The 57,671-nt window shown below is 50.2% G+C and carries 52 protein-coding genes and 1 riboswitch (1 of these 53 only partly in view); of the genes, 18 read left to right on the forward strand and 34 right to left on the reverse strand.

Translation table 11 applies throughout. The features are described 5' to 3' along the window. Nucleotides 1-87: 87 nt before the first annotated feature. From ACQY69_RS07760 to ACQY69_RS07770, 3 genes are all read right to left on the reverse strand, one after another. Complete coding sequence (locus tag ACQY69_RS07760; protein WP_428259960.1) at nucleotides 88-3,852, reverse strand: phosphoribosylformylglycinamidine synthase; 3,765 nt, start codon at nucleotides 3,850-3,852, stop codon at nucleotides 88-90. A 547-nt stretch (nucleotides 3,853-4,399) separates the two neighbouring features. After that, complete coding sequence (gene cysK, locus ACQY69_RS07765; RefSeq protein ID WP_428261035.1) at nucleotides 4,400-5,320, reverse strand: cysteine synthase A; 921 nt, start codon at nucleotides 5,318-5,320, stop codon at nucleotides 4,400-4,402. A 58-nt stretch (nucleotides 5,321-5,378) separates the two neighbouring features. Further along, complete coding sequence (locus ACQY69_RS07770; RefSeq protein ID WP_428259961.1) at nucleotides 5,379-5,999, reverse strand: histidine phosphatase family protein; 621 nt, start codon at nucleotides 5,997-5,999, stop codon at nucleotides 5,379-5,381. Nucleotides 6,000-6,237: 238 nt separating this feature from the next. Here ACQY69_RS07770 and ACQY69_RS07775 point away from each other — a divergent pair, with 238 nt between their 5' ends. Genes ACQY69_RS07775 through ACQY69_RS07785 form a run of 3 tightly spaced genes read left to right on the forward strand, consistent with a single transcriptional unit; the run spans nucleotide 6,238 to nucleotide 8,582 of the window. Next, complete coding sequence (locus ACQY69_RS07775) at nucleotides 6,238-7,218, forward strand: DMT family transporter (RefSeq protein WP_428259962.1); 981 nt, start codon at nucleotides 6,238-6,240, stop codon at nucleotides 7,216-7,218. Nucleotides 7,219-7,259: 41 nt separating this feature from the next. After that, entirely contained in the window at nucleotides 7,260-8,153 is an 894-nt protein-coding gene (larE, locus tag ACQY69_RS07780) for an ATP-dependent sacrificial sulfur transferase LarE (RefSeq protein ID WP_428259963.1), read from the forward strand. 6 nt (nucleotides 8,154-8,159) lie between these two features. Further along, nucleotides 8,160-8,582 (forward strand): MazG family protein, encoded by a 423-nt coding sequence (locus tag ACQY69_RS07785; protein WP_428259964.1) that lies wholly within the window; start codon nucleotides 8,160-8,162, stop codon nucleotides 8,580-8,582. A gap of 92 nt (nucleotides 8,583-8,674) precedes the next feature. Here the strand turns inward: ACQY69_RS07785 and ACQY69_RS07790 are convergent, their stop codons facing one another. The 10 genes from ACQY69_RS07790 to ACQY69_RS07835 form a co-directional block, all read right to left on the reverse strand. Next, complete coding sequence (locus tag ACQY69_RS07790; RefSeq protein ID WP_428259965.1) at nucleotides 8,675-9,490, reverse strand: NAD(P)H-hydrate epimerase; 816 nt, start codon at nucleotides 9,488-9,490, stop codon at nucleotides 8,675-8,677. Between the two features lie 4 nt (nucleotides 9,491-9,494). Continuing rightward, complete coding sequence (locus ACQY69_RS07795; RefSeq protein ID WP_428259966.1) at nucleotides 9,495-11,048, reverse strand: phosphomannomutase/phosphoglucomutase; 1,554 nt, start codon at nucleotides 11,046-11,048, stop codon at nucleotides 9,495-9,497. A gap of 210 nt (nucleotides 11,049-11,258) precedes the next feature. After that, a complete protein-coding gene (locus ACQY69_RS07800) occupies nucleotides 11,259-11,432 on the reverse strand; it encodes a hypothetical protein (RefSeq protein ID WP_428259967.1) in 174 nt (57 codons plus the stop codon). Between the two features lie 224 nt (nucleotides 11,433-11,656). Next, entirely contained in the window at nucleotides 11,657-12,061 is a 405-nt protein-coding gene (locus ACQY69_RS07805) for a putative ABC transporter permease (RefSeq protein WP_428259968.1), read from the reverse strand. Between the two features lie 68 nt (nucleotides 12,062-12,129). Then, nucleotides 12,130-12,555 (reverse strand): hypothetical protein, encoded by a 426-nt coding sequence (locus ACQY69_RS07810; protein WP_428259969.1) that lies wholly within the window; start codon nucleotides 12,553-12,555, stop codon nucleotides 12,130-12,132. A gap of 59 nt (nucleotides 12,556-12,614) precedes the next feature. Further along, the gene (locus ACQY69_RS07815; RefSeq protein ID WP_428259970.1) at nucleotides 12,615-13,505 is read right to left on the reverse strand and encodes a hypothetical protein; all 891 of its coding nucleotides are present in this window, start codon (nucleotides 13,503-13,505) and stop codon (nucleotides 12,615-12,617) included. A 42-nt stretch (nucleotides 13,506-13,547) separates the two neighbouring features. Further along, entirely contained in the window at nucleotides 13,548-14,126 is a 579-nt protein-coding gene (locus ACQY69_RS07820) for a PepSY domain-containing protein (protein ID WP_428259971.1), read from the reverse strand. 164 nt (nucleotides 14,127-14,290) lie between these two features. Continuing rightward, nucleotides 14,291-14,746: a PepSY domain-containing protein gene (locus ACQY69_RS07825; RefSeq protein WP_428259972.1), complete on the reverse strand. Its 456-nt coding sequence runs from the start codon at nucleotides 14,744-14,746 to the stop codon at nucleotides 14,291-14,293. Further along, entirely contained in the window at nucleotides 14,743-16,116 is a 1,374-nt protein-coding gene (locus ACQY69_RS07830) for an ATP-binding protein (RefSeq protein WP_428259973.1), read from the reverse strand. The genes ACQY69_RS07825 and ACQY69_RS07830 overlap by 4 nt, the downstream gene beginning before the upstream one ends. Then, nucleotides 16,117-16,782 carry a response regulator transcription factor gene (locus ACQY69_RS07835; protein WP_428259974.1) on the reverse strand — a complete coding sequence of 222 codons (666 nt, stop codon included), beginning with the start codon at nucleotides 16,780-16,782 and terminating at the stop codon, nucleotides 16,117-16,119. Between the two features lie 164 nt (nucleotides 16,783-16,946). Here ACQY69_RS07835 and speB point away from each other — a divergent pair, with 164 nt between their 5' ends. Beyond that, nucleotides 16,947-17,846 (forward strand): agmatinase, encoded by a 900-nt coding sequence (speB, locus tag ACQY69_RS07840; protein WP_428259975.1) that lies wholly within the window; start codon nucleotides 16,947-16,949, stop codon nucleotides 17,844-17,846. A 64-nt stretch (nucleotides 17,847-17,910) separates the two neighbouring features. Here the strand turns inward: speB and ACQY69_RS07845 are convergent, their stop codons facing one another. Then, nucleotides 17,911-18,837, reverse strand: a complete 927-nt coding sequence (locus ACQY69_RS07845; RefSeq protein ID WP_428259976.1) for an NAD(P)-dependent oxidoreductase — start codon at nucleotides 18,835-18,837, stop codon at nucleotides 17,911-17,913. 329 nt (nucleotides 18,838-19,166) lie between these two features. On the opposite strand from ACQY69_RS07845, the gene ACQY69_RS07850 reads away from it, so the two are divergent. Next, nucleotides 19,167-20,369: an MFS transporter gene (locus tag ACQY69_RS07850; RefSeq protein WP_428259977.1), complete on the forward strand. Its 1,203-nt coding sequence runs from the start codon at nucleotides 19,167-19,169 to the stop codon at nucleotides 20,367-20,369. Nucleotides 20,370-20,425: 56 nt separating this feature from the next. Here the strand turns inward: ACQY69_RS07850 and ACQY69_RS07855 are convergent, their stop codons facing one another. The 7 genes from ACQY69_RS07855 to ACQY69_RS07885 form a co-directional block, all read right to left on the reverse strand. Beyond that, the gene (locus ACQY69_RS07855) at nucleotides 20,426-21,226 is read right to left on the reverse strand and encodes a hypothetical protein (protein ID WP_428259978.1); all 801 of its coding nucleotides are present in this window, start codon (nucleotides 21,224-21,226) and stop codon (nucleotides 20,426-20,428) included. Between the two features lie 454 nt (nucleotides 21,227-21,680). Next, nucleotides 21,681-22,373, reverse strand: coding sequence for a 2,3,4,5-tetrahydropyridine-2,6-dicarboxylate N-acetyltransferase (dapD, locus tag ACQY69_RS07860; RefSeq protein ID WP_428259979.1), 693 nt, complete (start codon nucleotides 22,371-22,373; stop codon nucleotides 21,681-21,683). A 35-nt stretch (nucleotides 22,374-22,408) separates the two neighbouring features. Next, nucleotides 22,409-23,134, reverse strand: a complete 726-nt coding sequence (gene dapB / locus ACQY69_RS07865) for a 4-hydroxy-tetrahydrodipicolinate reductase (RefSeq protein ID WP_428259980.1) — start codon at nucleotides 23,132-23,134, stop codon at nucleotides 22,409-22,411. 18 nt (nucleotides 23,135-23,152) lie between these two features. Further along, nucleotides 23,153-24,037 (reverse strand): diaminopimelate epimerase, encoded by an 885-nt coding sequence (dapF, locus tag ACQY69_RS07870; protein WP_428259981.1) that lies wholly within the window; start codon nucleotides 24,035-24,037, stop codon nucleotides 23,153-23,155. A gap of 48 nt (nucleotides 24,038-24,085) precedes the next feature. Next, nucleotides 24,086-25,450 carry a diaminopimelate decarboxylase gene (lysA, locus tag ACQY69_RS07875; RefSeq protein WP_428259982.1) on the reverse strand — a complete coding sequence of 455 codons (1,365 nt, stop codon included), beginning with the start codon at nucleotides 25,448-25,450 and terminating at the stop codon, nucleotides 24,086-24,088. An 89-nt stretch (nucleotides 25,451-25,539) separates the two neighbouring features. Next, nucleotides 25,540-25,718, reverse strand: a riboswitch (Lysine riboswitch). Nucleotides 25,719-25,871: 153 nt separating this feature from the next. Continuing rightward, entirely contained in the window at nucleotides 25,872-27,515 is a 1,644-nt protein-coding gene (locus tag ACQY69_RS07880; RefSeq protein WP_428259983.1) for an APC family permease, read from the reverse strand. 108 nt (nucleotides 27,516-27,623) lie between these two features. Then, on the reverse strand, nucleotides 27,624-29,249 hold the full coding sequence (locus tag ACQY69_RS07885; protein WP_428259984.1) for an amidohydrolase: 1,626 nt from the start codon (nucleotides 29,247-29,249) through the stop codon (nucleotides 27,624-27,626). A 200-nt stretch (nucleotides 29,250-29,449) separates the two neighbouring features. Here ACQY69_RS07885 and ACQY69_RS07890 point away from each other — a divergent pair, with 200 nt between their 5' ends. Further along, on the forward strand, nucleotides 29,450-30,766 hold the full coding sequence (locus ACQY69_RS07890) for a MerR family transcriptional regulator (protein ID WP_428259985.1): 1,317 nt from the start codon (nucleotides 29,450-29,452) through the stop codon (nucleotides 30,764-30,766). A gap of 14 nt (nucleotides 30,767-30,780) precedes the next feature. On the opposite strand, the gene ACQY69_RS07895 is transcribed toward ACQY69_RS07890, so the two are convergent. The 3 genes from ACQY69_RS07895 to ACQY69_RS07905 form a co-directional block, all read right to left on the reverse strand. After that, nucleotides 30,781-32,175 carry a Sapep family Mn(2+)-dependent dipeptidase gene (locus tag ACQY69_RS07895; protein ID WP_428259986.1) on the reverse strand — a complete coding sequence of 465 codons (1,395 nt, stop codon included), beginning with the start codon at nucleotides 32,173-32,175 and terminating at the stop codon, nucleotides 30,781-30,783. Nucleotides 32,176-32,181: 6 nt separating this feature from the next. Continuing rightward, nucleotides 32,182-33,807, reverse strand: coding sequence for an amidohydrolase (locus ACQY69_RS07900; RefSeq protein WP_428259987.1), 1,626 nt, complete (start codon nucleotides 33,805-33,807; stop codon nucleotides 32,182-32,184). A gap of 330 nt (nucleotides 33,808-34,137) precedes the next feature. Further along, entirely contained in the window at nucleotides 34,138-36,303 is a 2,166-nt protein-coding gene (locus ACQY69_RS07905) for a M28 family peptidase (RefSeq protein ID WP_428259988.1), read from the reverse strand. Between the two features lie 189 nt (nucleotides 36,304-36,492). Between ACQY69_RS07905 and ACQY69_RS07910 the strand changes: the two genes are divergently transcribed. Further along, nucleotides 36,493-36,930 carry a MarR family winged helix-turn-helix transcriptional regulator gene (locus ACQY69_RS07910; protein ID WP_428259989.1) on the forward strand — a complete coding sequence of 146 codons (438 nt, stop codon included), beginning with the start codon at nucleotides 36,493-36,495 and terminating at the stop codon, nucleotides 36,928-36,930. Nucleotides 36,931-36,957: 27 nt separating this feature from the next. Then, a complete protein-coding gene (locus ACQY69_RS07915) occupies nucleotides 36,958-37,686 on the forward strand; it encodes a YczE/YyaS/YitT family protein (RefSeq protein WP_428259990.1) in 729 nt (242 codons plus the stop codon). Between the two features lie 52 nt (nucleotides 37,687-37,738). Here the strand turns inward: ACQY69_RS07915 and ACQY69_RS07920 are convergent, their stop codons facing one another. Then, the gene (locus ACQY69_RS07920) at nucleotides 37,739-38,452 is read right to left on the reverse strand and encodes a zf-HC2 domain-containing protein (RefSeq protein ID WP_428259991.1); all 714 of its coding nucleotides are present in this window, start codon (nucleotides 38,450-38,452) and stop codon (nucleotides 37,739-37,741) included. Then, complete coding sequence (locus ACQY69_RS07925; RefSeq protein ID WP_428259992.1) at nucleotides 38,445-38,945, reverse strand: RNA polymerase sigma factor; 501 nt, start codon at nucleotides 38,943-38,945, stop codon at nucleotides 38,445-38,447. The genes ACQY69_RS07920 and ACQY69_RS07925 overlap by 8 nt, the downstream gene beginning before the upstream one ends. A 230-nt stretch (nucleotides 38,946-39,175) precedes the next feature. Between ACQY69_RS07925 and ACQY69_RS07930 the strand changes: the two genes are divergently transcribed. After that, nucleotides 39,176-40,087 carry an Rpn family recombination-promoting nuclease/putative transposase gene (locus ACQY69_RS07930; protein WP_428259993.1) on the forward strand — a complete coding sequence of 304 codons (912 nt, stop codon included), beginning with the start codon at nucleotides 39,176-39,178 and terminating at the stop codon, nucleotides 40,085-40,087. Nucleotides 40,088-40,182: 95 nt separating this feature from the next. On the opposite strand, the gene ACQY69_RS07935 is transcribed toward ACQY69_RS07930, so the two are convergent. Both ACQY69_RS07935 and ACQY69_RS07940 read right to left on the reverse strand, forming a co-directional pair. Continuing rightward, nucleotides 40,183-40,587 (reverse strand): hypothetical protein, encoded by a 405-nt coding sequence (locus ACQY69_RS07935; protein WP_428259994.1) that lies wholly within the window; start codon nucleotides 40,585-40,587, stop codon nucleotides 40,183-40,185. Beyond that, nucleotides 40,587-41,225 carry a CvpA family protein gene (locus ACQY69_RS07940; protein ID WP_428259995.1) on the reverse strand — a complete coding sequence of 213 codons (639 nt, stop codon included), beginning with the start codon at nucleotides 41,223-41,225 and terminating at the stop codon, nucleotides 40,587-40,589. Before ACQY69_RS07940 ends, ACQY69_RS07935 begins: the two co-directional genes overlap by 1 nt. A 59-nt stretch (nucleotides 41,226-41,284) precedes the next feature. On the opposite strand from ACQY69_RS07940, the gene ACQY69_RS07945 reads away from it, so the two are divergent. From ACQY69_RS07945 to spoIIR, 7 genes are all read left to right on the forward strand, one after another. Further along, entirely contained in the window at nucleotides 41,285-42,187 is a 903-nt protein-coding gene (locus tag ACQY69_RS07945) for a hypothetical protein (protein ID WP_428259996.1), read from the forward strand. 192 nt (nucleotides 42,188-42,379) lie between these two features. Further along, on the forward strand, nucleotides 42,380-42,835 hold the full coding sequence (tadA, locus tag ACQY69_RS07950; RefSeq protein ID WP_428259997.1) for a tRNA adenosine(34) deaminase TadA: 456 nt from the start codon (nucleotides 42,380-42,382) through the stop codon (nucleotides 42,833-42,835). Continuing rightward, on the forward strand, nucleotides 42,832-43,779 hold the full coding sequence (locus tag ACQY69_RS07955; protein WP_428259998.1) for an Ig-like domain-containing protein: 948 nt from the start codon (nucleotides 42,832-42,834) through the stop codon (nucleotides 43,777-43,779). The genes tadA and ACQY69_RS07955 overlap by 4 nt, the downstream gene beginning before the upstream one ends. Before the next feature lie 65 nt (nucleotides 43,780-43,844). Further along, nucleotides 43,845-44,783: a 4-(cytidine 5'-diphospho)-2-C-methyl-D-erythritol kinase gene (gene ispE / locus ACQY69_RS07960; RefSeq protein ID WP_428259999.1), complete on the forward strand. Its 939-nt coding sequence runs from the start codon at nucleotides 43,845-43,847 to the stop codon at nucleotides 44,781-44,783. A 32-nt stretch (nucleotides 44,784-44,815) separates the two neighbouring features. Further along, nucleotides 44,816-45,490 carry a GntR family transcriptional regulator gene (locus tag ACQY69_RS07965; RefSeq protein ID WP_428260000.1) on the forward strand — a complete coding sequence of 225 codons (675 nt, stop codon included), beginning with the start codon at nucleotides 44,816-44,818 and terminating at the stop codon, nucleotides 45,488-45,490. A 199-nt stretch (nucleotides 45,491-45,689) separates the two neighbouring features. Further along, nucleotides 45,690-47,597, forward strand: a complete 1,908-nt coding sequence (locus tag ACQY69_RS07970; RefSeq protein WP_428260001.1) for a DUF3794 and LysM peptidoglycan-binding domain-containing protein — start codon at nucleotides 45,690-45,692, stop codon at nucleotides 47,595-47,597. Nucleotides 47,598-47,721: 124 nt separating this feature from the next. Beyond that, a complete protein-coding gene (gene spoIIR, locus ACQY69_RS07975; protein ID WP_428261036.1) occupies nucleotides 47,722-48,345 on the forward strand; it encodes a stage II sporulation protein R in 624 nt (207 codons plus the stop codon). 123 nt (nucleotides 48,346-48,468) lie between these two features. Here spoIIR and ACQY69_RS07980 read toward each other — a convergent pair whose 3' ends face one another. The 6 genes from ACQY69_RS07980 to ACQY69_RS08005 all read right to left on the reverse strand — a co-directional run bounded on the left by ACQY69_RS07980 (nucleotide 48,469) and on the right by ACQY69_RS08005 (nucleotide 55,465). Continuing rightward, nucleotides 48,469-48,870, reverse strand: a complete 402-nt coding sequence (locus ACQY69_RS07980; RefSeq protein ID WP_428260002.1) for an RrF2 family transcriptional regulator — start codon at nucleotides 48,868-48,870, stop codon at nucleotides 48,469-48,471. A 212-nt stretch (nucleotides 48,871-49,082) separates the two neighbouring features. After that, nucleotides 49,083-50,384 (reverse strand): saccharopine dehydrogenase family protein, encoded by a 1,302-nt coding sequence (locus tag ACQY69_RS07985; protein WP_428260003.1) that lies wholly within the window; start codon nucleotides 50,382-50,384, stop codon nucleotides 49,083-49,085. Between the two features lie 481 nt (nucleotides 50,385-50,865). Continuing rightward, complete coding sequence (gene leuB, locus ACQY69_RS07990; protein ID WP_428260004.1) at nucleotides 50,866-51,942, reverse strand: 3-isopropylmalate dehydrogenase; 1,077 nt, start codon at nucleotides 51,940-51,942, stop codon at nucleotides 50,866-50,868. 13 nt (nucleotides 51,943-51,955) lie between these two features. Next, on the reverse strand, nucleotides 51,956-52,441 hold the full coding sequence (gene leuD / locus ACQY69_RS07995) for a 3-isopropylmalate dehydratase small subunit (protein ID WP_428260005.1): 486 nt from the start codon (nucleotides 52,439-52,441) through the stop codon (nucleotides 51,956-51,958). Nucleotides 52,442-52,474: 33 nt separating this feature from the next. Next, nucleotides 52,475-53,737 (reverse strand): 3-isopropylmalate dehydratase large subunit, encoded by a 1,263-nt coding sequence (gene leuC, locus ACQY69_RS08000; protein WP_428260006.1) that lies wholly within the window; start codon nucleotides 53,735-53,737, stop codon nucleotides 52,475-52,477. Nucleotides 53,738-53,764: 27 nt separating this feature from the next. Further along, nucleotides 53,765-55,465, reverse strand: coding sequence for a 2-isopropylmalate synthase (locus ACQY69_RS08005; protein WP_428260007.1), 1,701 nt, complete (start codon nucleotides 55,463-55,465; stop codon nucleotides 53,765-53,767). A 646-nt stretch (nucleotides 55,466-56,111) separates the two neighbouring features. Here ACQY69_RS08005 and ACQY69_RS08010 point away from each other — a divergent pair. After that, nucleotides 56,112-57,244, forward strand: a protein-coding gene (locus tag ACQY69_RS08010) for an IS3 family transposase (RefSeq protein ID WP_428260008.1) whose coding sequence is annotated in 2 segments (ribosomal slippage) — nucleotides 56,112-56,364 and nucleotides 56,364-57,244 — 1,134 coding nt in all. Because the reading frame shifts where the segments join, the coding sequence is not laid out codon by codon here. A gap of 359 nt (nucleotides 57,245-57,603) precedes the next feature. Then, nucleotides 57,604-57,671, forward strand: partial view of a biosynthetic-type acetolactate synthase large subunit gene (ilvB, locus tag ACQY69_RS08015; RefSeq protein WP_428260009.1) — the 5' end (the start) only. 1,594 nt of this gene lie beyond the right edge of the window; 68 of the gene's 1,662 nt are visible here — the first part of the coding sequence; it begins with the start codon at nucleotides 57,604-57,606; its stop codon lies beyond the right edge, outside the window.

Here is a 57,671-nt window from a genome sequence, read left to right on the forward strand (position 1 = left end):
TCTTTCTGTGTTCTGCGGTTTTGCGCCGGACGCCGTTCTGCGTTCCGGGGGTATCGTCCTGCCGCGCCGCCGCGCCCGCCGCCTCATCTATTTGAAATATTTTACACCGGATTCGAATATCTTCTGGTCTTTGTCTCCCAGGACGTTCTTATAGACATTATGGCCGATCCTCTCCGAATGGCCCATCTTTCCCAGCACTCTTCCGTCAGGCGACGTTATCCCTTCTATAGCCATCACCGAACCGTTAGGATTAAAGGCTATATCCATGGACGGATTGCCGTCGAAATCCACGTACTGAGTGGCTATCTGGCCGTTGGCCTTGAGTTTCTCCAATACGTCGCCACTGGCGATGAACCTTCCCTCGCCGTGAGATACAGGTATGGTGAACACGTCCCCCACATTGACGCCGGCCAGCCACGGTGACTTGACCGACGTGATCCCTGTCCTTACCAGGCAGGAAGCATGCCGCCCTATCTTATTGTATGTGAGAGTAGGACTGTTCTCCGTACCGTCAACTATCTTCCCTTCCGGAACGAGTCCCAGCTTTATCAACGCCTGGAACCCGTTGCAGATACCCAGCATCAGGCCGTCTCTGTTTTCCAGCAGATCCGATACAGCATCGCTGATGCCAGGATTCCTGAAGACTGCCGTGATGAACTTGGCTGATCCGTCCGGCTCGTCTCCTCCCGAAAATCCGCCCGGTATCATTATGATCTGGCTGGATCTTATCTTCTGTTCCAGCTGACGGATAGATTCCTCCAATTGCGCCGTGGTCTGGTTCCTTATGATGTGTATATCGGCTTCGGCTCCCGCTTTACGGAACGCTCTCGCCGAATCCATCTCACAGTTGGTCCCCGGAAATGCCGGTATCACCACTCTCGGCTTGGCTATCCTGACAGCCGGACCTGATGTGTTCCTCTGGATATATACCGGTTGCTCTACAGGCGTGTCATCAGAGGAATCCCTGAAGTCCGGCGTCCTTACAGGGAAAACTCCTTCAAGAGGCTCCTGCCAGCGCTTCGTCAGTTCCTTTATATCCTCCGATTTCCCGTTGACAGTGATGTTCCTGCCAGCTGTCGTGCTGCCCAGCACTGTGTATACGGAACCGGACATGAGGCGGTCTATTCTTTCCCCCGCAGGTATCTCTATCACCAGAGAACCGAACATCGGCGAAAGTATATCGCCTTCCACTTTCACATCGACGCCTATCCTGTTCCCCACAGCCATCCTTACCAGGGTCATATAAAGTCCGCCGCGGCCAATGGCGTCCGCCGCCAGTATCTTGCCTCTGGCAGCCAGCTCTCTTATCTTGAGAAGATTGTTCCTGTATATATCAAAATCTATCACTCCGTCCTTGTCTATAGGCGCTGTCACTGCCACCAGATGGCTTCCGGCGTATTTGAACTCAGTGGAAAGCACCTCTCCTGCATCTATGGTCGTGATAGCGAATGATGCCAGCGTTGGCGGTACGTCTATATCCATAAATGTTCCCGACATGCTGTCCTTTCCGCCTATAGCCGGTATCTCCAGCTCCTTCTGTACTCTCAGCGCACCCAGGAGCGCAGCCATCGGCTTGCCCCATCTCTGCGGCTCCTCCCCCAGTTTTTCGAAGTATTCCTGGAAAGTGAGCCTTATGTTCCTGTAATCGCCTCCCATAGCGGCTATCTTGGTGACGGAATCCACTACCGCGTAGAGAGCTCCGTGGAATGGACTCCTCATGGCCAGCTCAGGATCGAAGCCATAGCTCATGATGGTAGCCGTATCTGTTTCCCCACGGGTCACCGGAAGCTTGGCAGCCATCCCGGCAGCCGGTGAGAGCTGATATCTTCCTCCCAGCGGCATCAGTACCGTAGCCGCGCCAATGGTACTGTCGAACATCTCTGTCAGCCCTTTCTTGCTGCAGCAGTTTAGATCTGTCAGCAGCTGTTCTCTTGTCCTGTTCTCCTTCAGGATATCGGAAAGGTCTCCGGACGACTGTGCCACAAACTTCGGATCTGCGGCAAAAGCTTTCGCGAACTGCTGAGCTCCGTTAGTATTGAGAAAATCTCTGGAAATATCCAATATACACTTTTCACGCCAGTACATCCTCACCCTGTTAGTGTCGGTGACCGTCGCTACGATCGTCGCTTCCAGATTCTCCTCATCGGCATACCCGATGAATTCCTCCGCCCTGTCGGCGTCTATGACAACAGCCATTCTCTCCTGGGATTCGGAAATGGCCAGCTCCGTACCGTCCAGTCCCTCGTATTTCTTAGGTACCAGATCCAGATTTATATCCAGTCCATCGGCCAGCTCGCCGATAGCTACGGAAACACCTCCGGCTCCGAAGTCATTGCAGCGTTTTATCAGATTAGCCACTTCTTTTCTCCTGAAGAGACGCTGTATGTTCCTCTCAACAGGCGGGTTTCCTTTCTGGACCTCAGCCCCGCACTGAAGGATAGATTCTTCCGTATGCTCCTTCGAGGAGCCGGTAGCTCCTCCACAGCCATCTCTTCCCGTTCTTCCGCCTACCAGAACGATGATATCTCCCTTCTGAGGAGTCTTCCTTATGACGTGATCGGCAGGAGCCGCGCCTACTACCGCGCCGATCTCCATCCTCTTGGCCACGTAGTTTTCATGGTATACCTCATCCACAAGCCCTGTAGCCAGACCTATCTGGTTTCCGTAAGAGCTGTACCCCTGAGCGGCTTCCCTGGTTATCTTTCTCTGCGGCAGCTTGCCGTTGATAGTCTCCTCTATAGGCCTTCTCGGATCAGCGGCTCCCGTGACGCGCATGGCCTGGTACACATATACTCTGCCGGAAAGCGGATCTCTTATGGCTCCGCCCAGACATGTGGCAGCGCCGCCAAAAGGCTCTATTTCCGTCGGATGGTTGTGGGTCTCGTTCTTGAACATCACAAGCCAGTCCTCTTCTTTCCCGTCTATCCTGGCTTTCACTTTGATGCTGCAGGCGTTTATCTCCTCAGACTCATCCAGATCATTCACCTTGCCATACTTCTTGAGATACTTCGCTCCTATGCAGGCCATATCCATCAGGCACAGATTCTTTTCCTTCGCACCGTATACCTCTTTCCTCATATCGAGATACTGGGCAAATGCCTGAGCCACCAGTCTGCCGTAAGGGCTGTCATCGAAGCCCACGTCCCTGAGAGTGGTATTAAACGTAGTATGTCTGCAATGATCTGACCAGTAGGTGTCTATGACCTTCAGCTCAGTCAGGGTCGGATCGCGTCTTTCTTCATCTCTGTAATACTGCTGTACGAAAGCGATATCGGCAGTGCTCATGGCGAAGCCCATCTCTTTTCTGTACCCCTCCAGCGCACTTTCTGTCATCGTCCTGAACCCGTCTATCACAGGCACGTCTTCAGGCGGCACCGTCTCCATCGCCAGATCGTCCGGCTTTTCCATGGCCGCTATCTGGGAATCCACCGGGTTCACACAGTATTTCTTTATAGCCTCCAGGTCTTTTCCGTCTATGTCGCCTTCCAACACTATGGTCCTGGCAAACTTCACCACCGCTTCAGCTTCCGTATTCATCAGCTTTATACATTGAGCCGCCGAATCGGCCCTCTGATCATACTGCCCCGGCAGATATTCCACCGCAAAAAAAACAGCAGAACCTGCATCCTCAGGCATCGTTTCCTCGTATACGATATCTATGGCAGGTTCCGCGAATACCGTGTATTTAGCCGCTTCGTATGTAGCGTCGTCTATCCCGTCCATGTCATAACGGTTGAGAATCCTCACTCCCGACAGTCCGTCAATGTGCAAATTCTCCTTCACATCATTAAAAAGCGCTTCAGCTTCCACATCGAAGCCTTTTTTCTTTTCAACGTAAATCCTTCTTACCATCGGTCCATTGTCCTTTCCGAATAACACCAATATCCCAACTTATCATTTCATATGTTAATGTTAGCACTTTTAACGTGTCATATCAACGTTTTTCACCCGAAAACTTTTGAAATTTGTTCTTTTTACGAACATTTTATATTTATTTATATTTATTGTTCGTCTTTAGCCGAGGTACGGCGGCCATCACCCGTTTCTCGCCGGCATATATTTCGTGCCTGGCAGCCAGTTTCTACGTCAGAAATACTGCCACTCATATTCCTCACACATGCTTTTCAGCGTTTCTTCACACTGATGTCTCCAAATCAGCATATACGACTGCTATTATATAATCACTCCAAGAGGAAAAGACACCTCTCCTAATAAATAGTAAATTAGTGTGATGACAGCGAAAAAGCTGCACGGGCAGAGCCCGGGCAGCTTTTTCGTCTGTGTACCCGACGTCCCATATCAGCCGGGGACCGGACGTCGAAAGCGATCTGCCGTGAAAAAAGGAGCTGCCGCATCGATACTTTTTCATTGACGCGACAGCTCCAGCTCCTTTTCTTCATCAGAATATGCTCAAATATCTCTCTCCTGTATCCGGCAGAACGACGACTATCCTCTTTCCCGTGTTCTCCTCTCTGGCAGCCACCTGCCCTGCCGCGTACAATGCGGCTCCCGACGAGACTCCCGTAAGAAGACCTTCTGTGCGAGCCAGCTCCTTCATCGTATCGAGGGCGTCATCATCCGTAACAGTGATTATCTCGTCCATTATATCCACATCAAGGACATCCGGCACGAAGTTGGCGCCTATACCCTGTATCTTATGAGGCGCGGCTTTCCCTTCCGTCACCAGCGGCGACGCTGCCGGCTCCACTCCCACGATCCTGACAGATGGATCCTTCTCTTTGAGATACCTCCCGACTCCCGTCACCGTACCACCTGTACCGAAAGCCGACACGAAAACATCCAGCTTTCCGTCAGTGTCACGCCATATCTCAGGAGCTGTAGTCTCATAATGAGCCTGCGGATTGGCAGGATTCTCAAACTGTCCGGCAATGATGCTGCCCGGTATCTCCCTGGCCAGCTGATCAGCCTTCTCCAGGCTCCCTTTCATCCCCAGCGATTTGTCGGTGAGCACCAGTTCAGCTCCCAGCGCTGCCAGAAGCTTTCTTCTTTCCACGCTCATACTCTCCGGCATTACCATGATAGCCTTGTACCCTCTTGCCGCCGCTGTCATAGCAAGTCCCACTCCGGTATTTCCGCTCGTAGGCTCTATTATCGTTCCTCCCGGCTTCAGTCTGCCGCTCTTCTCCGCTTCGATTATCATATTGTAACCTACTCTGTCCTTGATGCTCCCTGCCGGATTGAACAGCTCCACCTTGGCCACTATCTCCCCGCGGGCGCCGAAGCGCTCCTCCATCTTCTTCAGCCTCAAAAGCGGCGTATCGCCTATCAATTCTGTCACTGTATTCTTTATATTCATAATTACCTCCTTGCCGGTAGATCCGGCCATTCAACTTTTTCCGCGGATCAAGCGCTGTATATCAGAATTTCTCGGTATCGATCACGGCGCCATCCTCCAGAAACAACATATATCCGTGTCCCGGATCAGGTATCCATCTGTAGAAATTATCCTTCTGCCGCGGGTATATGCTCTCCAGTATGGCAGATATGGTGCCGCCGTGGCACACCGTTATGGAAAGGGCATCCTGATCCTTGTGTCTCATCGCCAGCATTTTCCCGGCATGCCTGTTTTTCAGATCTTCAAATCCCCTCACGACTCTTTTGTAAAAAGCCATCAGACTCTCTCCGTTGGGTGGCGCCAGCGAACCCATAACGTCTGACCTCCATATCCTGTACTCCTCTGAATCCTTGAGCTCCCCATGACTCTTCATCTCATAATCCCCGAAATTTATCTCCCTCAGACTTTCCAGCGTCTCATGCTTCCTCTGGCCATATATCAGTTCCAGCGTCTGTTCCGTCCGCTTCAGCCCGCTGGTGTAGAAATCCGCACCGTCGCCTTCAGGATAGATCCCCGCGGCAGCCAGTTCCTTCAGCTGATATATCCCCTCTTCAGCTAACGGGATATCGGCAAACCCGTAATATAGTTTGTTCTTATTTCCTTCCGTTATTCCATGCCTTATGAGGCATATCCTGGATTCCATCTTATCCTCCCTCTCACGCCGCTCTGTTCCGGGCGAGCAGCTATAACTACTATACCACAAATATCCCATCTGAAAAATGTAGATTCGGTTAAATTCTTCCGACTGCCGGCAATGGCTTTCCCATTGATAAAACTGCCTTTTACTGCTATACTTTTCAATGGATCCCGCAGTGGAAAGTTTTCGCAGGACACGATGTCGCCAGCGATACACGATCTCATAATGAAAGGAATTTGATAGCATGGGTGTCAAAGCCAAATCTACCATCAGTTTGTTCATAACAGCCATAATATGGGGGTCAGCCTTCGTAGCTCAGAAAATGGGACTGGAATCCATCGGGTCTCTTTACTTCAGTGCATTCAGGATGCTGTTAGGGTCAGGTGTGCTGGCACTGATGGCGTTGATCCTCGATTTTACCAGGAAGCGGCGGGAAGCAGGCGGCACAGACAGCACAGACAGCGCGGACGATACGGACAACGAGGCTAATACAGATGCCTCGGGGAGGAGGACTCTCAGGATCGGAGGGCTTGTATGCGGTATCGTCATCTTCTTCGCCTTCAACCTGCAACAACTGGGCCTCGTCTCTGTAGATGCCGGAAAGACCGGGTTCATCACAGCCCTTTACATCGTCATCGTACCCTTCCTCAGCATTTTCCTCAAGCACAGGACGACGCTTTTCAACTGGCTGGGCGCTGTCATCGGAGTCGCCGGGCTCTATTTCCTGTGTATCACCGAAAACTTCACGATAATGCGCGGCGATATCATCGTAATGGTCGGCGCTTTCTTCTGGGCAGCTCACATCCTGTGTATCGACCACTTCGCGCCGAAAGTAAATATACTGAAACTCAACGCCTACCAGTTTCTCATCGCCGGGCTCATGAGCCTGGCCTCGGCTATGGCTCTGGAGGATATAACCTTCGACGCTGTCCTGAGCGCCGCTCCGGCGATCTGTTATACAGCGGTCTTTTCCACGGCTATCGCCTATTCTTTTCAGGCCTATGGACAAAAGGGCCTCAACCCGACGGTAGCCTCGATAATACTGAGTACCGAAGCGCTGTTCGCGGTCATCTTCGGATGTCTGTTCCTGAATGAAACACTGACGTCCCGTGAGCTCATCGGATGTGGTCTCATGTTCACCGCGGTCATCCTCGCTCAGATACCGTCGAAGCCTCGTGGTGAAACGCCGCAGCCGACATCACGGGACAAAGGGAAGGCTCTGTGAAAATTGTCCAGGCAAAAGATATTCAGGGAAAGGAGAGATATATGATGGATAATACAAAGGTGACAAAAGTTCCGGACAAAAAACTGCAGGAACTGAAAAATATACTGACAGGTTACGGTAAAATCTCCGTAGCCCTTTCAGGCGGCGTAGACAGCGTATTCCTGCTGACCTTTTCCTGCCGCGTGCTGGGGAATGAAAATGTCAGTGCCATTACAGCCACAGGGCCCCACTTCGCCGACGACGAAACTGATTACGCAGCCCGTCTGTGCGATGCGCTCCACATCCGGCACAAGGCCGTATCCATGGATGGCATCCTGGACGTGATAGGAGATAATCCTCCCGACAGATGCTACATATGCAAACGAGAGATCTTTTCCTCGCTGAAGGAGCTTGCTTCATCGGAAAACAGCATTCTGGCAGACGGGACTAACCTGGACGACATGGATGACTACAGGCCGGGATACAGAGCCATTACCGAGCTGGGCATCTCCAGTCCGCTGAAAGATGCCGGTCTTACGAAAGACGAGATCCGCCTTTCTCTGGAATCCCTGGCTGAAGAAGACTCTGCCATCAGACAGACCCTGACGATACCTTCCGGCGACGGCAAAACGATGGCTATATGGGAAAAGCCTGCTTTTGCCTGCCTCGCTTCGCGGATACCTTACGGCGAACGGCTCACGGAGGAAAAGCTTACAGCAGTCTACAAAGCCGAAAATCTTTTAAAAGAGCTGGGATTCAGGCAGATACGGGTACGTCATCACGGTGACGTGGCCAGGATAGAAGTCCTGCCCGAAGACAGGGAAAAATTTTTCGACACTACATTCATGGATGAAGTCAACGAGGGTATCAAAGCCTGCGGCTTCAAGTTTGCCGCCCTCGATCTGGCCGGATACAGGATGGGCAATCTCAATCAGCAAACTGTGAAAAGGAGGTAAGGATATATGACAGAAAAGAAACGTTTCGATTTAAAATCCGCCGAGAAGTACAGCTTCGGCGATCTGGTGGAAATAATAGCAGCTCTCAGAGCTCCCGGCGGATGCCCTTGGGATATAAAACAGACTCACCAGTCCCTGAAGGAATGTCTGGTGGAAGAATCGGGCGAGGTGATAGATGCCATCGACAACGATGACGACGAAAACCTCTGTGAGGAGCTTGGCGACGTGCTGCTGCAAGTGGTAATGCATGCCCAGATAGCCGCCGAACGCGGGAGCTTCACCATTGATGACGTGGTACAGGGCGTTTCCGAAAAAATGATACGAAGGCATCCCCATGTCTTTGGCAACGTAAAAGTATCCTCCCCGGAAGAAAGCCTGGAATTGTGGAAAAAAATCAAAGAACAGGAAAAGTCAGGCTCTGCGAAATAAAAGACCTCAGTCGCCAAAGCCCTGCCAGATCCCGGCCGAAGCCCGGCGGCAGGAGCTCAGGCGATATTTTTTATAGGCTTTACAGAGTTGTTTCACACACTCCAGAGACGCTCTTCATCTATCCCGATATCAGCGACGATGATGTCACCGCAATATCGAGCCGCAAACTTCTGGAGATGGACCGGCTTTCTGGCGTGGAATGTTATGGTGCAATCCGCTCTCACGCTGTTGACGTCCACTTCCTGCTCGTCCACTATATCTCCGCCCAGGCCTGACGGGATATCCAGCGAGAACATCACCGGTCTTGGGGCGTCAGCCGGAGCAGACCTGGCCGGTTGGATATCGGCGCAGCTTTCAGCACTTTCCCCGATTTTGAATTTGTTCATATATATGGCTGCTCTAAGGGCATTGCCGGACAGGCTGCCGTGAAATCCCGTACCGTATATGGCATCTACTATGATATCCGGCCACACTCTCATGTACATCAGCACCCGCTCGTTTTCAGTCATATCAGTGACTTGTACAGGCATATTTTCAAGTAAACGGAAATTTGTGACGCTGTCTTCCGTCACAGGCTGTCCGTCTACCAGTATCACATGGACACAGAACCCACTCTCACTCATCTTCCTGGCAACGACAAAGCCATCGCCGCCATTATTCCCTTTACCGCAGAAAATCAGCGCCTGATGTCTGCGCTCATGTTTTACGGACATAGCCGCTATCCCTGACGGGGCTTCCGCAACAGCTGCCGGCGGAAACCCACTGCCGATCCTTTCCATTATGGCAAGAGCCGCCGCTGTCCCGGCGTTTTCCATCATCTGATAGTAGGAAAGTCCATCCTCGTCGGCTCGTCTCTCCAATATCTTCATCTGTCCGCATGTGACAAAGTGCTCGTTCCCGTTTCTCATCCTATCACCCCATCACCGAAATATCCAGACCATCATAAGACGCCAGGAACCCCTTCATGACTTTCCCTATCTGGCCGCAGCCTCCCGGTTCATCGGAAGCCATGTTTACAGGAAGGATAGGATCGTGAAGTGATTTCCTCAGCAGGCACCAGCCGCCAGGGAAATTTATCCTGACGCCTTCGTAATTAGGCTCTTCCAGCGACAGCCCCATCTCCTTCCCGGGACCAGCCACGAAGCTTTTCAGATCCTCGATGACTTTATCGCCATATGCTCCGAAGTCCGCCGCGGTGATAGGTATCCTCACTTCCTTTTCATCCGCAGGCGAAGACAGATCGGCTATGAGACTGTCCAGCGATTTTCCCTGCTTCCTGAGACGAGCAGCTTCTACGACGATTTTTGTCGCAAGATATGCTCCATCGTCGAGGAAATAGTTTTCCTTGAAAGCTGCATGCCCCGACGTCTCTATGGCCAGCTGACAGTCGATCCCCTGTTGATTGAGCTCTCTGGCCTTGTTTATCACATTCCTGTATCCCCGCTTATATCTCAGATGTTTCATGCCCAGACCCTCTTGCAGGAAATCCGTGAGCTGTCTGCTGGTGATGCTGTCGGTCACCACAGTTGTGCCGGGATGCTCATCGGCTATCAACGCTGCCGCCATGGCTACGATGCCATTCCTCGCGATCTCATGCCCCCGGCCGTCCACCGCAGCTGATCTGTCCACATCCGTGTCGAAGATGAGTCCAAAATCAGCGCCTTTGGAAACTACCCGGGTCATCAGCGAATTTATGGCGTCAGGATCCTCCGGATTAGGAGCGTGATTGGAGAACATGCCGTCAGGCTCCAGATATTGACTGTCAGACACATCAGCGCCCAGCGGCTTCAGGACTTTCTTCGCGTAAAATCCTCCACTGCCGTTTCCGGCATCCACTACTATCTTCATCCCCCGGAGCGGTTTTTCCCCATCATCTGCGCCGTCAGTTATCAGCTTTCTCAGGTGAGCACAGTAAAGCGACATCAAATCCCTTTCCTCCGCAGGATATACCAGTTTACCGAAATTCCTCACCCTGCCGTCGCTGCCGTCAGGCTCTCCCAGCTTTTCCACACAGGCCTTCTCATCGCCGGCATATCTCAGTATGTCTGCGATATCCGCCTTGTCCAGTCCTCCTTCGGCAGTGAAAAACTTGAATCCGTTCCTGTTATATGGCAGATGGCTGGCCGTTATCATCACCGCCGCATCACACGCGAATTCAGGAAACACCGTCGACATGAACATGGCTGGTGTAGATGCCAGACCACAGTCATAGGCCGTGATACCGTAAGGGCCCATGCCGTTCATCAATCCCTCCATCAAACGTTTGCCCGACACACGAGGATCCCGTCCCACAGCTATCTTTATATTTCCCGGAGCTTTATTTATCTTATCGCAGAGCCATACGACAAATCCTCTGCCTATATCGGCCGCCTCATCCGGAGTAAGATTCGGCAGTTCTCCGGGCACCCCTGTTATAGCTATCCCTCTTATATCGCTGCCATTCTGCAGCTTTCTGTAATCGTTCATATGATTTTCTCCCGTCATCCTATCATTTCACTATCTGTTTCCCGGCCGCGGATATCAAATATCTGCGAGTCCGGTCATGATTATTATACGACAACAGCCCGCCGGGTAAAAGCTGTTATTTTCCCAGGCCGCCGGACCGCGAAAAACATCCGCCGGAAAAAGGAACAATCCTGACCTGCCGTTGCCAACGCTCCATAAGCGGCTCACATATCAGACGCCTTTCTGCTTGACTCTCTTGATGCGGCCCCACTGGCTCTTTCGCTTCCCGTAGCCTATGAAAGCCATGACTCTGACGCCATCCAGGAAAAGTCGGAAGAACACATTCTCAAGGATGCATACGATGACAGCCTTGGCTGTGTCCGACAGACTTATCTTCAGCCCCATCGTATATATCCGCTGAAAAAATATCGTTATAGTCAGCACCGCGTTATAAAGCGTATACATCAGATAAAACAGGAAAATATCATCAAAACGATATTTTTTATCATAAAGAAAAGGGCCTCTTCCAGATGCCCTCGTCCATACTTTCCAAACGCTATTCAGATGGAGAGACATCCGGTTGAGCCATTGCCTCCCCAATCCCCTCTCTCCAGGCAAGCGTTTACATTTTATAATACTTTCCTATTTTGGTCAAGAGGGGGTCCCCCTTTGACCGCCATGCCAATGATCTCCCATACCGACAGCAATGTCAGGCATATGATAAACCAGGCAAGCGTATACTTGGGACATATCTGCCCCATCACATTCCCTATCTGCCGCGAATAATTCCATACATCCCATCCGAACCACACATTTACCACGATCCCCACGGCAAATTCAAAACCTGTAAAAATCAAAGCTCCCACCGCGGCTTTCGCCAGAGTGGGAGTATCCTTGAATTCTTCCGTATAGAAGTACAATGTCAGAAGACATGCGCCTCCGGTCAACACCATCGACCAGTGAGTATATCCTCTGAAAAGGTATTCGATCATGGAATATCCTGCCGCTCCCGTCAAAAAAACTATAAATCTCATATTAATATTATCTATAGTTTTCGGAAGGGTAGCCCTGTTATTTTTTTCCGCCCCGGAAAATCAGGACATCAGATTTCCTTAGTCTTTTCCTCAGTCTCATCATTCTCATTGTCCTGCTCTTCAGTTTCCCGGCTCACTTCGATGATACCGGCAGTCTCATCACTACTTCCGGTGTTCTCGCCGCCATCATCGGCTCCTGCCACAGCTCCGGCTGCCGGTACCGCTCCATTCTGGAGCAGCCTTATGATCTTTCCCGCACAGAATGTCAGCATACCGTAAACGAAATAGCTTATAGATCCGGTTATCACATACTGGATAGCGTCGAACAGCATATCGGAAACGCTCATTCCATAGCTTGCGGCATAGCTGTTGATGTACATGATATTCACTATTATCATGTACACGCATATGGCCATAAGCACAGCCGATATGATATACAGCGCTTTTACCAGCGGAGTGACCCTGCCATCGTTTTTTCTCGTCTCATAGTTCATAAAATACACCTCAAAAATACACCTTGACTTTAAGATTTATTATTTCAACTTATTATTCATCATATGTGTGTATTTTCTGTGTTGGAAATATTTTCATTTCGTGTCGACTTTTTGTTTCTGCTGAAAATCTTGAAAATCACGAAAGCGATGAAAAAGATGACCGCTGCGGCAAACCCTGCCGCCGTCACTTGCCTGAAGCCGTTCTCCGCCATCACGTAAGCCATATGATCAGATGCCGAGGATGTGGTCATCGCACCTACCAGAGTCGCCAGTCCCCAATATATCAACGAAACCAGAGCGATGGTGACGGCACACCACAGGAAGCCCAGTCTGCTCCTCCAGCACAGCGCTATGACGGCGGCGCAAAGGATCACACATATTGCTGCTGAAAAGATACGAGCCGTTCCACTCGACACCGACGCATCTCCTGTGATGCTGGTGAACACCTCCTCGGACAGATCCCCATCCAGCGACTCATACTGCTCCATCTGCTGATTCAGCGAGGCCGTAAGGTCGGGCACTTCCTGCTGCATGGCTTGCCTCAGCAATTCACCCTCCAGCGGAGATATCTGATACTCCCCCTCGGCGTTGACTTGATCTATTCCTTCCGAAAACGCTGCCATCAGCTCATCATCGGCCACTTCCACATATGGATCGCCGAAAAACTGGGTGTTCACGGCTGCCGTCACATACTGAGTAAAGAAATCATCGATAGCCTCGGTGGAAAATATCGCTTTCATCATTTCGCCGTACTGACCGCCCATATTGACAGTCCCATCCGCCAGCGCCTCGTCTACCAGCTGAGACACGATATCGCTCTCCGTCAGCGCTTCCCGCACCGATTCCTCTGATGTGGCCTCGTCCAACGCAAAAAGCCCCATCGTCAGGGCTTCCGCTACGAATAGGGCCACAACTGCTATTATTGCCAGAATTATCTTCACTGCTTTCATTTGGATCATCTCCTTGTCCCGAAACCCCGGCACGTCTGACTATCAATCCCAGTGATCATGATGATCTATATCATGGCTGAGTATCGTCCCGCTGGTCCCGTCTATCTCAAATTCGTACTCATTGCCATTATACACTATTTCTATATCATATTCCAAATGACCGTCATCATAGTCGCAGTGAGCTACCGTGATATCGGACCCAGTGGCTCCGCTGACCTGTCCCAGTGCTATGGACTTTGCCTTCTCAAGACCGATCCCTGCTGTTGCTCCGGGGCCGTTGCCGCATGCTACGCCCTGTTGGCCATGATGGTTCCCGTAACCATAGCCTTCATAATGATGCTCAGCGTAATGATGCTGTCCGCCGTTGCCATAAACAGCAGAGGCCGCCGCCTGTGTGCCGGCGTCCGCTCCAGACGACGCCGTGCTGGCGCTCATCTGTGACTCATAGCTCTGAGCCCCTTCAGAGACTACCTTGCTTATGGATGTATCGGCGCTGACTGCAGCGTTCTGTCCTGTGACATTGATAGCATACACCGTCGCTCCTGCCAATACCAGACATATGGCCGCCGCAGAACTTATTATCGCCGCTCTCTTGGTCTTTCCTTTAAAAATATTCTTCATCACATTTACCTCCCAGATCTATTGTTTTTCGATTCTCTGTTTTCTTTATGGCTCTATCTTAATATCGCCACATTAATCGAGAATTACGCTAACATTAAAATGGGATTAATTTTCATGGCGCAAGATTAAAATCGTTGCAAGTCCGATCCTCGCCGCCCCTTCCCTCAGTCGTCTATCTCCCATTGGAGGATATTGCCTGTAGAGCCGTCGATCTCAAACTCATACTCGTATCCGCCGTACCATATGCTTCCTTCGTATTCGATACGACCTCCATCTATTTCCCGCTCGATTTCCTTCAAATCAGCTTCCGTAGCTCCCGGCACCCTCGCTACAGCGATGGCAACAGCCTGATCCATCCCGATATCGGTGACTCCATTACGGTGATGATTTCCGTTCCCATTACCATTATGTCCGTGCTCGTAATGCCCGCTCTGGGCGGTCCCGCTCTCAGCAGTATCTGAACCGGACCCAGTCTGAGCGTCCTGGGTCGCCTGTGTATCCTGCGTCCCCTGATCGCTCTGCTGGCTTCCCGAGCCGCCGTCTCCGCCACAGCCTGCCAGACAGAAAAGCGATATGACTGCCGCCACGAAGACCGCTGCCAGTTTTTTCGATCTGATCATTGCCTTTCCTCCTCATTTCCCTCATATAGCGGGAGCCTCACTGTAAACCTGCTTCCTTCACCATAGACGCTCTCGGCATCTATCTGGCCTCCATGGGCTTTCACCATGGCTTCCACCATAGCCAGCCCCAGACCGGAGCCTTCTTCGCTCCTGGAACCTTCGACGCGATAAAACCGCTCCCATATCCTCGGCATATCCTCCGGTCCTATACCGATACCGTCGTCTTCCACTTCACAGCAGACTTGCCCGTTGTCGATCCGCAGCTTCAGTTTCACGTGACCGTTTTTCTTTCCATATTTTATAGCATTGTCCATCAGGTTGAGTATCACTCTGATGAGCATGGTCTCGTCTCCATATACGAAGACTCCTTCCTCTATCTGAGTTTCTATTGCGATCCCTTTTTCCGCCGCGATCCCTTCCTGCTGCCACGCGACAGTTTCACACATATCGCTCATATCGACCTTCTCTCTTTCAGGCCTCAATCTGCCGGCGTCGCTCCTGGCCAGCGTCAGCAGCCTGTTCACAAGTCCGGCCATCCTCTTCGCCTCGCGATTTATCACTTCCAGCGATTTTTTTCTGTACTCCTCATCTTCCAGGGCATAATCGCTCTGAGAGATTATCACCGAAAGAGGTGTCCTCAGCTCGTGAGAGACGTCCGACGTGAACCGCTTCTCCTTCTCGAACGCCCGTTGGAGATTGTCAAACATACCGTTAAAAGCGGAGGTCAGATGGTATATCTCATCCCGGGAAAAGTCGGGCGAATCGCCTGTCTCTATTCTTCTGGAGAGATCTCCATCAGCACTTATCTCATCCACCGTCTGCAGAATATTTCTCACAGGTTTGAAGGCCCTTCTGGTTATCAGGTAACCACCCAGCGCCGCCAGCACCACTAACGCCGGGAAAGCGATAGCCGCAAATCTGATAACAAAGGAGAAGGTTCCTCCCTCAGCAAAATCCTTGGCTATCCCTCTGACCCATACGGTTTTTCCATCCATATCGAAGCTGTTGTCATATACATACCAGGTCTCCCCTCCCTCTTCCAGCTTTTTCATCACGTTATCGCCAAAATCAGGGAGATCCGCCAGCTCAGCCGGCCTGCGGCCCTCTATCAGCTCTCCGGACGCGTCGTAGACACTGAGGTAGACACCGTCCTCGTAAAAGTCCAGGTCATCATCTATTATGAAGCTTTCTCCCAACATGCCAATCTGATCCCTGGCATCCGATACGGAGTCTGCCAGCCTGGTCCTGGCCAGCTCTCCGGCTCTGACATTCCCGGAATAGGTGAGGATAGCCAAAAATCCTGCCGTTATGATGACGAGGAATATGGTATACCATATCGTTATCCTTACTTTCACCGATAGTCTGCCCATCTACTTCACCATGTACCCGGCACCCTTGACCGTTATTATCTTCTTCTCATCGAAACCGTCGTCTATCTTCTTTCTCAGATGATGGACGTATACGTCTATCACATTGGAGCCGCCATCATAATCGTAGTTCCAGATGTGATTGGACAGTTTGTCACGAGACAACACTTTCCCCTCGTTCTGCATCAGATATTCCAATATGTCAAATTCCTTGGCCGTCAGTGATATTTCCTTTCCGCCGCGCTCCACATATCTCGACGCGGAATCCAGCATCAGATCCCCTGATGTCATGACACTGCTGGCTCTTTCTCCGCCTCGTCTGACCATGGCTCTGACTCTGGCCATCAGCTCATCAAAATCAAAGGGCTTCACCAGGTAATCGTCAGCGCCTGCGTCCAGTCCGGCTACTCTGTCTTCCACCGTCCCCAGCGCCGTCAGCATCAGCACCGGCGTACTGTCGTGAGTCGCGCGCATCTCCCTGAGCACGCCCAGACCGGTTATCCCCGGCAGCATTATATCCAATATGACGCCATCATATTCGGCACATCGGAGAAAGTCCAGCGCTTCGTCTCCCGAATAACACGCGTCTACCGTATAATGTTCACTGGTCAGCTTTCTGACTATTATCTCATTGAGATCCTTCTGATCTTCCACAACTAATATTCTCATAGTTACAGTCTCCTTTGATATCGATTTTATCAGTTTTAAATTAAAATGACATTAAAAATCTCCGCATTATTGCTTTTACACGAAAAAACCGATACACTGATCATATAAGGAAATTTATGCAGGCAGCACAGCGCTGCCTATAAAATGGCCAGGAGGTATCATTTATGCTGGAAAAATCTGATTTCGTGGAAAGTTCGTGGCTGCGCTGGTCAGCTGAAAACCCGGAGGACGCCGATGTGCTGATAATGGGCATCCCTTTCGACAATGCTGTAAGCCTCAACAAAGGAGCGGCCAAAGCGCCGGACAACCTGCGGCGCCTGTCGGTGGATCTGTCCGATACTACTGATGTATTCCGCCCTATAAAGAACGGCGTGCTGTATGATTTTGGCGATATTCGGTCGGAACTGGACTGGAACCGATATTTCGGTTCAGTGGAAGCCAGCGCGCTTGAGCTGATGAAGCTGGAACGCTTCTGCCTGTTCCTGGGCGGCGATCATTCGGTGACGATCCCCCTCCACAAGGCATTCGGGGCGAACTTTGACGGTAAAAAAATCGGTATAATCCACATGGACGCTCACTACGACCTGTGTCCCGAGTACGACGGGCATCCCTGGTCTCACGCCTGCACCGAGGCCCGTGCCCTGGAAGGTGTTGTGACGGGCAAAGACCTGACCTTCATCGGTGTCCGGGTGGCTGAAGAAACCGAGCTGGAGTTGATGAAAAAGCATCCCGGGATCATGACCATCACCGCCGAAAATGTATACGATATGGGGGCTACCGCTGTCGTGGAAAAGCTGGCGGAGCGATATGCCGGCTACGACGCTCTTTATCTGACGCTTGACATCGACGTACTGGATCCCGCTTACGTTCCCGGCACCGGGACTCCAGTCTCAGGCGGACTTGATCCCATCGCGCTGGCAAAAATACTGCGAGGCGCACTGACAACGCTTCCTGTAAAAGCGATGGATATCGTAGAAGTCGCTCCGCCGCTGGATATCAACGACATAACCAGCTGGGCGGCGCTGAGAGTGATACACGAGATCCTGAGTCACTTCAGCAGATAAGGACGACATCAATCGCAATGAAAAGGACTGTCCGTCGGGCGGGCAGTCCTTCTTTGACCTCTGTTCAGTTGTTATTGATAAATCCCGCGATATTGTCGAATTCTATGACAGCCCGCTTTATCATCGACTCCTTTGTGGCGAATGCCACGTGTGGAGTCAGGACGGTGTTTGGAGCGTTGACCAGCGGGTCCTCTTTGGACACAGGCGGCTCAGAATCGAAGACGTCTATGGCCGCGCCTGCTATGGCCCCTGCTTCCAGCGCAGCGGCCAGCGCCCTGCTGTCAACCACCGGACCTCTGGCTGTGTTGACCAGTATGGCCGACGGCTTCATCATGGAAAGTTCCCTCTCTCCTATAAGTCCGCGGGTCGCATCGGTGAGAGGCACGTGGAGAGAAACGATGTCCGATCCTCTCAGCACCTCTTCAATGCTGGCGTATCTCACGCCTTTCACTTTACCGGGAGTCCTGTTGTAAGCGATAACGTCCATCCCGAAGGCTTCGGCGATCGCAATGACTCTGCTGCCGATGGCGCCTGTACCGATAACTCCTATAGTCTTTCCTTCCAGCTCGGAACCCACAAGACCATCTTTAGTGCCTTCTTTTCTGGTAACGGCATCGCAGGCCACGATGTTCCTGTAAAGATTTATGATGAGGCCAAAGGTCAACTCAGCTACGGCTGTAGTAGCATAACCGGCGCAATTCTGCACTCTTATGCCCCGTTCTTCACAGTATCTCAGATCCACGTGGTCCAGACCTGTAAAGGCGACAGCCAGCATCCTAACCTTCTTGCACTTTTCCAGCACTTCTCTGGGAAACGGAAGGTTTCCTATGGCGATGATATCGGCGTCTTTTCCCCGCCTGCCCAGCTCATCCACATCAGTCGTTCTGGTCTCGTAGCAGATGATTTCGTGCTCATCTCCGACAGCGGCCCTGGCGATTTCCATGAATCGCTTCTCCTCTACCCCCAGCGGCTCCATCACTACTATTTTCATATTATCCCTTCCTTTCACGCAGCAGGTCGCAGACCTCTGCGACTTTTCAGATGGTTTTCGTCTGTATATCTTAAGGATATATTATCATACAGAGCAGTCGAAAAGCAATGAAGAGCCCGTGGTATCGGCATTTTGCCTCTACCTGTATCCTTATTTTTTAAAAACACTTTGATTATTTCGCAGTCCATGTGATATAATCCAAGTGTTGTGTAGCGAAAGCGTAAGTCCAAACGGACTTACGCTTTTTTCGATATAAAGCAGCATTTACCGCGGAAAACGATCCGACAGGAGGACCCTGCCCCGCCATCAAGAAAGAGAGGATACCCAATATGACAGCAGAGAAAGAAAGTCGAAAAAATCTTACTATCACTACATTATCATTGTCACTGCTTACAGTAATGGCTGGCGCCGCAGTGGCTCCTGCCCTCAATACGATAAGCGCCTATTTCGGTGACGCCGGCCAGACCTTGACTCAGATGGTGATAAGTATACCGGCGCTTTTCATCGTTATAATGAGCATAGTGTTCCCAAAGCTGTGCGATCGGTTCAAATCGAAGGGACTTTTGATGACAGGCCTGCTGCTGTACGTGACAGGAGGGAGCCTCGCCGGTATCTTTGACAACATCTATATCGTACTGGCCTTCCGGGCTCTGGTAGGTATCGGCGTAGGCATCATCATGCCCCTGTCGACAGGTCTGCTGTCTTTCTATTATTCCAAAGACAAGCAGGATAAGCTGATGGGGTACTCGTCGGCCATGAACCAGATGGGTGGGGTCATAGCCACTCTCGTCGCCGGATTGCTGGCATCGGTAAGCTGGCGTCTCAGCTTCCTGGTGTATCTGATCGGACTTCTCAGCGTTGTGCTGTGTCTGCTTTTTTTACCTAACGACCGTATCGGCACTGAATCGGGGAAAAAAGAGACGATGGTCTTCGCAAGGTATTACCCTTTCATCATCGCCATGTTCCTCCTGATGTTCACGTTCTTCGTATATCCTGCGGAGTTCGCCATTGAGACTGCCAGAGAAGGTGTGATCCCCCAGCATTTCATTGCCGTCATCATGGCAGGGATGGATCTCATAGCTTTTTTAGGAGGACTGTCTTTTGTCCATATAAAGAAGATAGCCGGAAGCGCCACCAAAATCGTCGCGCCGACAATGTTCGCATTGGGTTACGCGTCCCTCTGGCTGCTGGGAGGATGGGTCGGCACCATTACCGGCTCAGCCCTGGTAGGTTTTGCCAACGGCCTGGGGATACCTTTTATCATTTCCACGGCTTCCCACAAAGCCGGCAGATCTGCTGCTGTCACAGTGATGCCGATACTGTCGATGGCTCTTTATCTGGCCCAATTCATGACTCCGCTGATGCTGTCAGCCATCACAAAAGCCGTAGGCGAAACTGCTGTACGACATCTGCCTTATTTGACAGCGTTCATCTCCGCTGTCCTTCTCCTCCTCTGGTCGCTTCTCATCAGGACATCCGCGCCTTCCAGAAAACGGGGACACTGGGACTTTCATGGAAATGACGAAGCATAGTGAGAATGGCATGGCACGGCGGGAAGCAATTTTTCGCGGACATATCACCGTTCTGATCATTCCAGTATGAACCGTTCTATTATTTCATCCAGCTTGCTGCCATCAGCTATATCACTTTCGTAGGTGCATATCAGATTGCTATGCTGCACATGGCCTATGCGTCTGTACGCCTCAATCTTCCTGTATGCCCGCATGAAATACTCGCTGTCCTCCATCATTCCGAAATGTTCCCAGAGGATGATCCGACCATCGCCTGTCATTATGGTAAAATCCGGATAGTATATCTTGTCGTCGATGAAAAACCGCGCTTCATACCGATATGCTATATGATATTCCTCCAGCTTGGAGCCTATGAATTTTTCCGATTTCGATCTTACCCTTACACCCCTTCCCGTCGCGTATCTGAGGTTTTCCATCTTATAATTATTTTGGGGGTAATCATCGTATTTCCACTTATACTCATCCGGAGACAGCAGATACATGTCTCCCTCCGGCAGCTGTCTGATTCTCTCCAGAGTCCTGACAGCGGCGTTTTTCTCTATGCTCTCCAGACTGGCGGCCAACTGAGCTTCTGCTGAGCTCAACACAGAACAGAACGCCTTTGCAATCGCGATCTCATAGCCTAATATTCTCTTACGCATCAATCTTCCGGTACTCCTGCAATCCTTCCTTATCGACTTGACCTGCCTGTCCCTATACACATAACAGCAGTATCGTCCGCCTTTCTTTATGATGAGGATCTCTCCCTCCGGCATGCGCCTATACTCCCTCTCCAATGCTTCAAGTCTTTTTTCCCATTTTTTCATTTCTTTCCTGATTATGCTGACAGATCTCTCTTTACCTGTATCCCCATTCATATTTCTATCCCTCGCTTCGCTTTCTTTTCTATATTTTACCATTTTTTATATGATTTGTAAATAATTTCTTTTCTTCAGAAGCCACTGCACCCATGACCCGCCCTCCTGCCGTTTGTATGGTGCAAATCTGCCGTTTCAAGGTGGTTTTTTCAAACCGCTGCACCCACATCCCCGATAAAAAGCCCGGGGTTGAGTGCTACTTTCCCGTTATTTTCTTAAAAAATGCACCCACACCCCTCTGATGCATCGACTTGTAGGTATACAGCGGACATAGCAGGGCGCAGGCGAAGCTATTTTGCACCCAAGGTCAGCATGGCATAAGAAGTTTAGGTGCATGAAAAGCTTCGACGCACGACGCATCCAAAACGCAGATGCGTCTCCGGCGTACCCATATAAATACGCGCAGGCAAAACGCCTGCGCGTATACAAATCACATTCCATATGGCAGGATGCTCTACAGCTTCCTGAGCAGATCCACGATCTCCAGCTTCTCCGCGGCTGTATCGGCAACATCCTTGATGATCCTGGCAGGAACACCGGCTACTACGACTCCCGGCGGAACATCATCCACTACGACAGCTCCGGCCGCCACGACAGCCCCTTTTCCGATGCGACAACCTTCCAGCACTACAGCATTGGCTCCGATGACTACATCATCCTCAACGATCACCGGCTGCGCGCTCGGCGGCTCTATGACTCCGGCAAGGACCGTTCCGGCTCCTATATGACAGTTCTTTCCAACCGTGGCTCTGCCGCCCAGGACTGCCCCCATGTCTATCATGCTTCCTTCGCCGATGACAGCGCCGATATTGATTATAGCTCCCATCATGATCACAGCATTGTCTCCGATCTCAACTTTGTCTCTTATGAAAGCTCCCGGCTCTATCCTGGCTTTGACATCCTTCATGTCCAGCAAAGGAATCGCCGAATTTCTGCAATCGTTTTCGACTACATAATCTTCTATCTTATCAGCGTTCTTTTCCAGGATATCCTTTACCCGGGTCCAGTCGCCGAACACGATCTTGTCTCCGCCACCGAAGACCTGGCAGTCTTCAAAATCCACCGGGGATTTTTCCTTTACATAGACCTTTACAGGCGTCTTTTTTTCAGCGTTTCCTATGAATTCTATTATCTCTCTTGCTTCCATCTTTCGTACATTCTCCTCCCGTTTATCTTGTCGACTTATCTGTTTCCGAAAAGCACGTCTTCCATGGTGTAAAAGCCTGTTTTCGCATCGACTGCGAACTGGGCTGCCCTGAGAGCCCCAGATGCGAAGATTTTCTTTGAAAGAGCCGTGTGTTTCACCTCCAGGACCTCGTCATTCCCGGCATATATCACCGTATGCTCGCCGGCAATAGTCCCTCCTCGTATGGCGTGGATCCCGATCTCCCTGCCTCTCTTCCTGTTGCCTTCTCTGCCAAAAACATGCTCATAACGATCCCTTTCATCGGCTGCCGCCAATAACATCTTAGCCGTGCCGCTGGGAGCGTCCAGTTTTTTATTATGATGCTTTTCTATTATCTCTATGTCGAAGGCATCTTCCAGTATCGGTGTTATTTCGGCGATGATCCTCTTCATCACGTTTATACCCAGAGAGTAGTTGGCGGAAAATACCACCGGTACCGATTCAGCCAGCTCTTCGATCTCCGCTGTCTGTTCCTCCGTGTATCCTGTAGTAGCTATGACCGCCGGACATCCCGTATTTTTACAATACTTCACCAGCATCTCCAGATTGGCCGGGTTGCTGAAGTCTATTATGACATCTACACCGGTCAATTCTTCCGGTTTCTGACCTTCGAGGGGCTCTATCACTCCGGCCAGCTGAAAGCCCTCCTTTTCCTCGATCATACCGGCCAGCACTCTTCCCATGGCGCCGCCGCCTAAAACAGCTATCTTCATCATTATCATACCCTTTCCTCATATCATTTAAACATCGGTTGTCGTCTGCAAGAACTGCAGATCCTGCAATCTGCCATCCATTATCTTCACTGACGGGCCTTCCATATACACATCGCCGTCACCAGATATCTCTATCCCCAGGCTGCCCAGCTTCAGACGGACCTCCGCGCTGTTGCCGCAGATCCCCTTCATACTAGCCACCACTACGGAAGCGCAGGCTCCTGTACCGCAGGCCAGCGTCATGCCGACGCCCCGCTCATAAGTCTGTACTTCGAGCGTATCATCGTCTATCGCCTTTACAAAATTCACGTTGGTCTTTTCCCTGAAAACAGAGTGGTTGCAGATCTCCTCGCCTACCCCGGGCACATCTATGTCATCAAAATCATCTACGAAGATCACTGTATGGATGGTTCCCATAAAGAGACTGTTTATCTCCACATCAGTCCCGTTTTTCAGCGGAAGACGCAAGCCCAGCAAATCTTTTGCCTCCGTATTCCCCATATCATTCGTATCCATCTTTACCGCCTGCGGCCCGAAAATCGGTTTCCCCATATTTATCTTTGCCCTGAACGGGTCGTCGCTGGAGATCTCGACTGTCATATCGCCGGCCAGCGTTCTCACCGGATACTTACGGCTGGACTCTATCCTTTCATCACGACAAAAATTAGCAAAGCACCTTATACCGTTGCCGCACATAGGAGCCCTGCTGCCGTCACGGTTAAAGAACACCATTTCCAACGCCGGTTCACGTCTCACCACTATCATCCCGTCAGCGCCGACTCCCGTATTGACATCACAGACCATACGTGCAAAACCGGGATATCCGGCCTCGTCGATCTCCTTCGAGAGCTCATCTTCCCTAATTATCACAAAGCTGTTTCCGCATCCATGATATTTCGAAAACAACACCATGCCATCACCTGCCTTCTTTCATCGTACTGTCCCGACGCGCCGAGGATCTCACACTTCCAGACTGTACTGATCCGCATATGTTTCCCGCCTTATGACCAGTCTGGCTTTCCCGTCGCGGACAAACACCACTGCCGGCCTTCCCAGTCTGTTGTAATTGCTGGCCATCGAATAACCATAGGCTCCTGTGGAATAAACGACCAGCAGATCCCCGGTCTTCGCCTCCGGCAGCTTCGCGTCAGCTATCAGGACATCCCCTGATTCACAATTCTTTCCCGCTATACAATATGAGGCCGCCGGCTTTTCCGTGAGCTTTTCCGCAAGAGCGCATGTGTACTCGGCACTGTAAAGCGCCGGCCTTATGTTGTCGCTCATTCCCCCATCCACGAATATATAATTCTTATCGCCGCTCTTCTTCATATCGCCTATCGTATATAACGTATATCCGGCTTCGCCGACCACTGCTCTGCCCGGTTCCGTTATCAGCTTGGAAATAGTCACATCACTTTTTTCCAGCGCTTCCTCCGCGTATCTCACCAAACTGGCGCACATCTGTCCCAGCGGCACCGGCCTATCCTCTTCTACATATTTGATCCCGAACCCTCCGCCTATGCTCAGTTCGAAGCCGTCAACTCCCCGCGAAGCTTTTATGTCGGCCAGGAATCCTATCATCGTCCCCAGAGCCTTTTCGAAGGACTCCGCTTCCACTATCTGTGAACCTATATGACTGTGGAACCCGGCCAGCTCTATATTTTCATCAGCATCCAAAATATCCATGACCTGCTCTATCTGTGCTCTGTTCTCTATATATATACCGAATTTGGAATCCGGCTTGGATGTCATGATGTATTCGTGGGTATGCGCTGAGATCCCCGGGTTTATCCTCAAAAGCGCTTTTGCCTTTTTGCCTGCCCCGCCAGCAGCCGATACCAGCCTGTCCACTTCCATCACGTTATCTACGACGAAATAGCCTACGCCGGCTTCGAGCCCCATCTCTATCTCCTCGTTGCTCTTGTTGTTGCCGTGGAAATATACGCGCTTCATGTCGACACCAGCTTCCATGGCGCCGTATAACTCTCCTCCGCTTACCACATCCAGTCCCAGGCCCTCCCCGGAAAGGAGCCTGAACAACGCCTTCGATGAAAACGCCTTTGACGCGTATGCCACCTCTGTCTCGAATTTTTCTGATCTGAAATTTTCAACCGCGGCTCTGGCCTGCTCTGCTATTCTTCCCTCATCATAAACGTAAAGAGGTGTCCCGAACTGCTCAGCCAGCGATCTGCAGTCCACCCCTCCTATTTTCAAAACACCCATCTCTTCGCCTTTCTCTTCTTCGTCTTTTTTTGATCCACTGCATGTTCTTACTGCGCTTTTCCCTTTATCTCGCTTTCCCAGGCCCGTCATTCCGGCTGCCATCCAGCCCGCCTCGCTATAAAAAGATCCTTCCGTATCAAAAAGGTCAGCAAGGCTATACCTTACTGACCTGAAAAATCAAAATATCGTCACATAAGGATAGCACACCTGCCAAAAGCCTGACGCTTTCAGGCAGACAGTCATATGGCTGTTGACCACATGCCCACCGGGACTTCATGCCTGAAACCTCGGTTCGGCGGACTTGCCTCCGAGTGGTTCTCTGCCCGCCGGCTCCCCAGCTCTTCATCGCCTCCGCGCCTCTATCAGCTGTTGTCAGTATACTAGATATCCAATGATTATGCAAGGGTCGATTTGGGTCGGAAATACCTTTAAAAAAGCTGCCGCATCGGGATGCCCCGATACGGCAGCTTCAGTTCAACGAAAAGGCTCAGAAGCCTCTGTTCAGAAATCTCTATATCGATTTTCAGTCTTTAGGTATCGGGTCGAATTTCTTTCCTATGATAAGGAAGATAACTCCCAGAGCCAGCATGATTATGCCTGCCCATCTTGCTATCTCTATCATCAGCCAGAAATTGCTCATGATACCGGAGCCATATGTTTCAAGATAATAAGCAGGACCCCACGAGCCTTCATACCATACAAGGAAGAAGGATCCTACAGTGCAGACAAATCCGAACAGCAGGAAGAAGAATCCGAATCTCTCTATGTCGCCCAGAGCCAGCTTGGTCTTAGGGTTGATAGGATTGTTCTCAGGATCTTTCTTGTAAAGTCCGCCATATATCCACTTGCAGATAGGATAGAATATCACAGCCGCAATGATGGCGATGAATCCCAGCAGGAAATACTCCGTTCCGTTTACATAGAAGCTGATAACGCCTATGATGAGAGGGCCGCCGCAGATATATATCGGCGCCAGCTTGCTCTTTACATAGTAGAGATCTCCTCTCTTCTCAACAGGATACTCTTTTCTGATCTTTACATAAGCAAACGACAGGCCTACATAAAGGACGAACAGTACCGGCGAAAGTATCGTTACCAGTATCTCGAAGTTGAGGTTTACCAGGATGAGGTTTACCACAGCCGCCAGCACGATAGGTATTACTGGCACCTTTCTGTTCGGCGACAGCTTCGAGAGGAACTTCGGGCAGAAGTTGTCCTGACCCATCGGTATGAAGGATCTGGACGATGATGTGATCAGTGCGTTGAATATGGAGCACTGCGCTATTACTGCCGCGATCATGAAGGCGGCGCCTGCCCATGTCCCCACATGCTCAGAAAGCACTGACGAATAGTCGAGGCTGATCCCCCACTCGCTCCACGGACCAGTGGATACGATACCAGCCAATGTAGGGAGCAGATAGCTCAGCGTGATGATGACGATAGCTATCTTCATTCCCTTAGGGATGATCTGAGGATTCTCAACTTCTCCGCCCAGGAATGAGATGGCCACGTAGCCGCAGTACATCCATACTCCTATGGCAAGTCCGGTACCCCAGCTGGAGAAGGCGTTGTCCCCCTCTACCATGAACGGCTCAAACGGATCGTTGGTCCAGTTGGCAAGACCTACTACTGTTACCGCGGTAAACGCCAGCAGTATGATGATACAGAATATGGTACTTGCGATACTTACCTCTTCGAGCCCTCTCAGGTTGATGATCATGAATATCAATATGAACACCGCCTTGCAGAGGAAGGCTGTTACCGGGGTAAGAGGCACATACATGCCTATGTAATCCACGGCCAGAACTACATATGCCGGTCCGGTCAGGTAATTGGCCAGCGCCATCCAGAAGCCCATGGAAAAGCCCCAGAATTCACCGAAGGCCATCTTCGACCATACATAAGGACCTGCGTCTACCGGAACAAGGTTGGAAAGCTCCGAGCAGTACAGTCCTATCGGCATGGCCCATAAAATAGGAATGAGTACGAGTAACAGCAGAGTAAGTCCCGGACCTGATGACGAGATCATTGACTCGATACCGAAAGCCCCGCCTGCGCATGCGCAGTAAATGAAGAAGACCATCGTCGGAAGCGCGAAATGCTTCTTCTTCATACCGGGAGTAGCATCAGTCAATATCTGTCCGCCCGTGTAATTGACTTTTGACATAATTCTCTCCTTTCATGATAATAATGATAATAAGTTCCCGCCGCAAATATTGATGCGGCGTATATACAAGCCTTCCGGCCAGTATTGTCCGTAAAGAGCTGCCACACCTTACGCCTTGTAAGTCGTCACACCATCCATCACAGTCTCTATGACTTTTACATTATGGATATCCTCGAGAGGAATGTCAAGGATGTTTTCTTCTAATATTACGAAATCTGCGTATTTTCCGACTTCTATCGACCCGATGACGTCGTCCATGTGCATCTGATACGCATTGTTGATGGTGAACCCTTCTATGGCCTCCTGCACTGTCGTCTTCTCATCCGCAGGCTCCAGCACAGGCGCGTCAGGCTGCCCGTACATCTTCCTGGTAGCACACATTTCTATGCTCTTGAGAGGCTCCCTGCCGTATTCGTCTACAGGGAAATCGCTTCCCAGTGCCATCCTGGCTCCTCCGTCTATCAGGCTTCTCATCCTGAAAGTCTCGTTGTTTATATGCCCCAGCACCTTATCCATCAGCGGATTGCCATACATCCATACTCCTGTGCTGTTGGCGATGATATCGTACTTTCCGAAAAGTGGGATATCGTCAGGAGCCACGTACTGGGAATGAGAGCAAGTCACCCTGCAGTCGTCATAGCCCGCCTCACGGATAGCCTTCGCCATGGCTACGACCGATCTGGCCGCCACATCTCCGATAGCGTGCATATTCACGTCGAGTCCTTCCTTCGCGGCTTTGAGCCCTGCCTCGGCGGCGGTCTTTTCATCCATAAGCGGTTTGACTACCGAGCCGTCTTCAGGATACGGCTCACTGAGAGCCGCCGAACGGCTTTCCATCGTACCATCGTTGATTATCTTGAACAGATTTATCCTGAATTTATCATCGTTGTACTTTTCCCTCGCTTTAACGATGGCTTCGATCCTGGAGTCCACCAGATCCACATCGTCCAGATGACATGTACAACCAACGAACCTCTGTAAATATTTACCGCTGTCACGTATCGCATCCAGCGCTTCGTAATACTGCTTTTCCAGATATGAATACATCCCCACGTCTACCGTGCCCGTCACTCCCATGGCTGCATAGTCCGCGGAATTTTCCGCCATTATATTGATGACGCTGTCGCTGTCGAAGAAGTTTATCTTGCTCATTATCATGGCCTGGGCGCGTCCCTCGACGATGTGTCCGGCAGGCTCGCCCTTTTCGTTTCTCGAAAAGTAATGGAGCCCCGGCAAAGGATCCGGAGTATCCTTGGTTATGCCTGCCATTTCGAAGCACTTGCTGTTGCCCCATGCCTCGTGAGCTCCGCTTCCAAGGAAGAACATCGGCTTATCCGGACAGATATCATCCAGCAGCTCTTTTCTCGGCCCTTTCTCATCGAAGAGCCACTCAGCGTATCCGAGGCCGAAATAAGCGTCGGCGTCAGGATGCTCAGCCACATATTTTCTTATATTATCAAGACATTCATCCAGAGTCCAGTCTATGTCGAAGACTATCTGCGACAGCACATGAGCTGCCATCACAGGATGACAGTGGCCGTCAATGAAGCCCGGTAGCATCATCTTTCCGTCCAGATCATATATCTCGGTATCCTCGTCGCAAAAAGCATCCGCTCCTGCTCTGTCTCCCACATACACGATCTTATTTCCCTCAACAGCTACGGCTTCAGCCCATTCACGATCCTTGTTCACAGTAAATATGCTGCCATTCACATAAAGCTTATCTGCGCTCATCTCCTATTCCTCCTTCATGATGTCTTCTGATGTCGTCAAGATACATTTTTTTAAAATTTCTTACTTTTTAAAAATTATATAACCTTCCGTAGGGGCTAAGTCAAGATGTTTTTTGAGGTATTTCGAGCAAAAGGTAAACCATTACTTTATGTTTTATGATAAAATGATCATATCATCTACCCAGGAAAGGTCCATAGACAATGAAAATAGGAGAATTCTCAAGAAAATTCAACGTTTCAGTCTCTACTGTGAGACACTACATAAATCTGGGACTGCTGATACCGGAAAAGAACGGATTCCAGTACAGATTCACCGACACCGACTGCCGCGACATGGACATCATCTCCTCCATGAAGTCCGCCGGCTTCAAACTTGATGAACTCAACAAGTATCTGAGTCTGTACCGCTTCTATAATAAAGATGATTACATTCTCTACGAAAAACTTCTTGATTTTCTTTCTCTGAAGAAACAAAGCTTACTCGAAGAGCGGGATCGTATCGGCACCTTCATCATGCTGCTGAACAAGTGTATCAAAGATGTGGAAAATGAAAGGGACTCCGCTTCCCGCCGTCTCATGGATAAGGAGAAAGAGGCCAGCAGCGGTATGCTTCCCGGAGTCCCACTGGACGTCATCGATCTGCTGACCTGTCCTGACTGCGGCCGAAAGCTCAATGTCTCCGGCGCCGATATCTTCGATAATTCCATCATCACCGGAGGATTAAACTGCTCCTGTGGTTACAGAGCTTCCATCGAGAACGGCGTCATACTCACTTCTGAAGCAGATGATCTGGACAACAACCTTCAGTTCCTGGACCGCTATTTTGGCGAGGAAAACCTCATCAGCAATGAGGATGGCATCGTGCTGATGGGCATGAGCGAACACAGCAATGCCTACCTCACCAACTTCTACAAAGGCGGAAAATGGATACAAAAAGAGCTGGAGGCTCTGGATACGAAGGGAAAAACGATGCTTTTCCCCGACATCGCCTGTCAATACCTGTACAGCTACCTGGAAAACGACGATGCCTACGATAACATCTTCATCGTGACTGCGTTGGCAGAGCGGACGATACATGCTATGCGTCAGCACATAGCCAACGCCCGCCCCGATTTCAAGGTCGCCTATGTGATAAATCAGGACGGCAGACTGCCCCTCAGGAAAAACTCCATCGATATAGTCGTGGATTACATGGGATCCAGCAATCTGGGCTTCTTCATGGACAGACATTACTTCGACATGATCGGCCAGTCCCTCGCCAGAGACGCCGTCATCCTCGGTATGGCAGAATACTACAGGCGGGACAGCCTTTCACTGGAAACGGTACATCGCCTTTATTCTCACGCCGCGTCTGACGTCTTCACACTGGGGTTCATCAACGGAGCCCTGGCCCGCGGCGGATTCAGCATAGAAAAGTTCGAAAAGGTAGACGAAGGTTACGAGCCGGGGCGATTCTTTGAATATCACCACCCCGGCGACGTGCGCACCAATATCGTTTATCTGGCCAAACGCCGCTGACCCGCCGTTTCCGGCTATCTGGCCAGTCTGTACAGCGCCTCGGCGTATATCTTAGCCACAGACATCAGCCTGTCCACCGAGATGCTTTCATTCTCCACGTGGAACAGCAGCGGCTCGTTCTGCAATGCCATACCATATGGCACGAAGTCCTTCAGTACCCGTGCATATGAACCGCTGCCGTTGGCAAAAGGCTTCGATTCGTTATCTCCCGTAGCCTCCCTGTAGACCTCGATCAGGGTCTTCGCCGGTTCCTGCTGCGGATCGACCCGGAATCCCTCTATATTGAGAGTCATCTCAACGCTAAAGCCTGTTCCGGCCAACGCCTTCTTCACCCTTCCGACCATATCTTCCGTTTCCAGCGAAAAAGGCAGTCTGGCGTTGAAATCTATATCGAGCTTCCCGTTCTCATAAGATATAAGACCCATGTTGTTGGTACTCTCGCCGGTCTCATCCTTTTCTCTGATCCCCAGGCCTTCTCCCGTCACATCTCTGCACACAAGCGGCGGCAAAAGCTTTATCCCCTCACATATGTCACGAGGCTCGTAATCCATCTGCGCCAGCTCTTCCAGGAGCATGGCGATGGCGTTCTTTCCCTGTTCCGGCGTGGAAGCGTGAGCAGGCACTCCTGTGGTCTTCACTCGCTTGACTTCGTTCCCCTGGCTATCGGTAAATATGGCCTCGGCCCATGACGGCACGATGTTGATGGCATCCCCGCCTCTGATGGATTTCAGGATCAGGCCAGTTTTTTCGTCCTGAGTCCCGGCGTCCATCCCGGCAGTCATCATCGTGAATCGTGTATTGACGAAATGTTTTTCGGAAAAGCATATAGGGAAGAAGGAATCCGGCACTATGCCGCAGGACGGTATCCTTTCGGCCTTCTCCAGGTAGCGATGGAGACAAGGAAAATATCCGCCTTCTTCGTATGAGCCGACTATCTGGACGATATTCCTGGAAAGAGGCAGCCCGCTTTCCCTGATAGCCAAAGCAGCGTAAAATGTCGCGATAGTCGGTCCCTTATCGTCTATGGCACCACGGCCATATATCACGCCATCGTGGAGCTCTCCGCCGTAAGGAGGATATTTCCACTCTCCTCCTGCAGGAACCACATCTACATGGCCGACGGTCCCCACAGCATCGTCTTTTCTCTCCCCGAAATCCAACTGGCATGCTACGTTATCGTAATTGGTGACATCGAAGCCCTTTTCCTTACCCAGCTCCATCATGTACTCCAGAGCCTTTTTTGGGCCTTCCCCGAAGGGAGCGTCGCACTTGCCTACCTCGCCTTCCATCACCGCCACTGATTCTATCCTGATTATTTCCTGCAGCTTTTCGACCATTTCATCTCTATAGCCATCCAGTATCGCAGCTATCTTTTCGTTCATTTCACCGTTCCCTTTCTCGCTTTCCATACGCGATCACGCTTTATATACAGTCTTCCCATCCATTATGGTCTCGCGCACTTTGACTTTATGTATCTCTGTCAGAGGTATATCGAACAGATTCTTCTCAAGCACCACCAGATCGGCATATTTGCCCACTTCGATGGAGCCAAGCTTGTGATCCATATGCATCTGATAGGCGTTGTTTATAGTATAGCTCTCGATACCGTCTTTGACTGCCAGCTTTTCCTCATAAGGCTCCAGCACCGGCAGTTCCGGATGATCGAAGAGTTGTCTGGTGCAGCCCATCTCTATCCCCTTCAGCGGTTCGCGGCCAAACTCATCCACAGGGAAATCAGATCCCTGCCCCATACGGCAGCCGCCGGCTATCATTGTCTTCAGTCGGAAAGTATGGTTCTGCCTGTCTCCGATGACCTTTTCCATGTCCGGATTACCGTAGTGCCATACGCAGGTGGTATTGGCGACGACATCGTACCGTCCGAAGAGAGCCAGCTCCTCATCCTTCACATAATCGCAATGGGAATTGACGATACGGCAGTCATGATATCCGGCCTCCCTTACAGCCTTTGCCATGGCCAGAGTGCCGCTGATAGCCTCGTCGCCTATTCCGTGGACATTGATGTCCAGGCCTTCCTTTGCCGCCCTGAGTCCCACCTGGGCAATCTCCTCCCTGTTGAAGAGCGGATATACCATCGAACCGTCCTCATTGTAAGGCTGGCTCAGTGCAGCCGATCTCGTCTCGAGAGTCCCGTCGTTTATTATCTTGAGGAAATGTATCCTGAACTTGTCGGAATCGTACTTCTTCCTGTACTCTATCAGTCTCGGGATGATGACGTCCACATCGCCCTTTTCCGATATCATCCTGCCGCAGCCGAAGAATCTCTGCTTGTAGGAGCCTTCTTCTATCATCTTCGGGACTTCCTCAAAGTATGTATCGAGAGCGAACTCAGGCGCGCCCATATCGCAGGTGGAGGTCACGCCCATGGCCGCGTACCCGTCGGATCCGTCCCTCAGGGCTTCTTCCACCTTTTCCTGACGGAAAAAGTCGATCTTATCCATTATCATCGTCTGCGTCGCCATCTCCAGCAGATGACCTGTCGGTTCGCCCGCCTCATCTCTGTGGAAATAGTGGAATCCCGGTATCGGATCCGGCGTATCTTTCGTTATCCCCGCCAGCTCCAGCGCCTTGCTGTTGACCCACGCTTCGTGGGCGCTGCTTCCCAGGATCATAACAGGCTTATCGGAACAGATAGCGTCCAGCAACTCCTTCTTAGGGCCCTTCTCGTCGAAGATCCACTCCGCGTATCCTATACCGAAGTAAGTCGGTTCGTCAGGATTGTCCTCTACGAACCGTTCTATCTCCGCCAGGCATTCTTCCACGGTCCATTCGATCTGAAGATATACGCCGCACAGGTACTGAGCCGCCATCACAGGATGACAGTGACCGTCTATGAATCCCGGCAGCATCATCCCCCCGTTCATATCGTTTATTTCCGTCTCGTCTCCGCAGAATGCCTTGGCGCCTTCGTCGCTGCCCACATATACGATCTCGTTGCCCTTGATGGCTACCGCCTGGGCCCATTCTTCCTTACCGTTTACCGTATAAACCTTTCCGTTCAAATACACTTTGTCTGCCTTCATAATGGCCTCCTTTTCCGCACGGATTCACCTTTGGATCTTTCCCGTAAATTTTTACTATGAATTTTTTTAAAGATTACGATTTTTTAATAATTATATAACCTGTCGTAAGGAACAGGTCAAGGTGTATTTTGCATTATTTTTGTAAAAACGAAAAGCCCCTCTTCACATTTCCGGCATTCTCTTTTCGCGACAGCTTTCCGGCGGGCGTCCGGATCCTGCGTGAACTGCGGCAGAGCCAACAGGCCGGGAAAATGACGAACCGGGCAGGAAACGACTCATGCCGCTTCCTGCCCGGTTCCAGAAGTTTATTATAGAGAAACTGAAAATTGCTTATTTTAATATATCTTCGATGGCTGCCATAGCCGCGACCTCCTCGTCACAATAAGTCTTCACGTACGGGAGTATCCTGTCCAGCTCACTCTGGTATATGGCGATAGCCGCATCGTAATCTATCTCCGCGTCCTCATCTTCCGCCTGCCTTACCAGCTGATATGTTGCATCTCCAACATAACATACTGGAATCATTTTGTCCAGAGCCCAATATGCTTTACTGTCATCCACCTGAGACGCGTCATACTGTACCAGGATATCTTCCACCACCTGCTGATCGAACAGGTAATAAGAATAATCCTTCTCGCCATTGAGGGTCCATGCTATATCGAGAGCTCCTGATTCTTCATCTTCAGCGTAGAGTTCCTCCTGCTGAAGAGCTTCTATCATCCCTTTGAGCCCGTTTATGTTAGCATCCAGATTAGGATGGCCCGTATACACGTCTACGTCATCCGTCTTGGTGCATTGAGTCTGCACAGTTTTGAAAGCCTCCAACGTCGCCTGATTCAGCTCCGCGCCTTCCGCTCTCAGCTCCGACAGCTCTTCCTCTGACGCTTCTCCGCTGACAGCCTCCTCGTATCTGGCATTGACATCTGCGATCCTGTCATTATGCTCCTTCGCCACAGTCCTCAGGCTGTCGATGGACGCCAGATAAGCTTCCGTATCGACTCCGGCTTCCTGCGCCACTTCTTCGTCGAAGTTGTTTTCAAGATCATCGCAGGCTGCTGTGATATCCAGCTCAAGAGCCGGCATGCTGTCGATATAGATGGCGAAGGCACCGAACCAATTGATATTAGTCCTCATGGTATCCTCGTCCCACGTGTCCTTGTCGTCCGATGACGTATGGTATCTCTGCTGCATAAACGTATCATCCTCGAAGCCATTGAGGATATACGGCACGCCATGCCACCTGTATGAGACGCCATCCTCCATCACATTTACAGAACCCGCTTCTTCTGATACTACCACATCTCCTGCCGTCGTGACAAGTCCTGTTTCTGTGACCATCTTGCTGACCAGGCTGGCAAATTCCGGAACGCAGCTGATATTCAGCTGATCCCCTTCCACTGCAAACGCCGGGAGCTCACAGTTCAACATAGCCAAAGTCTTACCGTCCCAGCCCAGCTCTGCCTCGTGCATCATGCCCCACGCACCGGTAGTATAATCGAACTGGGTATCCGTCGCGCCCCATTCCTCAGCGCCATGAGCGACGACAACGATATCGTTCTCAGGAACATATCCCGAATCTATCATCGCCTTCGCCACAGCAAAATCCAAGGCGATGGCCGCCGAATCATCCTGGAATCCGTACCAGTATTTATCGTAATGTCCTGCTATGAGTATCTGCTGATCGGAGGACCTGCCCTTGATCTTCCCTACCACATTGTATGTAACGCCAGTGCCCTCTTCCAGGACAGCGTCTACCATCAGAGTAGCTGTGTCGTTCCCGGCCTCTATGGCATCCTGTATTTCCTTGGCCTGATTGGCGCTTATTGCCACCGTAGGGATCAAATCGCCGCAACAGATATCCTGGACATTGACCGTATCGTCGTTGAGTTCTCCGTATCCGCCTGTGGAATATGTCACGATGGCAGCAGCCCCTCTGCCGTAAGCCTGCCTTATGTAATTGTCGATCCATGCCTCATTCCACTGGTCGACTCCCGCCAGCACGATCTTGCCGCTCACGTCCTTGCCTTCGTAATCAGCTTCAAATCCTGTCCCCACATCAACTATCTCCGCCGTGATCCCATCCGCGTCAGTACCGCTGCACTGGTACGACGCCGGCATCAGATCGATGTCTGTCCCCTCGATGGTAAGGCTGGAATCATTGAACTGGAATTTATCCACCGTGGTGCCTACCTTCTCCACGTCAGTGAGCCCGATGGACTTCATCTCTTCCACCAGAAAATCCGCCGCCCTGTGCTCTGCATCGGAGCCGGCGGTTCTCCATCCCAGTTCATTATCCCAGTACTCCTCATCGTAAGCCAGCGTTTCAGCCAGATCATAAGCGTACTCCATATCGATGCTGTCGATGTAGCTCTGCACATCTTCCGCCATGAACAACTGGGAATCCACCGTGTTCTCCGAGCTGCCGCATGACATCATTGAAACGGTCAATGTCAGCGACGCCGCAGCACAAGCAAATACCTTCAAGCTTCTTCTCATTCTTTCACTCTCCCCTCAATTTTTGAAGCATTTAAATTTTCTGACTAGTCTAACTTTACATTATATCGGAAAGAAAATCAATAGTTATCAGCTATCTCATATCCTATCCGTCTTGACTTTTGTCTTTCTCGTTATATAATAAGTATTGTTATAGTAAGATTTCTTATTATTTAAGGAGGGAGTGTGCTCATGGAAAGTCTCCATTATCTTCTCATGAAATCTCACGCCATGGTCCACAGGCGTGTAACATCGAAGACGGCATCCATCGGACTCACTTCAGGTCAGCCCAAGGTACTGGACTTTTTACTTCGGTTTCACGAAGCTGATCAGAAAACCATCGCTGCCTACTGTGAAATAGAGCCGGCCACTGTTGGCAGCATTTTATCCCGAATGGAAACATCGGGGCTGGTAGTCCGTCGTCAGAAGGAAGGGAATCGACGTTCACTCTACGTTTCCCTTACAGAAAAAGGCGTAAACGCTGCCGAAAAGCTGACGGAGATCTTCCGCTCGGTCGAAGACGAAGCCACCTGCCGCCTTTCGGAAGATGAACGCGACACGCTGCGGGAGCTTCTTTCACGGATATGCGATACCCTGAGCGGACCGGAAGCCTCCGATAGTAACGAATAGTACAAAAGAGAATGGAATGGTGTAGAAATGGAAAAAACAGAAGAATGCAAAACCGAGAATATGCGGCAGCCTGTATCTGCGGAGCATGCTGCCGGAGAACACGCCGGACACAGCACAGACCACCTGCCGATGCGGGTCTTTTTGTTGTGCGCAGGTCTTTCCATCATGGCTTTCGGCATCGCCCTATCCATAAGAGCCCCTCTGGGTACATCACCTATTTCCAGTCTGCCCTACGTCACGGCCGAAATGTCCGGCCTATCCGTGGGGATAACGACCATCGTCATGAATTTCGTCTTCATCCTGATACAGATAGCCATCCTGCGCAGGCGATACGACTGGTTTCAGCTGCTGCAATTCCCGGCAGCCGTCCTGTTCGGACTGATAATCGACGCGGCCGGGCTGCTGACGGCAAAACTGCCTTGCGACACCTACCTGGAGCAGTGTATCATCTGCGCCGCCGGCATCATTTTTATCGCCTTCGGCGTCAGCGTGGAAATAAGCGCCGGCCTGATAACAACTTCCGGCGAAGGCATCGTGCTGGCCATATGCCAGGTCGCCCCGGTGAAATTCGGCAATATAAAAGTCGCGCTGGATTGTTCACTGGTGTGCATTTCCATACTGCTGTCCTTCGCCTTCCTGGGCGGACTGGACGGCGTCCGCGAAGGAACTGTTGCGGCGGCCATTTTCGTGGGACTCATCACCAGGAAGACCAACGGTGTCATGGAAAAAGTCAGCTGCGCCCTCCTGGAAAGGTAGGACGCAGCCTCGCAGCGTTCGCGCCTCGTCCGGCGTTCTTTTGCCCTTTTCCTCAATCCTCCTGCGCCCTTTCCCACAGGACCGGCATCCCCTGAAGCTCTTCTTCCGTATATGGCTCCGTCCTTCTCATATCTGCTTCGCTTCCATAATAGACTATGTCCACATCGAAATCCATGTCCTGATCCCATATTTCATATCGTCTGTCCTGCTCAGTGATTTCCCTTCCGATCAAGGGATCCACATATCTGGACCACAGGTTCTCTTCATAACACAGGATGTATATGTTCTTCTTTTCCCCATCGATCACAACGCCTGCATTATCCCCATACCCGTACGAGCTGTAGTAGTTCTTCCCGGTAAATTCCGCGTACAGGCTTCCGTCCTCGTATTCTACATTTACCAGCGAAGCATCATAGGGAATGACCCATGTGTGGAGCACCGCCAGGCAATACAGCCCTGCCAGCGCCAGGACGGTCGCCAGGACCGATATGACTGCGATCCTGATTTTCCTTTTCCGGAATTTTCTCCTGAATCTGCGAAAGAGGCCGGCATTTTCCTTTTCCTCCCCTCTGCTGATGGGTATGAGTATCCCGCTTCGCAGCCTTTCCAGCTCCTTTCGACAACCCTCACAGGAAAGGAGATGTTCATCTATCATCTTCCGTGACTCATCACTGACAGCATCGTCCACATAGAGCGGAAGCAGATCTCTTATCACCTGGCATGGTATTTTGATATAAGGTGTTTTACCGTACGATATCTTACTCATGATTTTCCCCCTCCATATATTCAAGGATACGAGCCTTTGCCCGATAAAAGGTCACCCGGGCCCAAGTGTCGCTTTTCCCGAAGATTTCACCGATTTTCCTGAAAGGCAGCTCGCCCATCGCCCTCAGCATGAAGACCTCTTTATACGGTTCGCTCATCTCGTGAATAAACGCATGTATCAAAAAAGCCTGCTCTTCATCTTCCACCGCATCTGTAAAGGATACGCCATCGCTTATGCCGGATTCCTCTTCGGGCAGCGGATATTCCCGCTTGTGCTTCCGGCAATAGGAATAATAGGAATTCCTGGCTATCACAAAGAGCCACGCTCTGATGTCCTTCGTCCCGTCAAAGGAATCTATGGCTTCCACAGCTTTGACGAATGTCTCCTGCGCTATCTCTTCCGCAGTGTGTTCATCAGCTGTCAGTCCGCACAGGAAGACGAATACGTCCCTGAAATATCTGTCATAGATCTCGGTAAGCTCCAAACTTCTCACCACCCTTCACCTCAATAACGCAGCCAGTCTGAAAACGTTACAGAAAATCGAAAAATTTTCACCCTTCTCTGCCCTGCCGCTTCATTATATCATCGATATCGCCTGCTTGTATTTCTATATTTTTCCATGTAAATTATTGACTTTTTAGTGCGGTTGCGTTATGCTAATGGCAATATATTCCATATTGCGGCAGTGAAGGTATAAGTATATAATGAAAGGGGAAATTGGAATTGGAAAAGAAAGAGCTGAAGGACCTCGACCTGCTGGACAGATTCCTGTTTGCGGAGGCTATCGAGGATCCTGAAACGATGGAATTGATATTGGAGATCATCCTGGGCAGGGAGGTCATATTAAAGCATCTGCCCCAGGCTGAAAAGGAGCAACGAAGCTTTCTGTGGAGCAAACAGGTGAAGCTGGATGTCTGGGCCAAGGACGTGGACGATGTCGTCTATGATACAGAAGTCCAGAAACAGAACACTAAAGATTTGCCTAAGAGGAGCAGGCTGTACAGCAGCATGATAGACAGCAAGCTGCTGTTTCCCGGAACATCCGGTTACAACGCCCTCAACGATGTATATATCATCATGATAACACCTTTCGATGTGTTCGGAAAAGGGCTCTACAGATACACCTTCAGCATGAAATGTCAGGAGATGCCAGACATCGAGCTTGCGGACGGGGCCACCAGGATATTCCTCAACACGAGGGGAACGGAGCCCGATGGAGTGAGTCATGAGCTCATCGAACTTCTGAAGTACTTTGAAGACTCTACCGATGAGACAGCAAGCAAAGCGGGAAGCAAGAGGATATCGAGACTCCACGAAAAGATTTCCGATATCAAGGCCAGTGAAGAGATCGGGGTGAAATTCATGAACGCATGGGAAGAAAAACTGCTGGACAGGCAGGAAGGGTATGATGAGGGTAAGCAGGAGGGGCTTCGAATCGGAGAAGAGAAAGGCCGCAAGGAAGGCATGGAGGCTGGCGAAAAGAAAGGTCTTCGAATCGGAGAAGAGAGAGGACTTAAAACCGGCCGGAAAGAAGAGCGCAAGGAAATCGCCGTCAGGATGAAAGCACGCGGAATGAGCCTTGAAGAAATCGCAGAGATAACAGGACTGGAGCTCTCCCAACTGGAGAAACTGTAGCAGGCGCTGCGATAAATACCTGAAAGCCGCCCTATCGGCAAAAGCTACGATGGGGCGGCTTTTCAGTATGCATCTAGTGTTTTTCCATCTGCTTTTTATCTGTACAGCTCAGCAAACTCGTTCATAGCTGCGATTTCGCGGTCCATGGCCGCCTTCAGCTGTTGCTGCTGTGCTGCGGCAGCATTTTCATATATCGTTATCTCTTCATCGAAAGACACATCTTCACCGGCTTCCACGGCTGCCGCTTTTTCCAGCAAGGACATTGTGGCTTCACTTGTATCAGCAAATACCGAGCCCTTGCCTGTTCCCCAGAACAGATTGTCAGGGTTAGTCTCTTCGTGGAGTGTCGCAAAAGACATGTCGTTCGTCTCAGGGCTGAAATTATAATAACCATATTCGGTCGCGCCATTTATTTGCCATGCCAGGTCGAGGGCCCCAGATGTGCCGTCTTCACTGGAGAGTTCCCCCGCTTCAAGGGCGGCCACGACTCCGTTGAACATCAGGAAAATATCCCTCCTGTTATGAGCAGCAGAAGATTGTTATCATAGAGCGTCCCCGCTATGAACGAGGAATCCAGGCTGTTCGCAAGAAATGACGAAAGTCCGCCCTGAGAAAGATTGATGACAGGAACCAGCAGCGTCAAGAACAAAAAGACAAAAATCACGCCTTTCAGCGCTCCCGCCACCAGACCCAGGTACTTGTCCCCTTTTGACAGGAGATTTCCCCTTTCCCTCCTGGCAACAGGCTGAACGACCACCCTCAATATCAGCCGTATCACGATGATCACGATAAGAAAACTGAGGACAGAAAGTATCATACCGGTTATCATGGCAACCAGTATATCGGCTGTCTCCATGGTAGTCACTGTCAATCCTCCGCTTATTATATCCGGTAATCCATCGGTCACCGACATCGCTGAGTCCGCGTACCCGTAGATCTCACCGGCGATGGTATCCGATACGGCATTCCCCAGGAAGCTGTCCCTCAGGACTCCCGCGAGAGGATCAGTCAGAAAGAAGGCCGCCACCAGCGCTCCTATCCATCCCAACGCGTGAACGAAAGTATATATGAACCCTCTGTGCAGTCCCAACGCCATGGGCAATATTAAAATCAACAATATTATGATGTCTAAAATCATAGCGTCTCCCCTCTTTTCATATATTACTAGAAAAAACGGTATTAAACAAGGAGGGCACCATGGATTTTACAAATATCAGCAAAAACCCCATCATGCTGAAGGAGGAAAACAAAAGGTTCGCCTTTGAGCGTGATAAGGAAATACGCGGTTACATCAAGCTGGAGACTGACGGAGACAAAGGTCTGATGGTCGTAACGGTAGAAAACGTAAAATTCTTCCCGAGAGGCGAATATTCATATAAGCTCATCCTCACAGGCGTGAAGAAGGAAAAGCGACACTACCACATGGTCGGCAATATTTCTCTGTCGGCTTACGGCAAGGGGGAGGGGAGCTTCCGCATAAATCCGAGAGATCTGGATGGCCAGGGGCTCAGCCTGCGGGATTTTTCCACGGCAATCATAGCCGCCATGTCGATGGTGAACCATCGTGAGGCCCTGCATCCAGTCCTCAGCGGCGAGCTGTCCGCTCCCGGAGAAAAGAGCGCGCGCCCGTCAACGCCGAAGGACTACAGTCCATTTTATAACAGGTTCGTCCTGGAAAACTGCATAGGGCTGGCGAAGGAACAGGACAGATTCACAGATATTCTGCCCTTCGACCACGACCTGACCGGAGCCACATGGAAAAAGGTGACCGACAGCAAACTCTTTCCCATCATCTCTCCCGGGTCCAAAGCTCCCATCGCGAAATACGGCCATTTTCTCTTCGGATGGCAGGACACCCACTACTTCCTGGGAGTTCCCGGCAGATTTTTTCCCGACGAGCAGCCTGACGGCGGAAAATCAGGCTTCGCATTCTGGCAGCCCATCATGGGAATGGAAGAAAAAGCCCAGGATGGTTCTCTTCCGGTGGACGAACGCAGAAAAGAGATATATGGTTACTGGATAGCCGCTATCAACAGGTTCAACGGCCACATCGAGGAGCTCCCTCATATCCCGGACAACTCTTCCGGACGCTCTAAGTAAGACGCTCTCAGTAAACTGTAAAACTTTTCATTCATCCCCTCCTCCGAAAAAGTTCTGTCCAAAACCACATTCCCTGTGTTTCCAATGTCTGAAGGCACTGCACCGGCATCTTTCTCCCCTTGTGCGCACGGTAAAATCCACTTGATAGAAACATCAAAGTATGATACCATTGAAAAGTATATGAGAAAGTATATGTTTGAAGCTCTTGAGGAGGCAAAAAAGGCCGCTGCCGCAGGGGAGATCCCTGTCGGCGCCGTCATCGTCCATAACGGCCAGATCATTGGCAGAGGCCACAATGAAACCGAGACGAAGAAGGATCCTACCGCTCACGCGGAAATCCTAGCCATAAGGCAGGCCGCCCGGCATCTTGGCGGCTGGAGGCTTCCGCAATGCGACATGTTCGTGACTGTCGAGCCATGCAGCATGTGTGCCGGAGCCATCGTATGGGCAAGGATACGCAAGCTTTACATAGGTACGATGGATCCCAAGTCCGGAGCGTGCGGCTCGGTCTTCAACATTCCTCAGGAACGCAGACTCAACCATTTCACAGAGATAGAGACCGGTCTGATGAAAGAGGAATGTTCCTCTCTGATGAAGGACTTCTTTAAACAATTGAGAAAAAGAAAAGCGGAGGAAAAACATCAATGAAAAGAATAGGCGCTTTATTCTGTCTGATTATTATAACGATGACCCTGCTGGTCCCTGCCAGCTTTGCAGCCGACAGCTCAAACAGCGGCAATACCGACAGCGCCAGATTTACGATAGAATCATCGACTCCCGAAGACGGAGCTACCGGCGTATCAGTCGAAAACCTCAGTGTAAAGATATATTTCAGCAAGGAGATGCTTCCTGAAAGCAAGAGTATCCGCCAGGCCAACGCCAAACAATTCAAACTGACCAACGCGAAAGGGAAAGAGATCCCTATCAGAGTCTACTACAGTCATAAGGAGCGTAAAGACGGCCTGATGATGGTCGTATCCGACATCGTAGACACGGATATCCAAATACAGGGAAACACCGAATACACGCTTACCATAGGCGAAGATCTGCAAGCTACAGACGGCACCACGCTGGGCCACGAGGAGACCATAGAATTCAGGACTCTGGATCAGTCCAGATCGACAATGGTATACACCATCATGATGATAGTGATGATAGTCGGCATGATCTTCTTCAGCATGAGAAGCGCCAAGAAAGCCATGGAAAAGGAAAACGATCAGAAGCAGAAGAAGGATACGGTCAATCCGTACAAGGAAGCTAAACGGACCGGCAAATCCGTAGAGGAGATCGTCGAAAAGGATAAGAAGAAAAAAGCCAAACAGGCAGAGGCCATGGCCAAACAGAAGGCAAAGGAAGCCGAATTGGAGGCCGAGCTGGAAGCGATGGAGGCAAAGCGAAACGCTAAACAGAAGAAAGCCTCTACCAAAAAAGTATCCTCTCCGAGACCTATCTCGGCAGCCGGAAGCCAGTACAAAGTCAAGGTCGTAACGACTCAGAGCCCTCAGAAACCGCAAAACAAGACAGGCTCCACAAATCCTAAGAACCAGACCGGAAAACAAAAGAACGCAAAAAACAGGAACAAGAAGAAATAAAGTCGAACGACTGAATCATAACAGGTGAGCCGGGGGCTCACCTGTTTTTAAGGGAGTCGATAATATTGAAAAAAATACAGTTAAATTCCTTTGCTAAAATAAACCTTTCGCTGGACGTCTTGGGAGTATTGGACAACGGATTCCATCTGGTCGATATGGTAATGCAGCAGATACTTCTGTGCGACGATATCCTTATCAAATGGAAGGACGAGCCGCAGGATCAAAGTATACAGATCAATGTCTCCACCAACCGTTATTTCCTCCCTACGGACGAAAGGAACCTTGCATATAAGGCAGCTCTGCTGATGGCAGATAAATACGGTGATAATCGCTCCGGCAAGGTGACGATAGATATCAGGAAACGCATACCCGTAGCGGCCGGACTGGCGGGAGGCAGCGGCAATGCAGCGGCAGTGCTCCACGGGCTCAATATCCTCTGGGGGCTGGAGCTTTCAATGAAGGAGCTGATCGAAACGGGAGAGCAGCTGGGGTCCGACGTCCCCTTCTGCGTGATGGGACAAGCGGCGGCTGACAATACCCTGAAGCCCCGTTTCCTGGGAGATCCTCTTGCCTGCCACTGTGCGCTGGCGACCGGAACAGGTACCACGCTGAAGCCGCTGAAAAAAGGTCTGAGAAGCCATCTTGTCCTTTCAAAACCGCCGCTGAGTGTTTCAACGGCTACAGTTTACAAGGGCATCGATTCCATGATCATAGATCGGCATCCTGACAACAACGAGCTGGTAAACGCCCTTTCCTCCGGCTCGATGAAACTGGTAAGAAAAAACATGATCAATGTTCTTGAAAATTTTACATTGACGCAGTATCCTATAGTTAAACAGACCAAGATGAAGCTGGAATCCCTGTGCGGCGCTGATAACGTTCTTATGAGTGGGAGCGGTCCCGCCGTTTTCGGCCTTTGCGAAAACATCCGTCGATCCAGACAGATATGCGACGACATGCTCAAGCTGAACAGAGAAAGTTTCTGGACCCGTACAACGTGGTGATAAAAATCAATTTTTATTTCAGGTGAAAGATTATGTTGAATTTTAATATCCAAAATCACAAGCCATTGAGAGAAATGGTATATGAAGAGCTGAAGATGCAGATACTCACGGGAGCTATCGTTCCCGGCACACGAATGATGGAAGTCGATTTGGCCAACCAGATCGGTGTGAGCCGCACCCCGGTAAGAGAAGCTATCCGGAAGCTGGAAAAAGAAGGTCTGGTAGTGATCGAGCCACGCAAAGGCGCCTACGCTTCGCAGATCTCCACGAAAGACATGGTCGAGATACTGGAAGTGCGTCAGAACATGGAAGGCCTGGCAGCCTATTTCGCGGCGTCCAGGATGCAGCCGGAGCAGCTTGAAGAGCTGAAGGAGGTCTCATCCAAATACAATACAGCCGTCACCAACGGTAATATGGAGGACATGATAAAGTACGATACACGCTTCCACCGCATTATCGTAGAATCGTGCAACAACAAGATCCTCGTTCAGATGATAGAGCAGCTTCAGGAGCTGGTCCTCAGATTCAGATATATCTATTACGATGATTTCCGCCGAGCGGAGAACATGCCTGAGGAGCACAGGATGATATTGGAAGCAATCGAAAGAGGCGATGCCGATTCCGCACGGAATGCGGCCGATATACACATCGACCGCCTCAAAGAGCTGGTCATGCAGGAAGACCTCAAACCTAAACACGCCAAATAAGACCGGAAAATCATTCTGAAGTCTTTCAGCCATGCTGCACATCAGCAGGAAGCAACTGCCGATGTGTAGCTTTTTAATATGCGTCTTCACCAACAGCTCCGATCTTTATACCATTTCTTCGTATCCCTGTAATATTATGCTCCCTTCCGAATATTCTTTATGAGGAACACTTTTCATAATGAGAAGGAGGTAGCAATACATGAACATATCGCCTTATGATAATCTGCCGACAGGCGACAAAGATCCGAAACAGGAAAATCCACAGCAAGCAGAAGACTTACAATATGTGGACGTACCTCTCGACGAACTGGCTGCCGAAGCATCCGACGAGGCAGTACCGCCGCGGCAGTCAGCAGAAGAAGGCGCCGGGGAAATCACGCTGCCGGAGGTCTCCCCGCAGCAAGGAGAAGAATCATCCGATAATGAACCAGCGGCGCAAAAGGACGATCCGCGGCCCGAAGAAAACATCGTGGAAAACAGCGCCGCGAAGAAAGCACCCGTGAAAAGAGAATCGCCGGAGGCTTCCCCATCTCAAGCAAAAAACCGGGAAGCAAGCAACATCTCCGTCTTTGCTCCTTCATCCGGGTATTCGAAACTTTCCCTAAGGAATATCGCCGATACCGGAGAATATCTCCTTCCTTTTGAAGAAACGCTGCTGGTACCTGACACCATGCCTGACATGGAGAAGGTCCTGTTCGCCGAAGGCTCCGTCCTCCTTTCGCAGCCCGCTAAAGCCAGCTACAGAAAAACTGACAGCATTTCCGGCGAACTGATCATATATACCGTATATAAGCCCGGGAGCGATGCCACATCCCCTGTCGATGTCATCAGATCCGCCGTCGCTTTCAATACCGATAAATGCTGGGATACCTCGGAAAGCGACACCTTCCGGGCCACTGTGTCCGTAAAATCCGTGTCGGCAGAAATGCTCAACGAGCGTAAATTCACCGTCAAAGGAACCATTTCTATCCACTACACCGGGGTCTCTCAAAAGGAACTGACGCTTTTCAATGGAGCGAACGACAACGACCTGATACGCAGGACCGATTCTGTCAAAGCTGCCAACCTCATATTCGAAGCTGATGAGACGACGGAGATCTCCCAGGAGATCGATATCCGCGAAGATCAGCCTGCTCCCGTGAAAATACTGAAAGAGCGATTCGACATAGTTGAGAACCACAGACAGATCACTTCCGGAAAGCTGGTAATAAACGGCACCATCATCTCCGAGATCCTTTATCTGGGGCAGGACGAGGACGGCGATACCGAGCTGGGATGTCTGAAAAACAAAACAGATTTCACTCAGTTCATCATAATCGACAAAGACGTGGACGCGGATCTGCTCTACATTTCATTTACCGACGACGGACTGAAAACGATCATCGAAAGCCAAAACCGTTTCCAGCTCCAGGGCAAGATCACTTCAGTAATATGCGGGTATGAAAATATGGAGATCCCCATCGTATCAGACGTCTATCACAGGAAACAGGATATCGATTTTGACATCTCCTGTCAGCCTGTGTCCTGCCTGGAAGGCACAGTTTGCGGTGAGATATCGTCCAGAGAGATAGTTAACATCGAAGAAGAAGACAGCCGCCCGGAAACTCTGCTCTGCGGTTCAGGCAGATTAACAGAGATCCAGGGGACAGCAGAACGCGGCAAAGTGACTATAGACGGAATGATCGCGGTAAAAATACTGGCGCTTGACGCTGAAGGACAGCCGCTTGTCATCGACAGCCAGGTCCCGCTCAGAGGAGCGCTGGAAATGGCCGGAACGTCCGAAGAAAGCACTGCGGATGTTTCAGCGGCCCTCAAGGAATTCTGGTTCGACTCCATAAACCCGAGACAGCTGGAAATAAATGTAAGCGTTTCCATAGAAGTACGGGCCATAGGCCAGGAAAACTTCACTACTGTCGACAACCTGCGATTCATCGAGCCAAGCTCCACAAGAAAACACATATCGATGGCGTTATATGTAGCAGGCCGTGAGGATACTCTGTGGGATGTGGCCAAACGGTACAAGACAGATGTGGAAACACTGAGTCGGCTCAATGGCATCGACAGCGATCACCTTTCTGAGGGAACAAAGCTGCTGATCATGCGATAATCTGCTGAAATAGCGATACCTTCCCGGAAATTTTCCAATATCATGTATAATTTTCCTCATCAGTGTAAACACTTATCATACCGGATAAAGTTCACACAAAAGGGGGAAAAGATAATTGAAAAAGATGTCCGATGAAAAAAAGTGCGTTCTCTGTCTGGCACTGGTGATATTGATGGGGTTCATCCTGTTCTATACATATATCGGGGACAGTCAGAACCAGTATGAAGGGATCGTGCGGCTCCACGTTCTGGCCAACAGCGACACGGTGGAAGACCAGGCACTCAAACTCAAGGTTCGGGATGCTGTCATAGAATATATGGAAAAACAAGACGATCTCAACAGCGCCGGGGAGGCCAGGGAATATCTGAGTGAAAATCTCAACAGACTGGAAAAAATAGCGGAAGGAGTCATTGCCTCTGAAGGATATGATTATTCAGCCAGGGCCGATCTGGGGGTGCGATATATCCCGGAAAAAGCCTATGGAGGTATTACATTCCCCGCAGGGAATTACGAAGCCCTCAACATCACTATAGGCCGGGGCGAAGGGGAAAACTGGTGGTGCGTACTCTTCCCGCCACTGTGTCTGCTGGAAGAAGGAACAGCCACGGACGATGAGGTGGTCTCCGGGGATGAAGCATCTGAAGGAAACAATGATGATGAAGGATCTTCGGAAGCCCGGAAGCTCAGGCTCAGATGGAAGCTGGCGGAAATACTGAACGAAGGGCAAGACTCCCAACAGGGAAAATAGGAAGTACAACGATAAACCTCCTGTATCATAATGACGTGAAGAGGAGCTGACTCATCGGGATTTCTCCGATGAGTCAGCTCCTCTTCATTATCCATTTCCATCTTCCACGGCAAAGAACCGACATCACTGAAACAGCGACGCCAGACTCTTGCTCCTGAACTCGTTTTTCAGCATTCCCTGAATATGCCCAAATTCTCTGTGGAGGCAGCAATCGGCGCCTTCGTTCCTTGAGCAATCGTATCCGCTCTTCATACATTCTATGACCAGAAACGTATTCTCGAAAGCGCTGATCACATCATAAAGCGTCAATTCATTGCAATCTCCTTTGAGAGTGTATCCGCCCTTAGGCCCTCTCTTCACCGACAGTATTTCCTTCTCCTCCAGCTTTTTAAGAACTCTGTAGATAAACGGCGACGGTATGTCCCTCCTCTCGGAAAGATCCTTTGCCGACATGGGTCCATTGTTGTACAATTCGTCCAAAATCCTTATGGCATATTCAACCTCTTTTATAATTAAAATATGCATCACCTCCAATGGATTTCAATCGGTCTCTTTTTGTCAAGTATATAATATTATACCACAATTGTCAAGTATGCTCTCTCCCTGCCGTGTCAATTTATTGCCGCCACTGCCGGCAGACCGCCCGGCCGACTTTTACACATCGAAAAAGGGAACTGACACTTCACGAAATGTCAGTTCCCTTTTATATTGTATTTCAGAATTGCTTCCCGGACTTTTTACAGATCTTTGATCTTCGTATCCAGCGTTATTCCCAGCTCAGCGGCATATCCGAAATAGATATCTACCTGTTCATCGCTGAGCATGTCGGACGATATCAGCCCCGTCTGATCGAACTGGTCATTGACGAACATCTTTGAGAAGAAGAATCCGCCCTGTCCCGTCAGATACATCTCTGCTGTGATGCCCGCTCTCTCGAAAGATTCCACCAGACCAGGGGCGAATACATGAGTCTCGACCAAGGTATCCTTACCGTCTTTCTTTCCGTAGGCTTCAACGACCATGCAGCCCGAATCCTTTTTCAGACCTTCATCTATGATAGCCTTTATTTCATCCTTGTACTTCGGAGCCGGAGGGATGTGAGTGAGGACATAGTCAAACGGAACGATCTTGTTCCCCTTGTATTCTTCCTCATCATGGCTCAGCAGTCCCGCTTCATAAAGCGGCTTGGCAAAATCCATTCCTGCTCCTGCGTATTTGAAATATGCGTTCTTGCAGCCTTTGAAATAATCCTTGGCGTTGAACCCGTACTGCAACGGCTCATCATGGGAGTGCTCCATGAAAGTTATCTCCTCATCCATGTAGTCGTACTGTCTCTTTATCGGGTTACCGAAAGCCGGTGTGTTGACGAACTGTCCGTTCTCAAACGCCAGAGCCTCTTCACTCATGTCGGTGAGAGCCGTTATCGGAGACCACCAGAATGGCTGGAATCTCTTAGCTATAGCTCCTTCCCATACTATATTATAAATGGTGTCGCAAGTGTCGAGATGTCTTACCGCATTACGCGTCGCGCAGCATATGAGACCCGGAGCCGAACCTGTTCCTACGATGGCAAGCTTGCCGATTTCCTTGAACTTAGGCCCGTATATGTTGAACTGCGCTTTGAGACTGTCCATCCACTGCTTCGTCGCATCGGAAGTGACCTTTTCTCCCAGGAAATTATCATCTTTCTTGGCCTCATCGCTGTTTCTCCACACATCAGCCACATTTTCAGCGATGGTGGACGCGTAATCCTGATAATTGGCCTTCACTTCCAGCGCCGCGTCCAGAACGTTCTTGGTGCATTCCAGAGGCAGGCCGTTGAGAATGAGATCGACTCCCTGAGCCGCTGCTACGATACTATCTTTGTCGTGGGCGTCTACCTGTACTCCTCTTCCCTTTTTTATGGAGCCTACGATATTTTCTACCGCCTTCATATCATAGTCAGCACATATAACTTCTTCAACGTTTGGTTCCAGATCCAGTCTCTTTGCCGCCGCGCTTCCCTGCGCGCCTACGCCTAATACTAATACTTTCTTCATAATTCACCTCAAAATTATGTAATATCATGCAAGACGTCTTTGACAGCTGAATCCTGCATGTATCACTACTCTTTAAAATTAACTTTCAGCGTTTCATAGTTTCTCTTCATAGAATTATCCGGAATATCTTGACAGGCATGTGTCTGCCCTGCCGTTCCACCTCCTAAAGTTTTCCTTATCGTGACATCCGCGGCTCTGATTTTGCCGCGCCACAGCTTTAACTTCTTCTGTAAAGGTGGTTTCCACGCTCCCTTCTTTTTTCTTCCTGTACACAATACCCCATCATCAGTGCTTTTCGCAAGACCCTTAAGCGATTTCAGCAAGATAATACTTTGTTAACGAATTATCATTCTAACAAAAAAACTACTGTTTTCGTCTATTTTTAGATGATACAGTAGTTTTTGAATTTTCGAAAAATTTTATAATATTTTTCAGGACAGCAGCAAAATAATCCTTTACACTGCTCTCTTCACCGTTCTTTCTATCTGCCTATGTTTTCCACGATAAGTCGCCCTGCCTCTTCCGTCCCGATGGCTTTTTCTCCATCTCCAGCGATATCATGAGTCCTGTGCCCGTCTGCCAGCACTTTCTTCACAGCCTTTTCCACCGCGTCAGCTTCCTCGCCCAAGCCAAAAGTATATCTCAGCATCATAGCTGCCGACAGTATAGTTGCCATCGGATTAGCCATGTCCTTGCCTGCGATATCAGGCGCCGAGCCATGGACCGGCTCATACATCCCGAAATTGCCTTTCGCCAGGCTGGCCGATGGCAGAAGACCAATGGATCCTGTTATCATGCTGGCTTCATCTGAAAGGATATCTCCGAAAATATTGCTGGTGACGATGACATCGAACTGCTTGGGATTCCTTACCAGCTGCATAGCTGCGTTGTCCACGTACATGTTGGAAAGTTCCACCTGCGGATACTCCTCAGCCACCTGCGCCACTACACGTCTCCACAGCCTGGAGCTTTCCAGCACGTTGGCTTTATCGACGCTGGTCACCTTTTTATCTCTCTTCATAGCCATGTCAAAGGCTACGTGAGCTATCCTGCGGACTTCCTCCTCGGAATACTGCTCCACATCATAGGCGGCCGGACCCATATCCGTGTCTTTGGTCCCCTTTTCACCGAAATATATCCCGCCGGTCAGCTCTCTCACCACCACGATGTCGAGGCCACCTTCAATTATTTCCGGCCTGAGAGGGCATGCGTCTGCCAGTTCTTCGAACAGCATGGCCGGTCTCAGGTTAGCGAAGAGGCCCAGCTCCTTTCTCAGTCCCAGCAGAGCCATCTCCGGTCTTTCATTTCCCGGCAGCGTATCCCATTTCCACCCGCCTACGGCGCCCAGGAGCACCGCATCGGCTGCCTTACATGTATCTATCGTCTCCTGTGGCAGACATTGCCCTACAGCGTCTATGGCGCATCCGCCGGCCAGAACTTTTTCATACTCAAAGCTATGGCCATAGATCTCTCCCACCTTATCCAGTACTTTCAGCGTCTGTCCTACCACCTCAGGGCCGATGCCGTCTCCCGGCACCACCGCTATCCTGTAATCCATATCTGTTTTCCTCCTATTTCCCCGTCAGGCTGTTCATCAGACCGCCCTTGGCCATTATATCCTTGATGAAATCAGGGAATGGCAGCGCCTGATACTTCTCGCCTTTAGTCTCGTTGGTGATGATACCGGTGTCAAAATCTACAGACACCTTGTCGCCGTCGCTTATCTTTTCGCTGGCTTCGGGACATTCCAGTATCGGAAGTCCGATATTTATGGAATTCCTGTAGAATATCCTGGCGAATGTCCTGGCTATGACGCAGTCTATCCCGCTGGCTTTGATAGCGATAGGCGCGTGCTCCCTGGAGGAGCCGCAGCCAAAATTGTCGCCGCCTACTATTATATCGCCCGCCTTCACTTTCTTTACAAAATCGGCGTCTATGTCCTCCATACAATGAGCCGCCAGCTCCTTGTGATCCGCCGTGTTGAGGTATCTGGCGGGGATGATGACGTCCGTATCCACGTTATCTCCGTATTTATGAACGATTCCTTGTGCTTTCATCTCTTCTCTCCTTCCTGAAACGCCTCCTGAGTCCTACAATACCTCGTCTGGCCCGCTTATTTTCCCCGTGACAGCCGATGCCGCGGCTACAGCCGGACTGGCAAGATATACCTCGGACTTTACATGTCCCATCCTTCCCACGAAATTCCTGTTGGTAGTCGCGACACATCTCTCTCCTGCCGCCAGGATACCCATGTGGCCTCCGAGACATGGCCCGCACGTCGGCGTCGAAACTACGCATCCGGCATCGATGAATATATCCAGATATCCGTTCTTTATGCAATCCTTATACACCTGCTGAGTAGCCGGGATTATTATCGCCCGCACGTTATCGTGTACCTTTCTGCCCTTCAGTATCCTGGCTGCCAGCGCCATGTCTTCCAGCCTCCCGTTGGTACAGGAGCCAATGACCACCTGCTGTATCTCCACATCTCCCACCTGATCGATGGTCCTGGTGTTCTCCGGAAGATGAGGGAATGAAACCGTCGGCTTCAGGGCGGAAAGATCTATATCGTAGGTTTCCACATACTCCGCGTCCTCGTCGGGAGCATAGGTCTTCCACTGGCCCTGGACTCTGCCTTTCATATATTCCTCTGTCACTTCATCTACCATGAATATTCCATTTTTAGCTCCTGCTTCGATAGCCATGTTGGCTATGCAGAGTCTGTCCTCCATGGAAAGGCTGGACAACCCTTCACCCATGAACTCCATGGACTTATAGAGCGCCCCATCTACACCGATCATCCCTATGATGTGAAGGATCACATCCTTACCTGTTACATTTTCCCGAAGGCTACCTGTCAGGTTGAATCTTATGGCTTCAGGCACCTTGAACCAGGCTTTCCCCGTAGCCATACCGGCCGCCATATCAGTGCTCCCCACTCCCGTGGAAAATGCCCCGAGAGCTCCATATGTACATGTGTGGGAATCGGCTCCGATTATGCAATCCCCCGCCTTGACGAGACCCTGCTCAGGAAGGAGAGCATGCTCTATACCCATCCTGCCTACGTCGAAAAAATTCTTCACATCGAATCTCCTGGCAAAGGTCCTGCACTGCATGCACTGCTCCGCTGCTTTTATATCCTTGTTAGGGGTGAAGTGATCCATGACGAGAGATATCTTCTCCCTGTCGAAAACTCCATCGAACCCCGCTTTCTCAAACTCGTTGACTGCCACCGGCGTTGTGATATCGTTTCCCAGCACCATATCCAGCTCCGCCATTATCAGCTGTCCGGCGACGACACTGTCAAGCCCCGCATGAGCGGCCAGTATCTTCTGGGTCATTGTCATTCCCATGTTCTGTTCCTCCTTATTATTTATTTCCTATTCCACAAAGTGATCCATCTTGTTCTGCCTGTTGAGAGCGCTCACCAAAGCGTTGACCGACGCCAGAATGATGTCCTCATGAGTACCGACGCCCCAGAATTCATTTCCGTCCCTGTCTTCGATACACACATAAGCCGCAGCCTTGGAGCTGGACTCCGATGATAACGCATGCTCCGAATAGGTGACGAATTTGTAATCAAAGGTATACGGCGACATCTTCAGCGCGTTGCTGATAGCGTCCAGACGACCGTTACCTACCGCCTCAAACTGATATACCTTTCCGGCTATCCTTACCTTTATATCGGCTATCATGCCGTCGTCTGATTTGAAATCCGAAACTTTCCTGAATACCGCGTCGGTAATGTCTATCGGATCGAAAACATTGACATATTCCCGGGCAAATGCCTGGTACACCTCCACGGGGGTCAGCTCCTTGTGCTCCTGGTCGGAAATATCCTTTACCATATATCCCAGTTCCTCTCGCATCTGCTGTGGGATCATATAGCCGAAATTCTGCTCCAGGATATATGCGACACCGCCCTTTCCTGACTGGCTGTTTATCCTTATGACATCAGCCTCATATTCCCTTCCCACATCCTTAGGATCGAGAGGGAGATACGGCACTGACCATGTCTTGAGATCTTTCTCCTTATGCCACTTCATGCCCTTGGCAATAGCATCCTGATGGGAGCCGGAAAACGCGGCGAATACCAGCTGCCCGCCGTACGGCTGTCTAGGCGGCACCTTCATGTCGGTATATTTCTCGTACGTCTCCACCACCTCCGGCATGTTGGAAAAATCCAGGCCCGGATCCACACCGTGACAATACATGTTCATGGCCAGAGTAACGATATCCACGTTCCCCGTCCTCTCTCCGTTCCCGAAGAGCGTCCCCTCTATCCTGTCGCCTCCGGCCAGCAATCCCAGCTCTGCGTCAGCTACTGCCGTCCCTCTGTCATTATGCGGGTGAAGGGATACGATGACATTCTCCCTGCTGTGGAGATTCTCGCACATGTACTCTATCTGGGACGCGTACACATGAGGCATGGACAGCTCCACGGTACTAGGCAGATTTATTATGACCTTGTTGTCAGGAGTAGGTTCCCATATATCGATGACAGCATTACATATCTCCGCCGCGAAATCCACTTCCGTACCGGTAAAGCTCTCCGGCGAATATTCAAAGGTGAAGTCCGTCTCCGGATGCTTCACCGCGTATTCCTTCATCAGTGTCGCCCCATCGGTAGCTATTTTGATGATCTCCGGTTTTTCTTTCTTGAATACCTGTTCACGCTGAGCCAATGATGTGGAGTTGTAAAGATGGACCACCGCCTTTTTCACGCCCGCCAATGATTCGAAAGTCTTCTTTATTATGTGCTTTCTCGACTGAGTCAGCACCTGTATCGTCACATCGTCGGGGATCAGCTTGTCGTCCACCAGTTTTCTGAGGAACTGATATTCAGTCTTGGACGCCGCCGGGAAGCCCACCTCGATCTGTTTGAATCCCAGTTTTACCAGGAACTTGAAGAATTCCACCTTCTCTTCCAGACTCATGGGAACGATGAGGGCCTGGTTTCCATCCCTCAGATCGACGCTGCACCACATAGGCGCCTCTTCTATATGATCCTTTTCCACCCACGCATGATGGGGGGTATCAGGTGGAAAATACCCTATCTTGTATTTATCGCAGTTTTTCATGTTTCCTCTCTCCTTTTTCAGTTTTCAGCACGGCCCGCCCTCCGGCATGCCGCCATTCATCAAAAAAGCCCTCATCTCAACTAAGAGACGAAGGCATAAGCATCCGCGGTACCACTCTTATTGGCGTGCTGTTTCGATTCTCACCGTCCCTGGCCCGCGCCACCTGACTGCACTGCCCTGCGGCAACACTGCCGGCCGCCTCCAGCTGTCGCTGTCAGCGTTTCACGCCTGCCGGGAAATCACACACCCGCTCAAAAGTTCGACGCTCCCGGGCGAGACATCCGACTCCGTATACAGTCTTGCACCGACCGACTGCTCGCTGAAATACTTCCGTCCGATTTATTCCGTTCATCGCGTCTGTATTTACATGTATGTTACTAATATAAATGACGACGTTTGGTTTGTCAACACAAATTTTTCAGGCAACCGGGCATCCGGATATCCGGTGGCGGTCAAATTACAGACATTTTCTCAAAATCTTAAAATGTCTGTAAAATCCAATGGGTTTGAGAATACTGGACTATTTTTGTAAAGGGTCGGGAGAGCGTTTTTCAGGCTTTGATGGGCTCGTCGTGAGGTGATATAAGTAAGTTGTAATAGGAACGTGACTTTTGTAAAATAATGTTAAGGGAAAGGAGCGAATATTATGATTTACTGTGAACCGGAATTGAAAGAGCAAATCATCAAGCTGTATATCCAAGAAGGGAGAACATATCAAAGTTTGTCCGACGAATTTGGATTTTCTACGGATGTCATAAGAAGATGGGTAAAAAAGTATAGGCAAAGCGCACAAGAGGATGCTGAAAGAGCCAGGAAGCTGGCAGAAATGGAAGAACTCAGGCGACTGCAAAAGGAAGTCGAAGAGCTGAGAAAGGAAAATGATTTCTTAAAAAAAGCGGCGGCGTTCTTTGCGAAGGAAAACAAATAGAAGCATACAAGTTCATAGAGAAGTATTCGAAACGATTTGGGGTCAATTGGCTGTTAAGGCAAATAAATATTTATCCCAATGCATATTACAATTACCGAAAGCAGCGAAAGAACGCCGGAGAAAAGAAAAAGGCTTTCGTACTCAAAAGGATAGACAGGATATATCATGAATCCGGTGGAAGACCGGGATACCGCATGATGCAGAAGCTGCTTGCAAACAAGGGGATAAGCTTAAGCGCGAAAACAGTGCATAAGTATATGAATGGTGAATTAGGATTAAGGTCTGTGACACGTAAAGCAAGATATCGTTATCGCAAAGGTACAAAAGCATATGCGGTTTTCGAAAATTTGCTTGATCGTGATTTCAGTGCAAAAGAGAGAGATAAGAAATGGTGCATAGACTTTACATATCTTTTTCTTGCCAACAGAAGTAAAAGATACAACTGCACGATCATCGACATTTATGATCGGCGAGTCGTTGCAAGTGTAAACGGAGAACGGATCAATGCTAAGCTTGCAATAGATACAGTACGGAAAGCATTTGAGCGCAGTGGGAAAAAAGGCGGGATGATACTGCATAGTGACAGAGGAAGTCAGTTCACCTCAAAGGAGTTCGTAGAATTCTGCGAAGCTAATGGTATCACACAAAGCATGAGCAGGGCGGGATGTCCATATGATAATTCCCCTATGGAGCGGTATTTCAATACATTGAAGGCAGAACTGATAAATCTCAAATCCTTTGCTAACGAGGAAATGCTGTATGAACAGATCAATACATATGCATATGGGTGGTATAACAATTTAAGACCTCATTTATACAATGGTGGGCTTCCTCCTGCTAGAGTTGCTTAAAAAGTCCCTGCTTCTATTACAATTTCTCTTGACCAGTACGCAGACTATGAGGAAAACGTTCCTCCACGATAATCGGGGCGGGAAAACTCGTTGAAAAAGGCCGAAAATATCGCCAGCCCTCCGAAAAACAACTACTGGCGATATTTGGGCGATTTGATTGCCGAACCAGCGATTTCGATAACGTGGCCGTCAGTCGTCAACGCCTGTTTTTTGATTTTTCCACATGTTTTTGTGTGTTTAAACTACGTTTTTAAATTTTCTTTGTTTTTTTGCACAATTTTTTCAAAAAACATGTTGATTTTCTCTGTAAACCATATATAATGGGTTGTAACGATAAAAAAAATCACAAGGAGGAAGATATGAGAGTTACAGGATCACAACTGGTAGCCGAGATCTTGCTGGAGCACGATGTTGACACCGTATTCGG

The organism is Gallibacter sp. Marseille-QA0791, from assembly GCF_965119705.1.
Classification (GTDB): domain Bacteria; phylum Bacillota; class Clostridia; order Peptostreptococcales; family Anaerovoracaceae; genus Lentihominibacter; species Lentihominibacter excrementipullorum.

What these genes read in the sequence shown, in the direction of transcription:
- ACQY69_RS07940 (WP_428259995.1), bottom strand. Translation starts at nt 41,225, where the DNA reads ATGATTTTAGACATCATAATATTGTTGATTTTAATATTGCCCATGGCG.
- ACQY69_RS07825 (WP_428259972.1), bottom strand. Translation starts at nt 14,746, where the DNA reads ATGATCAGATCGAAAAAACTGGCAGCGGTCTTCGTGGCGGCAGTCATA.
- ACQY69_RS07820 (WP_428259971.1), bottom strand. Translation starts at nt 14,126, where the DNA reads ATGAAGAATATTTTTAAAGGAAAGACCAAGAGAGCGGCGATAATAAGT.
- ACQY69_RS07885 (WP_428259984.1), bottom strand. Translation starts at nt 29,249, where the DNA reads ATGAGCGCAGATAAGCTTTATGTGAATGGCAGCATATTTACTGTGAAC.
- ACQY69_RS07980 (WP_428260002.1), bottom strand. Translation starts at nt 48,870, where the DNA reads ATGCATATTTTAATTATAAAAGAGGTTGAATATGCCATAAGGATTTTG.
- ACQY69_RS07895 (WP_428259986.1), bottom strand. Translation starts at nt 32,175, where the DNA reads ATGGAAAGCGAGAAAGGGAACGGTGAAATGAACGAAAAGATAGCTGCG.
- ACQY69_RS07855 (WP_428259978.1), bottom strand. Translation starts at nt 21,226, where the DNA reads ATGAATGGGGATACAGGTAAAGAGAGATCTGTCAGCATAATCAGGAAA.
- larE (WP_428259963.1), top strand. Translation starts at nt 7,260, where the DNA reads ATGATGGATAATACAAAGGTGACAAAAGTTCCGGACAAAAAACTGCAG.
- dapB (WP_428259980.1), bottom strand. Translation starts at nt 23,134, where the DNA reads ATGATAATGATGAAGATAGCTGTTTTAGGCGGCGGCGCCATGGGAAGA.
- ACQY69_RS07900 (WP_428259987.1), bottom strand. Translation starts at nt 33,807, where the DNA reads ATGAAGGCAGACAAAGTGTATTTGAACGGAAAGGTTTATACGGTAAAC.
- ACQY69_RS07790 (WP_428259965.1), bottom strand. Translation starts at nt 9,490, where the DNA reads ATGAGAAACGGGAACGAGCACTTTGTCACATGCGGACAGATGAAGATA.
- ACQY69_RS07965 (WP_428260000.1), top strand. Translation starts at nt 44,816, where the DNA reads ATGTTGAATTTTAATATCCAAAATCACAAGCCATTGAGAGAAATGGTA.
- ACQY69_RS07935 (WP_428259994.1), bottom strand. Translation starts at nt 40,587, where the DNA reads ATGTTCAACGGAGTCGTGGCCGCCCTTGAAGCGGGGGAACTCTCCAGT.
- ACQY69_RS07795 (WP_428259966.1), bottom strand. Translation starts at nt 11,048, where the DNA reads ATGAACGATTACAGAAAGCTGCAGAATGGCAGCGATATAAGAGGGATA.
- ACQY69_RS07760 (WP_428259960.1), bottom strand. Translation starts at nt 3,852, where the DNA reads ATGGTAAGAAGGATTTACGTTGAAAAGAAAAAAGGCTTCGATGTGGAA.
- leuC (WP_428260006.1), bottom strand. Translation starts at nt 53,737, where the DNA reads ATGGGAATGACAATGACCCAGAAGATACTGGCCGCTCATGCGGGGCTT.
- ACQY69_RS07850 (WP_428259977.1), top strand. Translation starts at nt 19,167, where the DNA reads ATGACAGCAGAGAAAGAAAGTCGAAAAAATCTTACTATCACTACATTA.
- leuB (WP_428260004.1), bottom strand. Translation starts at nt 51,942, where the DNA reads ATGGATTACAGGATAGCGGTGGTGCCGGGAGACGGCATCGGCCCTGAG.
- ACQY69_RS07890 (WP_428259985.1), top strand. Translation starts at nt 29,450, where the DNA reads ATGAAAATAGGAGAATTCTCAAGAAAATTCAACGTTTCAGTCTCTACT.
- ACQY69_RS07770 (WP_428259961.1), bottom strand. Translation starts at nt 5,999, where the DNA reads ATGGAATCCAGGATATGCCTCATAAGGCATGGAATAACGGAAGGAAAT.
- speB (WP_428259975.1), top strand. Translation starts at nt 16,947, where the DNA reads ATGCTGGAAAAATCTGATTTCGTGGAAAGTTCGTGGCTGCGCTGGTCA.
- tadA (WP_428259997.1), top strand. Translation starts at nt 42,380, where the DNA reads ATGTTTGAAGCTCTTGAGGAGGCAAAAAAGGCCGCTGCCGCAGGGGAG.
- ACQY69_RS08005 (WP_428260007.1), bottom strand. Translation starts at nt 55,465, where the DNA reads ATGAAAAACTGCGATAAATACAAGATAGGGTATTTTCCACCTGATACC.
- ACQY69_RS07905 (WP_428259988.1), bottom strand. Translation starts at nt 36,303, where the DNA reads ATGAGAAGAAGCTTGAAGGTATTTGCTTGTGCTGCGGCGTCGCTGACA.
- ACQY69_RS07785 (WP_428259964.1), top strand. Translation starts at nt 8,160, where the DNA reads ATGACAGAAAAGAAACGTTTCGATTTAAAATCCGCCGAGAAGTACAGC.
- ACQY69_RS07955 (WP_428259998.1), top strand. Translation starts at nt 42,832, where the DNA reads ATGAAAAGAATAGGCGCTTTATTCTGTCTGATTATTATAACGATGACC.
- ACQY69_RS07845 (WP_428259976.1), bottom strand. Translation starts at nt 18,837, where the DNA reads ATGAAAATAGTAGTGATGGAGCCGCTGGGGGTAGAGGAGAAGCGATTC.
- ACQY69_RS07985 (WP_428260003.1), bottom strand. Translation starts at nt 50,384, where the DNA reads ATGAAGAAAGTATTAGTATTAGGCGTAGGCGCGCAGGGAAGCGCGGCG.
- dapF (WP_428259981.1), bottom strand. Translation starts at nt 24,037, where the DNA reads ATGGTGTTGTTTTCGAAATATCATGGATGCGGAAACAGCTTTGTGATA.
- dapD (WP_428259979.1), bottom strand. Translation starts at nt 22,373, where the DNA reads ATGGAAGCAAGAGAGATAATAGAATTCATAGGAAACGCTGAAAAAAAG.
- spoIIR (WP_428261036.1), top strand. Translation starts at nt 47,722, where the DNA reads ATGTCCGATGAAAAAAAGTGCGTTCTCTGTCTGGCACTGGTGATATTG.
- ACQY69_RS07775 (WP_428259962.1), top strand. Translation starts at nt 6,238, where the DNA reads ATGGGTGTCAAAGCCAAATCTACCATCAGTTTGTTCATAACAGCCATA.
- ACQY69_RS07805 (WP_428259968.1), bottom strand. Translation starts at nt 12,061, where the DNA reads ATGAGATTTATAGTTTTTTTGACGGGAGCGGCAGGATATTCCATGATC.
- leuD (WP_428260005.1), bottom strand. Translation starts at nt 52,441, where the DNA reads ATGAAAGCACAAGGAATCGTTCATAAATACGGAGATAACGTGGATACG.
- ACQY69_RS07815 (WP_428259970.1), bottom strand. Translation starts at nt 13,505, where the DNA reads ATGAAAGCAGTGAAGATAATTCTGGCAATAATAGCAGTTGTGGCCCTA.
- ACQY69_RS07810 (WP_428259969.1), bottom strand. Translation starts at nt 12,555, where the DNA reads ATGAACTATGAGACGAGAAAAAACGATGGCAGGGTCACTCCGCTGGTA.
- ACQY69_RS07915 (WP_428259990.1), top strand. Translation starts at nt 36,958, where the DNA reads ATGGAAAAAACAGAAGAATGCAAAACCGAGAATATGCGGCAGCCTGTA.
- ACQY69_RS07800 (WP_428259967.1), bottom strand. Translation starts at nt 11,432, where the DNA reads ATGGGGCTGAAGATAAGTCTGTCGGACACAGCCAAGGCTGTCATCGTA.
- ACQY69_RS07830 (WP_428259973.1), bottom strand. Translation starts at nt 16,116, where the DNA reads ATGGGCAGACTATCGGTGAAAGTAAGGATAACGATATGGTATACCATA.
- ACQY69_RS07880 (WP_428259983.1), bottom strand. Translation starts at nt 27,515, where the DNA reads ATGTCAAAAGTCAATTACACGGGCGGACAGATATTGACTGATGCTACT.
- ACQY69_RS07920 (WP_428259991.1), bottom strand. Translation starts at nt 38,452, where the DNA reads ATGAGTAAGATATCGTACGGTAAAACACCTTATATCAAAATACCATGC.
- ACQY69_RS07835 (WP_428259974.1), bottom strand. Translation starts at nt 16,782, where the DNA reads ATGAGAATATTAGTTGTGGAAGATCAGAAGGATCTCAATGAGATAATA.
- lysA (WP_428259982.1), bottom strand. Translation starts at nt 25,450, where the DNA reads ATGGCAGCCGGAATGACGGGCCTGGGAAAGCGAGATAAAGGGAAAAGC.
- ACQY69_RS07970 (WP_428260001.1), top strand. Translation starts at nt 45,690, where the DNA reads ATGAACATATCGCCTTATGATAATCTGCCGACAGGCGACAAAGATCCG.
- ACQY69_RS07945 (WP_428259996.1), top strand. Translation starts at nt 41,285, where the DNA reads ATGGATTTTACAAATATCAGCAAAAACCCCATCATGCTGAAGGAGGAA.
- ACQY69_RS07910 (WP_428259989.1), top strand. Translation starts at nt 36,493, where the DNA reads ATGGAAAGTCTCCATTATCTTCTCATGAAATCTCACGCCATGGTCCAC.